This is a genomic window from Collinsella aerofaciens ATCC 25986 (assembly GCF_964239575.1).
Classification (GTDB): domain Bacteria; phylum Actinomycetota; class Coriobacteriia; order Coriobacteriales; family Coriobacteriaceae; genus Collinsella; species Collinsella aerofaciens_BQ.
In genome coordinates this window covers 115,343-172,751 of sequence record NZ_CAXSQQ010000002.1, presented here as the reverse complement: position 1 = coordinate 172,751, position 57,409 = coordinate 115,343, and the positions used below count along the sequence as shown (strand labels likewise).

The 57,409-nt window shown below is 60.2% G+C and carries 52 protein-coding genes, 1 pseudogene and 1 riboswitch (2 of these 54 cut by a window edge); of the genes and pseudogenes, 42 read left to right on the top strand and 11 right to left on the bottom strand.

Features of this window, described 5'->3' with window-relative positions:
* Positions 1-714, bottom strand: partial view of a radical SAM protein gene (locus ACESUZ_RS02660; protein WP_373198288.1) — the 5' portion only. The gene continues 63 nt to the left of window position 1, outside the view; 714 of the gene's 777 nt are visible here — the first part of the coding sequence; its start codon is at positions 712-714; its stop codon lies beyond the left edge, outside the window.
* Between the two features lie 225 nt (positions 715-939).
* On the opposite strand from ACESUZ_RS02660, the gene ACESUZ_RS02655 reads away from it, so the two are divergent.
* The 8 genes from ACESUZ_RS02655 (at position 940) to ACESUZ_RS02620 (ending at position 7,867) form a co-directional block, all read left to right on the top strand.
* Complete coding sequence (locus ACESUZ_RS02655) at positions 940-1,737, top strand: alpha/beta fold hydrolase (protein ID WP_349128052.1); 798 nt, start codon at positions 940-942, stop codon at positions 1,735-1,737.
* A gap of 211 nt (positions 1,738-1,948) precedes the next feature.
* Entirely contained in the window at positions 1,949-3,829 is a 1,881-nt protein-coding gene (locus ACESUZ_RS02650) for a diguanylate cyclase (RefSeq protein ID WP_373198286.1), read from the top strand.
* Between the two features lie 23 nt (positions 3,830-3,852).
* Entirely contained in the window at positions 3,853-4,209 is a 357-nt protein-coding gene (locus ACESUZ_RS02645) for an Hpt domain-containing protein (protein WP_373198284.1), read from the top strand.
* Positions 4,210-4,460: 251 nt separating this feature from the next.
* Positions 4,461-5,000, top strand: a complete 540-nt coding sequence (locus ACESUZ_RS02640) for a hypothetical protein (RefSeq protein WP_373198283.1) — start codon at positions 4,461-4,463, stop codon at positions 4,998-5,000.
* Between the two features lie 8 nt (positions 5,001-5,008).
* Complete coding sequence (locus tag ACESUZ_RS02635; protein WP_316366833.1) at positions 5,009-5,338, top strand: helix-turn-helix domain-containing protein; 330 nt, start codon at positions 5,009-5,011, stop codon at positions 5,336-5,338.
* 144 nt (positions 5,339-5,482) lie between these two features.
* Positions 5,483-6,244 (top strand): ABC transporter ATP-binding protein, encoded by a 762-nt coding sequence (locus ACESUZ_RS02630; protein WP_373198282.1) that lies wholly within the window; start codon positions 5,483-5,485, stop codon positions 6,242-6,244.
* A complete protein-coding gene (locus ACESUZ_RS02625) occupies positions 6,241-7,065 on the top strand; it encodes a hypothetical protein (protein ID WP_373198280.1) in 825 nt (274 codons plus the stop codon). Before ACESUZ_RS02630 ends, ACESUZ_RS02625 begins: the two co-directional genes overlap by 4 nt.
* Positions 7,066-7,138: 73 nt before the next feature.
* Positions 7,139-7,867 (top strand): hypothetical protein, encoded by a 729-nt coding sequence (locus tag ACESUZ_RS02620; RefSeq protein WP_373198278.1) that lies wholly within the window; start codon positions 7,139-7,141, stop codon positions 7,865-7,867.
* Between the two features lie 109 nt (positions 7,868-7,976).
* Here ACESUZ_RS02620 and ACESUZ_RS02615 read toward each other — a convergent pair whose 3' ends face one another.
* The 6 genes from ACESUZ_RS02615 to ACESUZ_RS02590 form a co-directional block, all read right to left on the bottom strand.
* Positions 7,977-8,786, bottom strand: a complete 810-nt coding sequence (locus ACESUZ_RS02615; protein ID WP_373198276.1) for a gamma-glutamyl-gamma-aminobutyrate hydrolase family protein — start codon at positions 8,784-8,786, stop codon at positions 7,977-7,979.
* 87 nt (positions 8,787-8,873) lie between these two features.
* Positions 8,874-9,638, bottom strand: coding sequence for an amino acid ABC transporter ATP-binding protein (locus ACESUZ_RS02610; RefSeq protein ID WP_022094659.1), 765 nt, complete (start codon positions 9,636-9,638; stop codon positions 8,874-8,876).
* Positions 9,639-9,674: 36 nt separating this feature from the next.
* On the bottom strand, positions 9,675-10,508 hold the full coding sequence (locus ACESUZ_RS02605; RefSeq protein WP_373198275.1) for an amino acid ABC transporter permease: 834 nt from the start codon (positions 10,506-10,508) through the stop codon (positions 9,675-9,677).
* Entirely contained in the window at positions 10,505-11,164 is a 660-nt protein-coding gene (locus tag ACESUZ_RS02600; protein ID WP_225093877.1) for an amino acid ABC transporter permease, read from the bottom strand. The genes ACESUZ_RS02605 and ACESUZ_RS02600 overlap by 4 nt, the downstream gene beginning before the upstream one ends.
* A 139-nt stretch (positions 11,165-11,303) precedes the next feature.
* Entirely contained in the window at positions 11,304-12,299 is a 996-nt protein-coding gene (locus ACESUZ_RS02595; RefSeq protein ID WP_373198273.1) for a glutamate ABC transporter substrate-binding protein, read from the bottom strand.
* Between the two features lie 457 nt (positions 12,300-12,756).
* A complete protein-coding gene (locus ACESUZ_RS02590) occupies positions 12,757-14,538 on the bottom strand; it encodes a 1-deoxy-D-xylulose-5-phosphate synthase (RefSeq protein ID WP_373198271.1) in 1,782 nt (593 codons plus the stop codon).
* Between the two features lie 228 nt (positions 14,539-14,766).
* On the opposite strand from ACESUZ_RS02590, the gene ACESUZ_RS02585 reads away from it, so the two are divergent.
* The 9 genes and pseudogenes from ACESUZ_RS02585 to ACESUZ_RS02545 form a co-directional block, all read left to right on the top strand.
* Positions 14,767-15,324 carry an HD domain-containing protein gene (locus ACESUZ_RS02585; RefSeq protein WP_373198269.1) on the top strand — a complete coding sequence of 186 codons (558 nt, stop codon included), beginning with the start codon at positions 14,767-14,769 and terminating at the stop codon, positions 15,322-15,324.
* A 3-nt stretch (positions 15,325-15,327) separates the two neighbouring features.
* Entirely contained in the window at positions 15,328-16,347 is a 1,020-nt protein-coding gene (locus tag ACESUZ_RS02580; RefSeq protein ID WP_373198267.1) for a putative ABC transporter permease, read from the top strand.
* Positions 16,348-16,373: 26 nt separating this feature from the next.
* Positions 16,374-16,520, top strand: a complete 147-nt coding sequence (locus ACESUZ_RS02575) for a P-II family nitrogen regulator (protein WP_373198266.1) — start codon at positions 16,374-16,376, stop codon at positions 16,518-16,520.
* Positions 16,521-16,607: 87 nt separating this feature from the next.
* Positions 16,608-17,465 (top strand): HAD family hydrolase, encoded by an 858-nt coding sequence (locus ACESUZ_RS02570; protein ID WP_373198264.1) that lies wholly within the window; start codon positions 16,608-16,610, stop codon positions 17,463-17,465.
* 472 nt (positions 17,466-17,937) lie between these two features.
* Positions 17,938-18,063, top strand: a complete 126-nt coding sequence (locus tag ACESUZ_RS02565; protein ID WP_022094649.1) for a hypothetical protein — start codon at positions 17,938-17,940, stop codon at positions 18,061-18,063.
* A gap of 249 nt (positions 18,064-18,312) precedes the next feature.
* Complete coding sequence (locus ACESUZ_RS02560) at positions 18,313-19,023, top strand: TetR/AcrR family transcriptional regulator (protein ID WP_373198262.1); 711 nt, start codon at positions 18,313-18,315, stop codon at positions 19,021-19,023.
* 11 nt (positions 19,024-19,034) lie between these two features.
* A complete protein-coding gene (locus ACESUZ_RS02555; RefSeq protein WP_373198260.1) occupies positions 19,035-23,816 on the top strand; it encodes an acyl-CoA dehydratase activase-related protein in 4,782 nt (1,593 codons plus the stop codon).
* Between the two features lie 210 nt (positions 23,817-24,026).
* Entirely contained in the window at positions 24,027-24,986 is a 960-nt protein-coding gene (locus tag ACESUZ_RS02550) for a 3-hydroxyacyl-CoA dehydrogenase (RefSeq protein WP_373198259.1), read from the top strand.
* Between the two features lie 97 nt (positions 24,987-25,083).
* Positions 25,084-25,545: pseudogene (locus ACESUZ_RS02545) on the top strand (aryl-sulfate sulfotransferase); the annotation flags it as partial.
* Between the two features lie 14 nt (positions 25,546-25,559).
* Here the strand turns inward: ACESUZ_RS02545 and ACESUZ_RS02540 are convergent.
* Both ACESUZ_RS02540 and ACESUZ_RS02535 read right to left on the bottom strand, forming a co-directional pair.
* Positions 25,560-26,699: a DUF389 domain-containing protein gene (locus tag ACESUZ_RS02540; protein WP_373198257.1), complete on the bottom strand. Its 1,140-nt coding sequence runs from the start codon at positions 26,697-26,699 to the stop codon at positions 25,560-25,562.
* 214 nt (positions 26,700-26,913) lie between these two features.
* The gene (locus ACESUZ_RS02535) at positions 26,914-28,617 is read right to left on the bottom strand and encodes an OPT/YSL family transporter (RefSeq protein ID WP_373198255.1); all 1,704 of its coding nucleotides are present in this window, start codon (positions 28,615-28,617) and stop codon (positions 26,914-26,916) included.
* Positions 28,618-28,809: 192 nt separating this feature from the next.
* Between ACESUZ_RS02535 and ACESUZ_RS02530 the strand changes: the two genes are divergently transcribed.
* The 13 genes from ACESUZ_RS02530 (at position 28,810) to ACESUZ_RS02470 (ending at position 40,574) form a co-directional block, all read left to right on the top strand.
* On the top strand, positions 28,810-29,661 hold the full coding sequence (locus ACESUZ_RS02530; RefSeq protein WP_373198253.1) for a type III pantothenate kinase: 852 nt from the start codon (positions 28,810-28,812) through the stop codon (positions 29,659-29,661).
* An 83-nt stretch (positions 29,662-29,744) separates the two neighbouring features.
* Complete coding sequence (locus ACESUZ_RS02525) at positions 29,745-30,269, top strand: deoxycytidylate deaminase (RefSeq protein WP_089572276.1); 525 nt, start codon at positions 29,745-29,747, stop codon at positions 30,267-30,269.
* Positions 30,270-30,440: 171 nt separating this feature from the next.
* Positions 30,441-30,719, top strand: coding sequence for a NifU family protein (locus ACESUZ_RS02520; RefSeq protein ID WP_035137589.1), 279 nt, complete (start codon positions 30,441-30,443; stop codon positions 30,717-30,719).
* A gap of 109 nt (positions 30,720-30,828) precedes the next feature.
* A complete protein-coding gene (gene lgt / locus ACESUZ_RS02515; RefSeq protein WP_373198251.1) occupies positions 30,829-31,650 on the top strand; it encodes a prolipoprotein diacylglyceryl transferase in 822 nt (273 codons plus the stop codon).
* Between the two features lie 83 nt (positions 31,651-31,733).
* Positions 31,734-33,917 (top strand): DUF6020 family protein, encoded by a 2,184-nt coding sequence (locus tag ACESUZ_RS02510; protein WP_373198250.1) that lies wholly within the window; start codon positions 31,734-31,736, stop codon positions 33,915-33,917.
* 165 nt (positions 33,918-34,082) lie between these two features.
* The gene (locus ACESUZ_RS02505) at positions 34,083-34,889 is read left to right on the top strand and encodes a YebC/PmpR family DNA-binding transcriptional regulator (RefSeq protein ID WP_035137586.1); all 807 of its coding nucleotides are present in this window, start codon (positions 34,083-34,085) and stop codon (positions 34,887-34,889) included.
* 165 nt (positions 34,890-35,054) lie between these two features.
* Entirely contained in the window at positions 35,055-35,600 is a 546-nt protein-coding gene (locus tag ACESUZ_RS02500) for an Asp23/Gls24 family envelope stress response protein (protein ID WP_368140274.1), read from the top strand.
* On the top strand, positions 35,593-35,970 hold the full coding sequence (locus tag ACESUZ_RS02495; protein ID WP_227790587.1) for a DUF2273 domain-containing protein: 378 nt from the start codon (positions 35,593-35,595) through the stop codon (positions 35,968-35,970). The genes ACESUZ_RS02500 and ACESUZ_RS02495 overlap by 8 nt, the downstream gene beginning before the upstream one ends.
* Positions 35,971-36,014: 44 nt before the next feature.
* Positions 36,015-36,542, top strand: coding sequence for an Asp23/Gls24 family envelope stress response protein (locus tag ACESUZ_RS02490; protein ID WP_373198247.1), 528 nt, complete (start codon positions 36,015-36,017; stop codon positions 36,540-36,542).
* Between the two features lie 206 nt (positions 36,543-36,748).
* A complete protein-coding gene (locus ACESUZ_RS02485) occupies positions 36,749-37,771 on the top strand; it encodes a YitT family protein (RefSeq protein ID WP_373198245.1) in 1,023 nt (340 codons plus the stop codon).
* A 150-nt stretch (positions 37,772-37,921) separates the two neighbouring features.
* A complete protein-coding gene (locus tag ACESUZ_RS02480; protein ID WP_373198243.1) occupies positions 37,922-39,277 on the top strand; it encodes a DUF4013 domain-containing protein in 1,356 nt (451 codons plus the stop codon).
* 195 nt (positions 39,278-39,472) lie between these two features.
* Positions 39,473-40,081 (top strand): DUF4234 domain-containing protein, encoded by a 609-nt coding sequence (locus tag ACESUZ_RS02475; protein ID WP_152073374.1) that lies wholly within the window; start codon positions 39,473-39,475, stop codon positions 40,079-40,081.
* Positions 40,074-40,574, top strand: coding sequence for a DUF2752 domain-containing protein (locus tag ACESUZ_RS02470; RefSeq protein ID WP_373198241.1), 501 nt, complete (start codon positions 40,074-40,076; stop codon positions 40,572-40,574). The genes ACESUZ_RS02475 and ACESUZ_RS02470 overlap by 8 nt, the downstream gene beginning before the upstream one ends.
* Positions 40,575-40,674: 100 nt before the next feature.
* Here ACESUZ_RS02470 and ACESUZ_RS02465 read toward each other — a convergent pair whose 3' ends face one another.
* The gene (locus ACESUZ_RS02465) at positions 40,675-42,138 is read right to left on the bottom strand and encodes a M20 family metallopeptidase (protein WP_373198239.1); all 1,464 of its coding nucleotides are present in this window, start codon (positions 42,136-42,138) and stop codon (positions 40,675-40,677) included.
* Positions 42,139-42,300: 162 nt separating this feature from the next.
* Between ACESUZ_RS02465 and ACESUZ_RS02460 the strand changes: the two genes are divergently transcribed.
* The 3 genes from ACESUZ_RS02460 (at position 42,301) to groL (ending at position 46,474) form a co-directional block, all read left to right on the top strand.
* Positions 42,301-43,944 carry an amidohydrolase gene (locus tag ACESUZ_RS02460; RefSeq protein ID WP_373198237.1) on the top strand — a complete coding sequence of 548 codons (1,644 nt, stop codon included), beginning with the start codon at positions 42,301-42,303 and terminating at the stop codon, positions 43,942-43,944.
* 502 nt (positions 43,945-44,446) lie between these two features.
* Positions 44,447-44,740, top strand: a complete 294-nt coding sequence (gene groES / locus ACESUZ_RS02455; protein ID WP_040358989.1) for a co-chaperone GroES — start codon at positions 44,447-44,449, stop codon at positions 44,738-44,740.
* A gap of 96 nt (positions 44,741-44,836) precedes the next feature.
* A complete protein-coding gene (groL, locus tag ACESUZ_RS02450) occupies positions 44,837-46,474 on the top strand; it encodes a chaperonin GroEL (protein ID WP_006234938.1) in 1,638 nt (545 codons plus the stop codon).
* 298 nt (positions 46,475-46,772) lie between these two features.
* On the opposite strand, the gene ACESUZ_RS02445 is transcribed toward groL, so the two are convergent.
* Complete coding sequence (locus tag ACESUZ_RS02445) at positions 46,773-47,468, bottom strand: NYN domain-containing protein (RefSeq protein ID WP_373198234.1); 696 nt, start codon at positions 47,466-47,468, stop codon at positions 46,773-46,775.
* 380 nt (positions 47,469-47,848) lie between these two features.
* A riboswitch (FMN riboswitch) is annotated at positions 47,849-48,041 on the top strand.
* A gap of 5 nt (positions 48,042-48,046) precedes the next feature.
* Between ACESUZ_RS02445 and ACESUZ_RS02440 the strand changes: the two genes are divergently transcribed.
* The 9 genes from ACESUZ_RS02440 to ACESUZ_RS02400 form a co-directional block, all read left to right on the top strand.
* Complete coding sequence (locus ACESUZ_RS02440) at positions 48,047-48,637, top strand: ECF transporter S component (RefSeq protein ID WP_271738599.1); 591 nt, start codon at positions 48,047-48,049, stop codon at positions 48,635-48,637.
* Entirely contained in the window at positions 48,634-50,538 is a 1,905-nt protein-coding gene (locus tag ACESUZ_RS02435; protein WP_373198232.1) for an energy-coupling factor transporter ATPase, read from the top strand. The genes ACESUZ_RS02440 and ACESUZ_RS02435 overlap by 4 nt, the downstream gene beginning before the upstream one ends.
* Positions 50,538-51,338 carry an energy-coupling factor transporter transmembrane component T family protein gene (locus ACESUZ_RS02430; protein WP_373198230.1) on the top strand — a complete coding sequence of 267 codons (801 nt, stop codon included), beginning with the start codon at positions 50,538-50,540 and terminating at the stop codon, positions 51,336-51,338. Before ACESUZ_RS02435 ends, ACESUZ_RS02430 begins: the two co-directional genes overlap by 1 nt.
* 30 nt (positions 51,339-51,368) lie before the next feature.
* Entirely contained in the window at positions 51,369-51,815 is a 447-nt protein-coding gene (locus tag ACESUZ_RS02425) for a pyridoxamine 5'-phosphate oxidase family protein (protein WP_195232441.1), read from the top strand.
* 44 nt (positions 51,816-51,859) lie between these two features.
* Positions 51,860-52,270 (top strand): pyridoxamine 5'-phosphate oxidase family protein, encoded by a 411-nt coding sequence (locus ACESUZ_RS02420; protein WP_373198228.1) that lies wholly within the window; start codon positions 51,860-51,862, stop codon positions 52,268-52,270.
* Positions 52,271-52,535: 265 nt separating this feature from the next.
* Positions 52,536-53,606, top strand: a complete 1,071-nt coding sequence (gene argC / locus ACESUZ_RS02415; protein ID WP_373198227.1) for an N-acetyl-gamma-glutamyl-phosphate reductase — start codon at positions 52,536-52,538, stop codon at positions 53,604-53,606.
* Positions 53,607-53,740: 134 nt separating this feature from the next.
* Positions 53,741-55,009, top strand: a complete 1,269-nt coding sequence (gene argJ / locus ACESUZ_RS02410; protein ID WP_373198226.1) for a bifunctional glutamate N-acetyltransferase/amino-acid acetyltransferase ArgJ — start codon at positions 53,741-53,743, stop codon at positions 55,007-55,009.
* A gap of 81 nt (positions 55,010-55,090) precedes the next feature.
* Entirely contained in the window at positions 55,091-56,071 is a 981-nt protein-coding gene (argB, locus tag ACESUZ_RS02405; RefSeq protein WP_346968916.1) for an acetylglutamate kinase, read from the top strand.
* Between the two features lie 69 nt (positions 56,072-56,140).
* Positions 56,141-57,409, top strand: the 5' portion of a protein-coding gene (locus ACESUZ_RS02400) for an aminotransferase class III-fold pyridoxal phosphate-dependent enzyme (RefSeq protein WP_373198224.1). Its footprint extends 15 nt past the window's final position; the window shows 1,269 of its 1,284 coding nt (coding positions 1-1,269); the start codon lies at positions 56,141-56,143; the stop codon falls past the right edge of the window.

Genomic DNA, 57,409 nt, shown 5'->3' with positions numbered 1-57,409 from the left:
CTCGGGCGCTGCTTTGGCAAGGCCGGCGATCGGTGTCTCGCGCGCTACCGTGTAGATGGTCGCTTCTTGTGGGCGAATGCGCTCAAGCGCCGCGAGCCAGGGGGCAACGTACTCCTCGCCGGTGTTGTCGATGAGCTTGCCCTGATACTCACCGGTCAAAAAGATCGTCTGGATAATGACATGACCGTCAAAGCTTGCGAACGTCTCGATCTGGTGCTCTACATCGTAGGGGCCAACAGGCTGGTCGAGCAGCTGGATAAACGCCGGGTTGACGGTATCGAGCTTAAGAATGTTGTCGTCGACCATCATGAGCGCATCGTGCACCTCGGGGCAGTCGGCGCGCGTACCGTTGGAGAGCACGGCGATTTTGGAGTTTGGGGCAAGCTCGTCGCGCAGCGCGACGGCGCCGGCGATGGCCTGCGGAAACTCCGGTGCGGCGGTGGGCTCGCCGTTGCCTGCGAAGGTGATCACATCGGGGAGCTCGCCCTCGGCTGCCATCTCGCGGAGCTTTGCCTCGAGCGCGTCGAGTACCACGGCGGCTGTGTTGTACGGCTCATGGCAGGGGCGCTCGGCGTTGAGGCCGTTTTCGCAGTAAATGCAGTCGAACGTGCAGATTTTGCCGCTGGCCGGCATCATGTTGACGCCGAGCGAGAGACCAAGGCGACGGCTGCGAACGGGCCCAAAGATGGGGCTGGCATTCAAAAACGTAGACATAGGCATATGCTCCTCAAGACAATTGTGCCTAAGCATAGCATCGGCTCCAAAGCAAGGCGCGGGCTCTTGCTTTACAAGTTTCGTTTTTTCACGTCGCTCATTATGCCGTGCCATGAAAAGCCTCGGGTCGGGTACAGTTAATCTGTTAACAAGGCGTAAGACAATGCGGGCCCATCTAGCCGTACTGACGTGCAACTGGATGAGCATTGATTATGGGGGCACAACATGGATTTTACGGTCGAGGATGCGGGCACCACGATTGCCTGTCGCGAATATGCCGGCCCGGATGTGTCGCCTGATGCTCCTGCCTTGGTGTGCGTGCACGGCGCTTGTGTCGACGGCACATTTTTCGACGGTATCGCTTGTGAGCTCAGCCGCAACTACCGCGTGATTGCCTACGACCGCCGCGGCTGCGGTGGCAGCAGCGATGCGGCAGACGGCAGCTATGATCTTGCCGCTCAGGCCGCCGATCTGCAAGCCGTGATCGAACACGTTGGCGCTCCGGCAAATGTGCTTGCGCATAGCGCCGGTACGTTGGTGGCGCTGGAGCTTCTTCGCACCGAACCCCATCTCGTCGCCCGTGCGATTCTGCATGAGCCGGCTGTGTCGGCCGAAGGCGTCGGTATGGGCGCAGCTCCGGTTTTGCTCGATATGATTGCGGCTGGAAAGGTTTCAAGGGCGCTCCGGCTTTTCTTGGGAGCCCTCGGCGACTTGGACCCCGAGGCTCCTGGGACGACCGAAGCGGAAGTCAAACATGCCCTGCGCAATGGTCGTTGCTTTATGGCGAACGAATATGGAACAAATATGACATATGCTCCCGACTGGGAGCGCGCCCGCGCGTCAAAGGCGGTGTCGGCCGTGTTTTTGGGCGAGCTTTCGGTCGATACGCCCCGCGAGGCTGGTACGCGAGCGGCTGCCGAATATCTCGATTGCCCCCTTGTGACGATCCCGGGCGCGCATAACGGTTTGCGCGATCGCCCCGTTACGGCGGCAAACGCCGTTCGCGATGTCTTGGAGCGTTAGCACGCTCGATGACCTGCGGGGAGAAGGGCTGTTAGCGTTTCGTCATTGTTAACGAATGCGCCCATAACCGCGCGCCTGCGGCTCCATTACCGCCGTTTGCCAGGTCATAAAAATGCAACGATAATCGCGCGTTTGCCTTCAGCTGTTAGATGTTACCCTTGTACCAATTGATATGCACCGTTGCCGTGCGTAACGATAGAAAGGGCCCCATATGCTCAATAATCACGAGGTCAATCTAACCGACGAGGAGACTGCCGCCGAGGTCGCCCGCGTCGCGAAGACCTACCCCGTGGTGCGTTTGCTGTCGGCCGATCAGATTAAGAGCGAGCCTAACTGCTTGCTCGCCGGCGATCGCTGCCCTTGTCTGCGTCAGTCGAGTCTTGAGGCCTTGACAGGTTCCGATGATGTATCGGAGCAGCTGCTCAATGATGGTACCGAGTACCGCGCTCGCCTGCGCCCTCTGAAGGTCGAGGGCGAGCCTCACGTCCTGCTGATGGTGCGTCCGATCGATGAGCAAGAGGCTGCAGAAGAGGACCTCGTCTACACCGACGTGCTGACGGGTGTGCGCAATCGCCGATATTACGAGGAAAAGCTCCGTAGCGCCCGCATGAATGCCGGCGTTGCGGTGATCGACCTTGATGATTTTAGGGTCTTCAACGATACGTGTGGCCGTCATGCCGGCGACCTTGCGCTCGGTGCTGTGGCGACAGCCATACGCAGCGGAATTCGTTCGACTGACGAGCTCGTACGCTATGGCTGCGACAAGTTTGTGGTCGTCATGCCCAATATTCCCTCCGATGACTTCACCCGTCGCCTGCACCAGGTGTCCGATGCCGTTCATGCCACGATTGTTCCGGGCCATGAGTACGTGAGCTTGACGGCATGTGTTGGTGGCGTTCGCATTCATGGCGAGACGGTCGATGAGGGCGTTGGCCGCGCTGTCCAGTTATTGAGCCGCGCTAAGGCAAAAGCCGGTACGGTCGTGACCGATGCCGATTCCATCGAAGCCTTCCAAAGCGAAAAGCCTTTGGTGCTTATTGTCGATGACTCCGAGATGAACCGAGCCATTCTCAACGAGATGCTCAAGGACGAGTATTGCATCCTCGAGGCCGACAACGGTCGTACGGCGCTCGACATGGTCGACCGCTATGGCGATGAGTTGTCGCTCGTGCTGCTGGATATTGTCATGCCGGGCATAAGCGGCTTTGAGGTGCTGGCCGATCTGTCGCGCCGATCGGGTATCGACAATCTGCCTTTCATCATGATTTCGAGCGAAGATTCCGATGATATGGTTCTGCGCGCGTACGAGCTGGGCGCTTCGGACTATATCAACCGCCCGTTTGACTCCCGTGTCGTGCGCCGCCGTGTGAGCAACACCATCCGCCTATACGCCAAACAGCGCCGCCTGACGAACCTGCTGTCCCAGCAGTACAACGAGCGCGTCAAGAACAGTCGCATGCTCATCGACATCATGGCCGGCGTCATGGAGCTTCGCAACGGCGAGAGCGGCAGGCACGTTACGAACATCGAGAAGCTGACCGAGCTGCTGCTTGGCTGTCTGGTCCGGCGTAGCGACACGATCTCCCTCGACAATGAGGAACGCTCCACGATCGCCCTGGCTTCGGCGCTGCACGATATCGGCAAGATGTCGATTGACGATGCGATTCTCAACAAGCCCGGACGCCTTACGCCCGAGGAGTTCGAGATTATGAAGACGCATACCACGATCGGCGCCGACATGTTGCTTGAGCTGGGCCGCCATCACGTCGGCAATGCGCTTATGGAATATGCGTACCAGATTGCGCGTTGGCATCACGAGCGCTGGGACGGCAAGGGCTATCCCGATGGCCTTAAGGGCGACGATATCCCCATCGCCGCGCAGGTGGTCTCGGTGGCCGACGTGTATGATGCGCTGACGAGCGTGCGCGTGTACAAGGACGCTATCCCGCACAAGGAGGCGATCCAGATGATCCTGGACGGTAAGTGCGGCACCTTTAACCCGCTGTTGCTCGACTGCCTGCTCGAGGTGCAAGACCGTATTGCCGAGACGTTGGCACGCCCCGCCGACGTTGTCGCGTTTCCCACGATTTAGTTTGACCAAAGGAGTTTTAATCCATGATTTCCATGCGTGAGGCGTATGAGAAGATCGGCGCTAATTATGATGACGCGTGCGCTCGGCTGATGGGCGAGGAGATGCTTGCCCGCTTTGCCCTCAAGTTTTTGGATGACGAGAGCATGGACAAGCTGGAGGCCGCCATGGCGGCAGGAGACGCCGAAGGTGCGTTTATGGCAGCGCACACGCTCAAGCGCGTGAGCCAGAACCTGGGATTTGATAATCTGTACGAGCCGGCGGTTGTGGTGACCGAAGCACTGCGCGGCGCCGATGCCGTTGACGGCGCTCGCGAGGGAATGCATGCGTTGCAGCAGCAATATGCGGCTACGATGTCGGCCCTGCGCGAGGCGGCCGAATAAGAGCTTGCGGGCCTTGATGACTATGAGAGTGGATAATCTCCCGTTTTAGGCCCGGTGGCGGCCTTAAAGTGGGAGATTATCCACTCTCGTTCGATATGTGTCCAAAAATCCACGCTCACCCCTCCGGGTTAGTAAATGGCCTATGCGCACTGGCGGGGCTTTCCGCATGCAATCAATATCGTTGTTCGATAAACTGTTCGAATAACGATAGAGTCGATGAGGGTGAGTGTATGTCTAACAGCGTTCAGCGTATGGCCAAAGCGGGCGAAAATATCAGGAAGCTTGGCTTTTGCATGACAGCCGTTTTTGCAGGGATGCTCGTCGCTTTTGCCGCGTTGGTTGTTTACGTGATCTGGTATGCGGTTGCAAACGTTGCCTCTGTCGATTCTTTCGGCGTCGTGACGCTTCTCGATGGCGGGTGCATCGTTATCCCAAGCGGACTGTGCCTGGCACTCGTCGTGGGTATTTCGCTTGTCGTTCTGTGTGGGATCAGCCGTAACATCTCGCGAGGCGTCTCGCCCTTTACCAAGACGCATGTGCGGCTTATCCGTGTTCTTGCGCTTGCCTTTGCTGTTAACGCCGCGGTTTCGCTTATTGGTGCCTACGGATCGGTCAATCTTACCATTGGTGGGCTGGAGCTTTACGTCGTGCCTCATTCCTTCGTTATTGAGATTTGCCAAGGCGTTGCCTTTGATGCGGGGTCGCTTATCGGCGCGGCTGTCTGTCTGTGTATCTCGGTGATCTGGAGTTATGCCTCGCTGCTCCAAGAGCAGTCTGACGAGCTTGTGTAGGAGGAAGCATGAGCTATCTCATCATCGAGCTTGAGACGCAGCTACTTAAGACCGGAAAGACCAGTGCTGATCTGATTCGTGCCACGGGGCATACTCCGGCTAATATTTCTAAGCTAAGAAACGGAAAAATTAAAGCTATTCGCCTTAAGACGCTTCTCGATATTTGCGATGAACTTGACTGTCAACCGGGAGATATTATTCAGCGCGTGAGCGAGAAAGAGCTTGAGGAGCTTATTGTTGAGCGTGCAAAAAATGTCGTGAGGCAGATGCGGGACGGCGGAGGCAATGAGGCGTTGCTTCCGACATCAGTCTTTGCTGTAGATTTGAGCGACGAGTAGCATAAAGCGAACAACTATAACGAAATATCAGCGTAAAGGGGCCCGTGTCTAACACGGGTTCTTTCTTTTAGATTACCTTGACAAATATGAGTTATCGAAAAACAATAACAACTATGAAAAACGATAAAGGAAAGAAGGAACGATATGAGCGGTTTTGCTATCAAGCAGAACGGGAGGCCGATGAACGCATCAGCGATAAAGTTATCAAAGGTGTCAAAGCGCTACGGGAAACGGCGCGTTTTGCATGACGTTTCCTTCGAGGTGCATCAGTCTGAGCTCCTTGCCCTTGTTGGTGCAAACGGTGCGGGCAAAAGCACGCTTATTAAAATCGTCTTGGGCCTCTGCGAGCCGTCGTCGGGGAGCGTGGAGCTCTTTGGGGGCAAGTCGAAAAAAGAGCTGAGCCTGATGCGGACGCGTGTCGGCTATGTGCCAGATTCCTGCGGAGCATACCAATCCCTCAGTGCGGCTGAGAATCTTCGGATCCGATGTGCGGAATGGGGGCTTGATGCGAATCGTGAGATTCCTCGCGTTTTGAGCCTAGTCGGGCTGGACGTCGAAGAGAAAAAGAGCGTGAACAGTTTTTCTCTGGGAATGAAACGGCGGCTGGATATAGCTACGGCTTTGTTGGGCGACACCGACGTACTAATTTTCGATGAGCCGGCAAATGGATTGGACCCGCTGGGCATCGAGAGTATATGGGCCCTTATCAGTCGATTGAATCGAGAACAGGGTAAGACCATGCTCGTCTCTAGCCATGATTTGGATGAGTTGGCATCAGTTGCAACAAGTTGCGTGTTTATTCATGACGGCGAACTGCTGAAAAAGGAATCGATGGACGTCATAAGGGATGAGGCGTCGTCCCTAAAAGAGTATTACAGGCGCTTGATGAAGGCGGTCTCGCTATGAAGCGGGCGATCCATCCCATAAAGGCAGATATGATGCGTTTGCACAGGATGTTTCCGGCGAAGCTTGGTCTTGCGCTTATTCTGGCGTTCGGCCTTCTCTTCGGTGTCTTTCTAAAAAACGGAACAACGTTGCTCGCCTTTGGCAATAGCGTTTTTGGGGAGGATATTGGTTTCTGCTGGAATGTAATCGATCCTTCTGCATCCGATGAGTCCCTTGTGCGCAGTGCTTTTGCCGGCACGTCTCTGTTCGTTCCGCTCATCGTTTGCCTGGCGATTTTACAGGAGCGCGGCTATGAAGAGGGGCACCGAATTTCTTCAGCAAGAGGTCTTACCCGCTTTAATGGGGTCCTAGCACATGTGCTTTCGTTTGCTTTAATAATTGGCGTAGCATATAGTGCGCTTTGCCTTCTTCTTTTTGCAATAGCCATAATACGTGGAGGGCATAACCTCTCGCACGATATGCTAACTGCATTTTTGCCTGCAATGATAGTCAACGCTGTATTGGTGATATCGGTTGCGCTGGAGACGGTGACCATCTATCGGATTACAGACAGCGCTGTATTGAGCGGGGCTGCGATAATTATTGGATTTGTCATGAGCTTGACGCTCTACGGAACCTTCCTTCAGGCGCCCATACCGTCCTTGCGATGGATTTTCCTTCTTCCGGGGCCGTATCTTGGAGTCGGATGTGCCCTTGGGTATAGCGATATGGGTCAGCTGACACTTCTGGGATACGGCGTGGCAGCCAGCTGTCTATCGGTATTGATTTACGCTCTCGTGAGCTTTCGTGCTGGGGGTGTGCTCAATGGCTCGCCAGACTAGAAGATTTCTTCATTCAGAATTGAGGCATGTGAGCAAATGGACGTACGCCTTAATCCTGGTAATTTATGCGTGCATGGTGGTATTGCAGCTTAATTCTTTCCCGATGTGGTTCTGTAGCCTCCGTGAGAACAGTTTCTTGGGCTTTTTCCCAGACCCGACTCTTCGGCTTTCGGCAGAGGATGTCCTTCTATTTGGTAATGCAGAGGTTTTCCGCGGTCTGCTGTTCAACGTGGCCCCGTTGGCTCATGCATTGTTCTTTCCGTTCATCGCGGCTTGCATTGTGCCGCGCTTTGTCAGTTCGGGCTTTATTGAGGAACCGTGGGGGTTGTCGGAGGCTCGGGGAGGGAAGCGTGTGTGCGCTATCGTTGCGCGAGTGGTGCTGTCTTCTTTTGCCCTTTTGGGCGCGTTTATCCTGTCGAGTGTCGTTTTGTACTGCCTTAACTGCGCGATTGTTTTAGATGCTCAACAGTATTTCAACCTGAATATTTTTTGCTATCGACTTGTTCTTGCTGCCGCTGCCTGCCTTGCATACGTGGTTTCTTGCGTAATCGTTGTTTCCTATTTTGGATCCGGCTTCGGTCCGATTGGCATGCTGTTGCTCGTCAACGTTGTAGCGATCTACATACAGCTCGGGGCCAATTCCACGCTTCCGCTTCCAGCCTCGATGCTCATGTGGATTTGCGGTGTGACCCCGTTGCGGGACGGCCAATGCGTTTCGATTTTAATTGACTGCCTAATAAACGTAGCAAGCGTTTTTACCATTTGCTTCACTATCGACCGATTGCGGTCGAGATTTATTTGATTGTTTGTGAGGGATAATCATACCGAGCAAACCAAATGCAGGCGGGCGGGCACCGTGGCTGGTGTTCGCCCGCCTGGCATAGGAGGCTTTAACCTGAGTGGTTTGCGGGCTAGCGGGCCTGCTTGACCTTTGCCGCTGCCTCGACAAACGACTTCCACAGGTTAAAGTCGGTCTCGAGCGTCTTCCACGTGTACTCGGGGTGCCATTGCACACCCAAGCAGAACGGCTGGCCTTCGACTTCGATACACTCGGGAACGCCGTCGGTTGCCTTGGCGACCAAGCGCGTGCTTTTACCCAGACGATCGACGCAGCAGTGGTGTGCGGAGTTGGTCTGGATCAGCCTGTGCCCGCCAACCGCGCGCTCCAGCAGCGAGCCCGGCACGACCTCGACAGGATGCACGGGGTCGTTGAGCACGTGGGTATGGCGCCACTGCGTGCGGCCCTCGCGCGCGCCCAGGCTCGGCACGTCCATGCACAGGGTGCCGCCGGTGGCGACATTAAGCAGCTGCGTGCCTCGGCAGGTGGTAAAGAGCGGCTTCTTGGCGCGAAGTACCTCGTTAACTAGCTTAAACTCAAAACGGTCGCGAATCTCGCAGCACAGCGTGGGGTCGTAAGGACGCTCGTCGCCCCAACGTTTGGGGTTGACGTCCGGGCCGCCGGGAATAGCGACACCATCGGCGATTTCCACGTAATGACGGATGACCTCAATGTCCTCGGTGATGGACATCTGCAGTGGCAGGCCGCCGGCGGCAAGGATGGCATCGACAAAGACGCTTGCGATTTCCTCGTTGGGAGAGAGCGTCTCGCTTAAAAACGGCTTTGCATCTTCCCAGCGCGGTGCGACGAGGATGAGTGGGCGGTCGGCGGGGGCGACGTCGACGTGCGGGGTGTAGGACGATGAGGTGCGGGTTCCGATCATAGGTGTTGCTTTCGAATCTGAAGGTGACAGGGCGCATGAGAGACGTGGGACAACGCTTCCGATGGATTTGCCCCACGGGGTGGCTGGCTAGTGCCCCTTGATGGAGTTGAGGAAGTCCTGGGCGCGCTTGGTCTGGGGATGGTCGAAGAACTCGTCGGGTGTGCCGGTTTCCACGATCTGGCCGTCGGCCATAAACACGACGCGATCGGCAACGCGGCGTGCGAAGTTCATCTCGTGCGTGATGACGATCATCGTCATGCCCTGCTGGGCTAGACGGACCATGACCTCGAGCACCTCGTTGATCATCTCGGGGTCAAGGGCGCTCGTGGGCTCGTCAAAAAGCATGGCCTTGGGTTGCATGGCAAGCGAGCGGGCGATGGCTACGCGCTGTTGCTGGCCGCCCGAGAGCTGTGCGGGCACCTTATCGGCCTGCTCGGCAACGCCCACGCGGCCCAGCAGGTCCATGGCGCGCTCGCGGGCCTCGTCCTTGGAGACACCCAGCACATCGACCGGCCCCAGCATGACGTTCTGCAGGACGGTCATATGTGCGAACAGGTTGAACTGCTGAAACACCATGCCCAGCTCGGCACGCATGCGGGCAAGATCCTTGCCTTCCTGCGGCAGGGGCTCGCCCTCGATGAGGATCTCGCCCGAGTCGATGGTTTCCAGACGGTTGATGGTGCGGCACATGGTCGACTTGCCCGAGCCCGAGGGTCCAATCACAACGACGACCTCGCCGCGGTCGACCGAGAGATTGATGTCGTTGAGGACGTGCAGATCGCCATAGTGCTTATCGACGTGTCTGAGCTCGATCAGCGGCTGATTGCCGGTGGAAGAGGTGCTCTGTGCCATGGTGCTCGGCTCCTTATGACTCGAAATGGCAAATCGTTAGCGGATGATGGTCGCGCCGGTCTTGTGCGAAACATAGACAGCGGCCTTGTTGATCGCGACGTTGATGAGGATGTAGATGACCGCGATTACCAGGTAGACCGACACGAGGGCGTCGTAGTTGGTAATGAGCACGCGGGCGTTTTGCATGAGGTCGGGGTAGCTCACCACATAGGCGACGGTGGTGTCTTTGGCTACGACCACAAGCTGCGAAATCAACGACGGAATGATAAACCGAATAGCCTGCGGCAACACGATTTTAAAGGTGATTTTGGCCTTGGAGAGACCGAGCGCCTGGGCGGCCTCGACCTGGCCGCGCGGCACGGCATTGACGCCGGCGCGGAAAATCTCGGCCAGCACGCCGGCTGCAGCGAGCGCGACGGGAAGCGTGAGCATCCAAAACGACGGCAGCGAGATCTTGTACTGGGGCAGCACCAAAAAGAAGAAGTAGATAAACAGCAGGCTCGGCACACCGCGGAAGAAATCGGTGAGCACACGGCAAACCAGCTGGAGCGGCTTAATGTCGCTGGTGCGGCCGAGCATAAGGGCTAGGCCCAGCACCAGCGCGATGGCGCCAGCGGTGAGTGCGACTTTAACGGTGCCCTCAAAGCCGGCAAGCAAGAACTTCCAGGTGGTGAGGTGCGTAAAGAAATACCAATAGTGGACCGAAAGCTGGCCGGTCACATAAAAGCGCTGCAGTACCAGGGCGACGAGCACGGCGACGGCAACGAGCGAGATAGCGGTGCCGATGCGAATCTTGGCGCGCATCTTGGGGCCGGGAGCCTCGTAGAGCGCATCGCGCATGGTAAGTGCAGGGGAGGAATGCTTGCTCATCGGAGGATCCTCACCTTCTTATCGATGTAGTTGCCAATGTGGCTCACCACAAAGGCTGTGCCCAGGTAGCCGAGTGCCGAGATAAAGAACGCGACGACGCCGCCGAGCGAGCGCGTGTTGATGTAGCTCACCACGCCGGTGAGCTCCTGCGGTTTAAGCGGCACCTGGCTACCGAGCGCGGTGGTGAGCATGACGGCGATAAAGAGGTTGGTCATGGGCAGCACGCTTGAGCGCAGTGCCTGTGGAATCACGATCTTGGCGAGGATACGGCTGAAGCTCATGCCGAGCGAACGGGCGGCTTCCACCTGGCCGACGCCGACGGTGTTGATGCCGCTCATAAAGTTCTCGGAACCAAAGGCCGAGCCCAAAAGGACCGTGGCGACGATAACGCAGGTGCGGTAGGGCAGGACGACCTTGAGCGGCGGAAGCGCATAGACGACGATGATAAGCAGCGCGATGCCGGGGATGTTACGGAAGACCTGGACATACAGGTCACCAAAGACGCGCAGCGGCTTGAGCGGCGACACGCGCATCACGGTGACGGCGACAGCCAGCACCATGGCGATGGCAAACGACTCAAGCGTCATGCCCCAGGTTGCTAGCAGCGCGTCGATATAGTTCTGGCCATAGAGCGACCAGAGCTCGGAGAGACTCATGCGGACCTCCCGCCGATAAGGAAAGGGGCTCCCGTGTGTACGGAAGCCCCGACAACTCAGTGAGGAAACAGTTTAGCGCAATAAAGCGAATCGTGCGTTTCCGTATGGTTTCGCAGCGGCTGATGCCCAGCTTGCGAGCTTAGGCGCCGACCTCGGGGAGCTCGGGAACATTGGTGTCGCCCGTACGGTCACCAATGCAGATCTGCCACAGCTCGGTCCAGGTGCCATCGTCCTCGATCTTCTTAAGGAAGTCGTTAACGAAGGCGACGCCGTCGGAATCGAGCGGCAGGCCGATGCCGTAGGGCTCCTTGCTGCCGAAGGGCTTGCCGGCGATCTTGTACTTACCGGGCTCGCGGACCAGGGCGCTTTGCTGCATGTTGTTGTCGATGACATAGGCGTCAACGCGACCCTGCTGGAGTGCCTGGCGGGCCTCCTCGTCGGTCTTGAACTCCTGCTGGCTGGCCTTGGGAGCGAACTCCTCCAGGATGGCGGGGCCGTTGGAGCCAGACTGGACGGCGACGTTCTTGTCGGCCAGGTCGTCGACGCTCTTGATGTCGTCGTTATCGGCGAGCACCAGGATAGCCTGCTGGGTGTAGTAGTAGGGACCGGCAAAGGAGACAAGCTTCTTGCGCTCGTCGGTGATGGTGTAGGTGGCAAAGACGGCGTCGACCTGGCCGTTCTGCAGGACGGACTCGCGCGTGTCCGAGGTCACCTGGGTGATCTCGACCTTGTTCTCGCCCAGAATGTAGTTGGACAGGAGCTGTGCGATACCGGCGTCGAAGCCGCGGGTCTGACCGTCTTTCTCGTTGAGGAGGGAGAAGAGCGTAGAGGTCTGAACGCCACCGATCTTAAAGACGCCGGCGTCCTTGACGGCCGTGGCCCAGGCGCTGGCGGCGATGGCGTCGTCATCGGCCTTGGGGCCGTTGTCGACGAGCTTGTCGAATGCCTTAGCGTCGAGCGTGGTGGAAGCCTCGGTATCATTGGAGCTCTTGGAGGAGCCGGCGGCGGAACCCTTGTCGGCCTCGGCGCTGGTGTCGGAGCAGCCGGCAAGACCAAGGCCGGCGACGGTTGCGAAGGTGGCGGCAACGAAGCCGCGGCGGTCGAGAACGACCTGCTGGGAGAGGTTCTTGCTCATAGTAGAACACCTTTCTCAATAAAATCCCTAGCGGTTGAGTAGAGTTATACCCTATTGCGCTCAGACGGGTCAACACGAAATAACTCAGAAACATACTTACCTTATGGGTTATTCTACCTACCAAAAAGGGACAGGCACCTTTGTGGTGGTTCTTGCAGATGTGGTGGCCTGTCTCGCTGCTTTGTCTCAATCTGTAACAGGTAGACGAGGAAATGGGTTCTAACTGTTACAGATCGAGATTTTCTCTTCAGGGGAATTCGAATGTCTCAATCTGTAACATCTGGACGGCCAAAAGGTCTCTATCTGTTACAGATTGAGACAAAGGTCAGGGACTAAGACGTCTTGTCTAGATCTGTAACAGTTAGACGGGAATTCGGGCTCTAGATGTTACAGATTGAGATAATCGCGTCGCGAAAATTAAAACCTCCGCAGGGATGCTTCCCTTGCGGAGGTTTTCTTACTCGTTGAGTAGCCTTACGGCTTCGGCGGCCATGTTCTCGACCGTCATGCCGTTCTGAGCGAGCAGCTCGTTGGGGTCGTAGCGGTCGGGGAAGCCCTTGGCGATGCCGAAGGTGCGCGTGCGCACGGGCGTGCAGGCCAGGTAGCACGCCACGCGCTCGCCCCAGCCGCCGTCCAAGATGCCGTCCTCGAGGGTGACGACGACGCGATGCTCGGCGGCAAGGCTGTCGAGGAACTCGCGGTCGAGCTCGGTTGCGAAGCGCGGGTTGACGAGCGTGGCTTCGATACCGTACTCGGCGGCCAAGCGGTTTGCCACACGCTCGCCTAGCTCAAAGAAATCGCCGAGCGCGAGCACGGCAACGTCGCGGCCCTGGCGCACCACGTTGTAGCGAACGGCGCTGTAGTCGGTGTCCTCGGCGGGCGCCAAATCGGGGCGGCTAACCAGGCCAATGCCCGGTACGCGGATCGCCACGGGATGCTCGCGGTGGTCGAGCGACCAGCTCAGCATGGACAGGTATTCCTCCATGCAGGCCGGCGCCAAGTAGCGCATGTTGGGAAGAGCGCCCAGCATGGAAATATCAAAGAACGAGAGGTGCGTCTCGGATGTGGTGCCAAAGATCGACGCGCCAAACACCAAGATGGTTGCGGGGGCATCGTTGAGGCACAGGTCGTGCCACAGCTCGTCGTAGGCGCGCTGCAAAAACGTGCCGTACACACCAAAGACTGGCTTGGCGCCCGAGCGCGCAAGCGCGGTGGCAAAGGTCACGGCGTGCTCCTCGGCAATGCCCACGTCGACAAACTGCTTACCTGCCGCAGCGCGAAGCTCGGGTGTAAAGCCCATGATGTAGGGCGTGGCGGCCGTGATGCCCACGACCTGCGAATCGCGCTCGATGGCGGTGCTGAGCGCCTCGCCCGTAATATCGGCATAGGTGCGCGGTGCGGGCTCGCTCGGATGGCCCGGGCAGAGCTTGCGCCCAGTCGCCATGTCAAACGGACCCACGTGGTGCCAGCGTTCCGGGTCGCTCTGGGCTGGCTCAAAGCCCTTGCCCTTGGCGGTGGAGACGTGCAGCACGATGGGGTGATCGATATTGCGCAGTTCCTGCAACGCGTCGACGAGGGCCAACACATCGTTACCGGCGTCCAGATAGCGGTAGTCGAGCCCCATCGCGCGGAAGACGTTGCGCTCACAGGCACCGTTGCTGGCGCGCAGCTCGGCCAGATTGCGATACAGGCCGCCATGGTTCTCGGCAATGGACTGGTCGTTATCGTTGACGATGATGATCAGGTTGCTATCGAGTTCGGCGGCATTGTTAAAGCCCTCAAACGCCAGGCCGCCCGAAAGCGAGCCGTCGCCAATGATGGTGATGACGTTATACGTGTCGCCCGCCAGGTCACGCGCGTGGGCAAGGCCGCAGCCCAGGCTCACCGACGTGGAGGTATGGCCCATGGCGAACAGGTCGTGCTCGGACTCGTTGGGATTGGCAAAGCCAGAAGCCTCACCATAACGCTCCGGATTGATATAGGTGTACGCGCGCCCGGTCAGCGCCTTGTGGGCGTAGGTCTGGTGCGACACGTCAAAGACAATTTTGTCGGTGGGGGAGTTAAACACGCGATGGAGCGCGACCGTGAGCTCAACGACGCCCAAGTTGGGGGCAACGTGCCCGCCGACAGCGGCGGAGCTTTCGAGGATGGCGTGGCGAATCTCGTCGCAGAGCAGCGGAAGCTCGGCGCGGTCGAGAGCCTTGACGTCCTCGGGCGTTGTCGTTTGCGTAAGCAGCATCGTTGTGGGTTACTCCATGCGAATCGTGCGCCGGCACTCCCTCGGCCGGCACAATTGCACAAGACAGTCTCGCACATTTTGGCGTTTGATATGTGACGGCGGCGCGGTAATTCGCCAACTGGTGGGGCAAAACGTTTTGTCCGATGCCATACTAGTAAATTCGATGATGATTTTATTCAATGCGTGCAGTCCGTGGTTTGCCGCCGTGAGCCGCTGGAAGGAGGCAGCATGTCCAGTGCCGTTCGTGCCGAGAAAATCGCGCGCGAGGTCGACGATGCCGCCCGCCAGCTGGCCCAGGCAGGCCGCTTGGACCTGACGCACGAGTTTATCCAGCATGGTGACGTGACGGTCTATGCACATGTGACTTCGGTAGCGCGGGCGAGCCTGTCCTTTGCCGAGCGCTTGGGCCGTGCTGGCATTTCGGTCGACCGTGCCTCGTTGCTGCGCGGGGCCCTGCTGCACGATTACTTTCTCTACGATTGGCACGAGCCCGACCCAAGCCATCGCCTGCACGGATTTCGACATCCGTTTTTTGCCCTGGCGCGTGCCGAGGAGGATTTTGAGCTGACGCCGCGCGAGCGGAATATTATCGTGCGGCATATGTTTCCGCTGGTACCGGTGCCGCCGACGTGCCGTGAGGCATGGATTGTGTGTCTGGCTGATAAGTGGTGCGCGCTGCGCGAGACGGTCGCCGGCCGTCTGCCGCGCAAAGACGACGCGAACGATTTGAGCGAGGGCTCGAGCGACGGCTCGAGCAAAGATTCGAGTGAAAAGAGGAGAGGGTAGACGGTGGGGACCGCGATCGACATGGCATTTGACGGCGCGACGCTTGCCGCCTGTCCGCTTTCGGCACTGGTGCTCTCGTTCGCCTTCTACGGGTTTTGCGGCTGGGCATGGGAATCGACGGTCTGCGCCATGCTCAACCACGGACGCTTTGCCAACAGCGGCTTTTTGCTGGGACCGTGTTGCCCCATCTATGGCGCGGGCGGCATTGCCTGCTGGCTGCTGTTGCGCGGAATTCCTGACGCGTCGAGCCAGTTTGTCGCTGCAGCGCTCGTATGCAGCGTGATTGAGTACAGCGTGGGCGTGCTGCTGGAAAAAACAACAGGCGCTCGCTTTTGGGACTATTCGCACCTGCCGTTTAACCTGCACGGACGCATCTGTCTGTACTGGGCATGCGCGTTTGGCCTGGGTGCGTTGTGCATTCGTCGCGTGGTGGAGCCGGCGGTGTTGGGCCTGCTTGCCCATCTGCCGGTGCTGATTGTGCGGCTGTCCGCCTTTATCGTCGCGGTCGCGATGATGGTCGACGCGGTGTGCTCGTTGGCGAGCTGGCGGCGTCTGTCCGATCAGTTGGAGCGCGTCCGGGCCGACCTTGCCGACCGCATCAATGAGTCGCTTGCCGATGTGTCAGACTCCATGCTCGAACGTATTCCCGATTCGGCGATCGACTCGGTGGCACAGACGCACATCCGCAGCCGTGCCGTTAACGCGTGGCTGGCGGAGCTGGGCGACGCGACGCTCGATGCCCTGCGCGAGAAGGCTTCGATGCCGACGTTTATCTCGGATGGTGCTCGCGGCCTGGCGCTCGCTGCCCGCCGCGTGGCCGATGCCGCGCCGAGCATGCCGCGTCCGTCGCTCAGCCGTCGCCTTGCCGGTAAGCGCATGAGCCGTCCGGTACCGAGCGTGTCACTCAGTCGTCGTGACCTGCGCTTTTTCAATGCCTTCCCGCGTCTGCGCATCAATCGCTACGAAGGTGTCATTCGAGCAACTAATCTCCGCGACCGCGCCCACGAGCTGTTTCGGCGCTAGCCGGGATGGGCGCGCTCACGGCTCCCTTGCTCGCGTATTTCCCGTTCGTTTCGCGTCCGTTGCCGCGCCGTTTCCAAGATTGCGGCACCGTTGGAGACGGCAAGATTTGGGTCGAGCCGGTCGAGGAAGTCATCCGCATCCGTACCGGCGAACACGGCCCCGCCGCGGTGTAGAACAATCTTTCGCCTGACGGGCGTGCCTCTCTTGGGGTGCGCCCGTTCTCGTCTACAATATCGTGCAGACGAAGGAGAGGCATGCCCATGATCAAGATGTTTGCGAGTGACTTAGACGGAACGCTGCTGAATGCCCTACACGAGGCCGACGGAACCATCCGCCGCGCCATTCGCGAGCTGACCGAAGCCGGGCTGCATGTGGTTCCCGCGACCGGACGCTCGACGCTGCCGATCGGCGAGCATGGCTTCACAGGTCTGGCACTCGACGCCTGCTGCTCCAACGGATCCATCGTGCGCGACAGCCATGGTGAGGTGCTCAAGACCTGGACCATCGACCCGCAGGTTACCGAGGAGCTGCTCAAAGCGTTCCCGGACATTTGCTTCGACTGCTCCACGCCCGACGGCATGTTCTCGAGCGGTTCGTTCGAGATGCACCAGGCGGGCTTTAAAAAGGACAGTCCTATCAAGCGCATCGTGATGCGCGGCATGCGTGCACGTGGCGGGTATCACGAGGAACAGTATTTCGACCAGTCGATCGGTGACATTCTGCGCCACGATGTGTGCAAGATCAACTGCCGCGTGACCTCGCCCGAGCTGGAGCGCGACCTTAAGGCGTATTTGGTCGAGCGCTCGGACCGCGTGGTCAACGCGCCGTTTGACCCGGTGATGTTTGAGATTACGGACGTAGCGTGCAACAAGGGCGAGAGCGTGGCCTGGCTGGCGGGTTACTACGGTATTGCCGAGGACGAGGTCGCGGTCTACGGCGACGGCGGCAACGACATTGCCATGCTCAAGCGTTTCCGCCACAGCTACGCGACCAAAAACGCAAGCGATGCAGCCAAGGCCGCCGCGAGCGCGACCATCGGCAGCTGCATGGTCCACACCGTCCCCAAACACATGCTCGCCACCATGCGCAAGCAAAACTCCCGCACCGTCATCGAATGATGTGACAAAGGGACGGCCCCTCTGTCACATGGGAGATGCCGGCTTTTGGCGTATAGGACTGTCTCGCTTTCGCCACCAACAAATTTCGAGTTATTCGGCCTGTCGGAGGTCGTTAAATGGCTAAAGATGCCCTCTCGGGAACATTCATACCTCTAATGGTGTTTGATTCGGTGTCGTAAGTGCGCAAATGGGCATGTATGCGCTCAAATAAGGACAAAAAACCCTCAGATAATCCCGGCGGTGCATTTATACAGAACTAGCAGCGTGGCCGAATAACTCGAAAAATGTAGGTGGCAGTTCGGCGACAAGCTCGGGTACGGCAAAGGAACTGTTCCTTCGCCGTACCCGAGCTCCGATCTTCTGAAATACGAACAAACATTCGCATATCTAACTGCGCTTTGATAGAATTGATACTGTTGGCGGCAGTTCCATGTGCCGGGCAACGCCCTCCATCTGATGGGAGGTGATGCCCATGACCGATTTGATTGATTTCGTGAGACTTCTGACCGCTTTGGTCTCGTTCTTCACGGCGCTTGTCGGCCTTTCCGAGGCACTCAAGCAGCGTTCGAAGCGCAACAGAAGGGGTCGCCGCCGCTAAGGCGTTGACCCCCTAATGCAAACAACGACGCTGCCCAGCTTTGCAGAACTTGGGCTGCCGTCGACATTATTCTACCCACGAATGACATTTTGGACAATCGGTAATGCCGCTCCAAAAGCCAGGTGGGTTGTGACAAAGGGACTGTCCCTTTGTCACATCCAAAATATTGCCTTTACGTGTTGATGCACACGGTGTGCAATAATACTCGCACTGTGCAATAGCGCACAGGTTGAGTAACAAGGAGGACGCTTGTCCCAGCTCGAGAAATGCGATCGCCGGTCCCTTCGCTCGCAGCGTGCCCTTCGCCAGGCACTTGCCAGCGAGCTTGCCGAAAGCGGCGACCTTTCGCGCATTAATGTCGCGTCGCTCACCGAGCGCGCCGGCCTTACGCGCCGCACGTTCTATTCGCACTACCGCGATATTCCCGACTTTATCAATCAAATCGAGGATGGCTTGCTGGCCGAGATCCGTGAGCGCATTGAGCTCATCACCGCAGCTCAGCTGCCCGACCTCTATCACAACATCGATGAGCTCGAGCCGGCGCCCGGTTCGGTTGAGCTGCTGCGTTATCTTGCGGCCAACCGCGACTTAATCGGTGCGCTGCTGGGTCCGGGCGGCGACCAGGCCTTCATTAAAAGGATCATCGACACCGCTCGTGAGGCCGTGGTGCCGCGTGCGCAGACGGGCATTTTGGGCCTGGCGCTGGGCACGTTCTTTGACTACTACGTCACCTACGTCGTGAGTGCCGAGGTCGGCCTGATTCAGCGCTGGTTTGAGCGTGGGCTCACCGAATCGCCCGAGGCCATGGCGCGTATTATGACGGTGCTCGCTTTTGTGCGCCCTGGTGACCTGTATGGCCAACCCATCGATATCAACGTGCCGGAATACGGCATGAAGCTATTGAACCTGCAGCTCGAGGACGCGGCCGACGCCGCCGCGCCCGTCGAGTCCAACAACTAAGAGGAGAGACAATGAGCAAACTCGTCGAGGGCATCAAGGACCGCATGGTCGCTGCCGCACGCGAGGCCGCGCCCACCGTGATGGACGCCGCGCAGAAGGCCGCGACCGCGGCTGCCGAGAAAGTTGCCGAGGCAATTGTCGATGCCAAGAACGCGGCAGGGGAGGCGTCCGTCACCAGCGAGCCCGCCACCGCCGCTGAGCCCGTAGCCGCCGCCCACGCCCCCGAAGGCGCGATCTTCAACCCCGACAACGCCCACGGCAACCTGCACCTGGGCATCGACGTGGGCTCCACCACCGTTAAGCTTGCCGTGCTCAACGACGACAACCAGATTGTCTACGCCAAGTACCAGCGTCACCACACCGACGTCCGCGCTTGCGCCCGCGACTTGTTCGAGGGTGCCGCGACCGTGCTGCCGACGGCCCAAATGACCTGCGCCATTACCGGTTCGGGCGGCCTGCTGCTGTCCCAGTGGCTCGACCTGGAGTTTGTCCAGGAGGTCATCGCCAGCAAGCGCGCTGTCGAGACCCTCATCCCGGCCACCGACGTCGCCATCGAGCTGGGCGGCGAGGACGCCAAGATCATCTACTTTGACAACGGCATCGAGCAGCGCATGAACGGCACCTGCGCCGGCGGTACGGGCGCGTTCATCGACCAGATGGCAACCCTGCTGCACACCGATGCCAGCGGCCTTAACGAACTCGCGGCCAACGCCACCACCATCTATCCCATCGCCAGCCGCTGCGGCGTCTTTGCCAAGACCGACGTCCAACCGCTGCTCAACGAGGGCGCCCGCCCCGAGGACGTGGCCGCCTCCATCTTCCAGGCTGTCGTGACCCAGACCATTTCGGGCCTGGCGTGTGGCCGTCCCATCCGCGGCAACGTTGCCTTCCTGGGCGGCCCGCTGCAGTACCTCTCCGAGCTGCGCCACCGCTTCTACCTCACGCTCAACCTGGACGAGGAGCACCGCATTGTGCCCCAAAACGCTCACCTGTTCGTGGCGAGCGGCGCCGCCATGGCGCACGAGTCCAACAAGCTCAGCACGTTCCCGCAGCTCATCGAGGCCATCGACAGCCTGGGTGACACCCAAGGTGCCGAGGTCGAGCGCTTGGACCCGCTCTTTGCCACCGACGAGGATTTTGCCGAGTTCAAAACCCGCCACGACCAGGAAGTCGTCCCCAAGGGCAAACTCGAAGGCTACACCGGCCGCATGTTCATTGGCATCGACGCCGGTTCCACCACCATGAAGGCCGCGCTCGTGGGCGAGGACGGTCAGCTGCTGCACACCTGGTACGGCAACAACAACGGCGACATCCTGGGCACGGCCAAGGTTATCATGGCCGATTTCTACAACCACATTCCCGCCGGCTGCACCATCGGCCACGTGACTACCACGGGCTACGGCGAGGCGCTGCTCATCGAGGCCCTCAAGGCCGACTCCGGCGAGATCGAGACCGTTGCGCACCTGCGCGGCGCCAAGGCGTTCCTGCCCGGCGTCGAGTTCATTCTGGACATTGGCGGCCAGGACATGAAGTGTCTGCGCGTCAAGGACGGCGTCATCGAGCACATCATGCTCAACGAGGCCTGCTCGTCGGGCTGCGGCAGCTTTATCGAGAGCTTCGCCGTGTCTATGAACATGGACGTGCGCGCGTTCGCCGATGCCGCCATCCATGCCAAGGCCCCGGTCGATTTGGGCAGTCGCTGCACGGTCTTTATGAACTCGCGCGTTAAGCAGGCGCAAAAGGAAGGCGCCACAGTGGGCGACATCGCGGCCGGCCTGTCCTATTCCGTCATCAAGAATGCCCTGTTCAAGGTTATTAAGCTGCGCGATCCCAAGGAGATCGGCAGCCAGGTGATCGTTCAGGGCGGCACTTTTATGTCCGATGCCACGCTGCGTGCGTTTGAGCAGCTCACCGGCGTTCACGCCGTGCGCCCCGACATCGCCGGCTGCATGGGTGCCTACGGTGCTGCCCTGCTCGCCCGCGATCGCGCCGGCGCCGATGGCACTTCGACCATCCTTTCGGCCGAGGACATCGCGCACCTCACCGTGACGCAAAAGCATGTCCGCTGCGGCCGTTGCTCCAACAACTGCCAGCTTACCGTCAACGACTTTGGCGGCGGCAGGCGCTTCATTACCGGTAACCGCTGCGAGAAGGGTGCCGGCCACAAAAAGCAAAAGACCGAGGCCCCCAACCTCTTCAAAAAGAAAAACGAGCTGCTCTTTAACCGCGAGGTCCTGAGTCCCGACGAGGCTCCGCGCGGCACCGTGGGTATCCCGCGTGCACTCAACATGTACGAGAACTACCCCTTCTGGCACGCGTTCTTTACGCGCCTGGGCTTTAGCGTACAGCTGTCCGACCAGTCGAGCAAGAAGACCTACCAGGCAGGCATCGAGTCCATGCCGTCCGAGAGCGTGTGCTATCCGGCTAAGATGAGCCACGGCCACGTGATGAACCTCATCGACCGTGACGTCGACTTTATCTGGATGCCGTGCGTGCGCTGGGAGCGCAAGGAGGATCCGACCGCTGGCAACTGCTATAACTGCCCTATCGTCATGAGCTACCCCACGGCGCTGGCGCTCAATATCGACGAGATCCGCGAGCAGAACATCGAGTTCCTGTATCCGTTTGTGCCCTATCACGACAAGACCGAGCTCAAGCGCCGTCTGTACCAGGTGCTCGCCGTCGACCGTGTGGCCGATGCTGAGGCCGGTCGCGGTCGCGTGCGCGGTCCTAAAATCACGCGCTCCGAGGTTGATGCCGCCGTCAACGCTGCTTTTGAGGCCGACGCGCGCTTCCACGAGGATATCCAGACCATGGGCGAGGAGGCTCTCAAGTGGGTCGAGGACCACGGCGGCCACGGCATTGTGCTCGCCGGCCGTCCCTACCATAACGATCCCGAGATCAACCATGCTCTGCCCGAGCTTATCTCGAGCTTTGGCTTTGCGGTCTTTACCGAGGATTCGCTTGCACACCTGGTAAAGCCCGAGCGTCCGATTCGCGTCGTCGACCAGTGGATGTACCACAGCCGCCTGTACGCCGTCGCCCGTTTTGTGACGATGCGCAACGACCTGGACCTGATCCAGCTCAACTCTTTCGGCTGTGGCCTGGACGCTCTGACCACCGACCAGGTGCAGGAGATTCTGGAGGCCAGCGGCAAGATCTACACCGTACTCAAGATCGACGAGGTGTCAAACCTGGGCGCCGCGCGCATCCGCATCCGTTCGCTCATGGCCGCGCTTAAGGACCAGGAGGCCGAGCGCTTGGCCGAGGCCACGGCAGCGGGCGAGGCCTACGAGCAAGGCGATGCCGCGCCGGTGGCACCCTCTACGGATGCCCCCGCGTTCGCGAGCCGCAAGTACACGTTTGAGGCGCAGCGTGAGAGCGCATCGACCGCGTGGCCCAAGGTGCCCTTTACCGAGCAGATGCGCGAGGAGGGCTACACCATCCTGTGCCCGCAGATGGCGCCGATCCACTTTGACCTGGTCAAAGAGGTGTTCCGTGGTGCTGGCTACAACTTGGAGCTGCTGCCCTCGACCGATCACGACGCTGTCGAGGCTGGCCTGCGCTATGTGAACAATGACATTTGCTACCCGTCGATTCTGGTAACGGGCCAGATTATGGAGGCCATCGAGAGCGGCCGGTACGACCTGTCCAAGACGGCCGTGGTTATCAGCCAGACCGGCGGCGGCTGCCGTGCCACCAACTACATCGCACTCATCCGCAAGGCCCTGCGCGAGAGCGGCCACCCCGAGATCCCGGTGATCTCGCTTTCGGCCGTGGCGCTCGGCGAGGATAATCCTGGCTTTAAGATTACGCCGGCGCTGCTCAAGCAAGCAGTCTACGCGGTGCTCTTTGGCGACGTGATGATGCAGATGCTCTATCGTTGCCGTCCGTACGAGGCTACGCCCGGTGCCGCCAATGCGCTCTACGAGGAGTACATGGCGCGCGCCCGCAAGCTGGCGCCCAAGTTCAACAGGCATAATTACACCAAGCTGTGCCGCGAAGCCATCCGCGCGTTCGATACCATGCCGCTCGTGGGCGAGGGCACCAAGCCGCGCGTGGGCGTGGTCGGCGAGATCTTGGTCAAGTTCCATCCCACGGCCAACAACCACGTGGTCGACGTTATCGAGCGCGAGGGCTGCGAGGCCGTGGTGCCGGGCCTGCTCGACTTCTTCCTGTACTCCATGAGCAACGCCGAGCTGCAGAAGGATGAGCTGGGTAGCTCTGCTACAACGCGTGCGGGCATGCAGGCGCTCATCAAGCTCGTGGACTGGATGCGTACGCCGGTGGAGGAGATGCTCGAAAAGTCCCGCCGCTTTGAGGCGCCCGAGCGCATCGGCACCATGGCCGATAAGGCCCGCACGGTGCTTTCGGTGTGCAACAACATGGGCGAGGGCTGGCTGCTCACGGCTGAGATGCTCGATCTGATTGACCACGGTGCGCCCAACATCATCTGCACGCAGCCCTTCGCGTGCCTGCCCAACCACGTGGTGGGCAAGGCCGTGATCAAGGAGCTGCGCCGCCAACATCCCGAGAGCAACATCGTCGCGGTGGACTACGACCCCGGTGCATCCGAGGTCAACCAGCTCAACCGTATTAAGCTCATGATCAGCGTGGCAAAGGAGAACATGCGCGCCGGCAAGGGCTTTAAGCTCGAGAAGGTGGCGCCGCTCGCGATGGACGAGGTCACCGGTCAGATGCATGCCCACGACGGCTGTGCGAGCTGCGGATCTGCCAGTGAGGAGGCCGTTGCATCGGTCGCCAAGCGCCTGGGGCGCGGCATTAAGAAGTAGCTGGTCTGCTATGGGCTAGATATGAGACAAACGGGTGGTAGCCGTAGCGGCTGCCACCCGTTTTTACTGGACATGGAACCCTGAGATAATGAACAGGTGTTGCCGTTCGCCGCAAATTACCGCCCGTTTATAGAACCCACCCCCAGCGCGCAGTCCCCTTACGGTTGAATAAATACATATCTATGGAGTTACGTAAGAGAGGACCGTCCCATGAGCTACAAGACCGTTTGCGTTGCCGGCGGCGGCGTGTTGGGAAGCCAGATTGCCTTTCAGGCTGCCTACTGCGGCTTTGATGTAACGATTTGGCTGCGCAGCGAGGGCAGCATCGGCCGCACCCAGCCCAAGATCGATCATGTGCGTGAGGAGTACATCGCTGCTATCGAGGGCATGGCGGACGGCACGGGCGAGTGGTGCGCCGGTATCGCCGATAGCGGCCAGCCCTTCGACAAGGAGGCGGCACTCGCTGCCGTCGAGTGTGCCTACTCCACGCTCAAGCTGGAGCTCGATCTTGCCAAGGCAGTGGCCGACGCCGACCTGGTCATCGAGTCTATGGCTGAGGACACTCAGGCGAAGATCGACTTCTACAAGAAGCTCGCCCCGGTTCTGCCGCAAAAGACCGTCATCGTGACCAACTCCTCCACGCTGCTGCCGAGTACCTTTGCCAAGTACACCGGCCGCCCCGAGAAGTACCTGTCGCTGCACTTTGCCAATTCCATCTGGAAGAACAACATGACCGAGGTCATGGCTCAGGACCAGACCGACAAGCGCTATTTCGATGAGCTCGTCGACTTTGCTAACGATATCCGTATGCTTGCCCTGCCCGTCAACAAGGAAAAGAACGGCTACCTGCTCAACTCCATGTTGGTGCCATGGCTGCTCTCGGGCCTTGACCTGTATGTCTCGGGCGTCAGCGACCCCAAGAGCATCGACCTCGCGTGGACGCGCGGCACCGGCGCTCCCAAGGGTCCGTTCCGCGTGTTCGACACGGTGGGTATCCAGACGGCCTATAACATCGTCATGCAGTATCAGAAGGTCCCGGGCCTGGTGAGTCCGCTGCTCAAGAAGATGATGATGCCCTACAACTTTAAGGCTATGGCCTCCGTCCTCAAGAAAATGCTCGACGAAGGCAAGCTGGGCGAAAGCTCGGGCGAGGGCTTCTTCAAGTACTAAAAAATGATCCCTCGGGGACGGAGGAAAGCGGATCATTTTCGGCCGCCAACAGTGAGAAGATGGACCCAGAAATAGAAAGGAGTGGCAATGGGCCGGCTCGGGCTTTGAGGACAAGTTGCTGCAGGCCCAGGGCGATTTTTCGCTCAACGCGGGCCAGCACAGCGTGACGTATCTGCCGAGTTCTGACACGGCAACGACTGGTCGCTACCAGGTGCTGCTATACGACAACAACTTTGGTGCGGCCGAAAGCTATCCCAAGTTCGACTGGGGCCAGCTGGGCGCCGCGGTGGTGACCGACTACAGCCGCGGCTCGCATTCGTTTGGGCGCATCTTTACGGTGGACGAGGTGGCACGCACCTACGGGCTCGAAGACCAGATCGCGGTGCCGTTCTCGGGCTACGTTAGCAGTGTGCAGCGCGTCGGCAATTCGAACAGCATGCTCGTGGCATCGGGTCAGGCCAAGACCTTTACCGAGTACGATCGGTATGGTCTACCCATCGCTACCTTTGAGATGGAAGCCGAAAAGTACATCTATCGCGTGTACAAGTACGATCTGTAGGGCCGCGCTCTGCATCACTTTACGTCAAACTCCACGCGATCGAGCTCGGGTACGTTGAGGTCGATGAGCTTGCGGGCAACGCGACGGTCGTGCGCCCCGAGCGCCTCGCTTGTCGTCACATGGGCGACAATCTCGCGCTCGACGATGCCCTCCTCCTCGCCTTCGGTAGCCGAGGTCTCGACGGCGACGGTGTAGTCCTTAAAGCCTGGCAGCACCGCCGCAAGCTCGCGCGTGGTTTCGGTGACGCCGTAGCCGTCCTGCACGCCGGCCTGCGCCGAGCCAATGGAACCCGCCGTCATAACGATGCAGGGGATGGCAAAGACTACCGTGCCCACAATGATGCGGCGGCGCACCTTGCGCGATAGCTCGTCGACCTCTGCATTTTCCTCGGCGGTCACAATGCCGTCGCCGTTGAGGTCGCGCTTGAGCGGCACGCGCAAAAGAAGCAGCACGGCTTCGGCAGCCAGTGCGATAAAGACCACGTTGATGCCAAACTCATAAAGCGCCGAGAGAAACAGTGATCCGCTTGCGATGGCGATGCCATAGCCCGCCGCGCACAGGGGCGGCATGAGCGCGGTCGCCACGGCCACGCCGGCGATGAGCGTGGCGGGTTCCTGGTCGCGCGAGTTGCCCAGGCCACCCGCAAAGCCGCCCGCGAGCGCGACGGCAAGGTCCCAAACAGTCGGTGTCGAATTGTCGATGATGGCGGCCGTGGTGGTGCCAAGGGGCGAGAGCTTAAAGTACAACGTGGACGTGACCAGGCAAAAGGCCATCTGTAGAGCCAAGCTCGCGACGGCCTCAAGGGTGATCTCGCGGTCGAGCGTGGCGATGCCGTATGCCATGGCAAGGACCGAGCCCATGAGCGGGCAGATGAGCATGGCGCCTACAATGGCGATATCCGAGTCGATATCGAGGCCGATGCTCGCGATTAGCATGGCAATGATCAGGATGCATAAGTGCGTGCCAGTCAGGCGCGCCCCGTTTACAAAGCGCTTGCGAATCACGTGATAGGGCGCGCGGCCCTCGCGAATGTTGAATGCCTGCTTTAGAAAGCGGCTTGCGTTCTCCATAGCCTCGCTGTGGGCGGGGCGGATGCCATGGCGCCGATGATGGCGCTCGCGCAATCGCTTAATCTGTTGTTTGTCGAGTTCCATGTTCACCTCGTATTGCCGCAGGAACGCGGGTGCGCTCGCAGCATGTACTCTACACCGTGGCGGGCGGGGCGGTCATCTTGACATGGAACTTAGGCGAGCAGGCAAAGGAAGACACGCCACATACAAGTACTGCCGAGGGTTTCGGCAGATACAAAAAGCGCGGGGCCGGATGGTCTCCGACCCCGCGCTCTGCACGGGTGCGTTGTTGTTTGGTTTAGCCCAGCAGGCTCAGGCCAACAGAGATAAACGCCAGGATAACGCCGACGATAGACTCGCCGCCCAGCAGGCCGCTGGCGACAACCAGGCCCTGTTCCTGGAAGGCGGCGTCCTTGGCAGCCCTCTCCTCGTCCGAAAGACCGGCCTCGGCGTCGCGGTGAGCGGCCCACTTGTCGTAGGCGAGCTTAACGCAAGAGCCCAGGAAAGCCGTGAGCGACATATAGAACGGCAGGTACACGCCCAGGCCGATCATCATGGCCGGAATGCCGAGCCAGTACATGACGATGCCGGCGATAAAGCCGCCTGCGAACCACGGCACGCTCGGGATGCCCGAGACCATGGTGGCGACCACGCTTGCCTGTGCGGCAACGAAGCTCTTGTCGGGGCCGAAGGCGTCCGGACCATAGGCGGTGACGAGCGCGACCATGACGGCGGCAGCGACCAGGGCGCCCACGATGCCGCCGATGGCCTGGCCGACCCACTGTGCGCGCGGGTTGGTGCCCAGCACGGCGCCGGCCTTAAAGTCGTTCATGACGTCGCCCGCAAGGCCGCACGCCACGGCCACGATGCCGGCGATAAAGAACAGTTTGACCTGGGCGAGCTGCGCGAAGGCGGCAACGATGAGCATGACGATGAGGCCGAAGATCTCCATGGGGTCGATACCCGTCTGGCCGCAGCTCTGAGCGCTCATGATGGTAGTGACAAAGGTGAACAGCGTGACGATGACGGCCGGGACAGGGCCAAGGTCGAGCGCGATGGCAACGATCACAGCGATGGCTGCGGTGCCCAGACCGATGATGCCGGCGTCGAGCTTAAGGGAGCCCGAGATGAGCGATTGCTCGTCGGTGTCGGTGGAGCTGTCGGCGGTAAGGCCGCGGATGATGCCGGCGACCTGCGGCAAAATGTCCTTAAGGACGACGGCGACGCCAAAGCCCATCATAAGGCCCATGCCGAGGGACTTGACGATGCCCTGCGCGGTCACAACATCGAACAGGCCGGCGGCGGTGCCGCCGACGATGATGCCAAAGTTGCCCAGCAGCGCGCCGGCAAACCAGAACGCGACGGGGGCGAAGCCCACCAAAAAGCCGATGGACAGCAACATGGGTGAGTTATAGATGGCAAAGGTCACGCCGGGGATATTGAGCGTGCACAGCATGCTGGGCACCACGCCCAGAGCGTCGCGCAGCACGCTGTAGATGCCTGCGATGGCCATGGAGCCAAAGAGCTGTTTGCCGATCTTGCCGCCGGCCTCGGTCGCGCGCAGGGTCTGAGCTGCGGCGTTGCCAGTGGGGAACTCAAGCGCGGCGTCCACGATAAAGTGACGGTGGATGAGCGCTGTCGCCAGAAGGCCCAAGACGGTGCCGGCGAGCGCCACGATAAACATGTCGAGCCAGCTGATCTGGTCGGCATAGCCCAGCATCCAGGCGCCCGGGATGGTAAACGCCAGGCCGCCGGCGACCATGGCGCCCGCGGACATGATGGTATGGGTGACGTTGGCCTCGTTGAGGCTGGCGTTACCCATGAGCTTCAGGAAAAACAGCGAAATGACGGCAGCGAAAATGATTGGCCAGGGGAGTGCGCCCATCTTGAGGGCCGTGTAGGCCGAGCTTGCCGTGATGATCGCGCAGCCAAGGACGCCGATGACGACGCCGCGCAGCGTGAGTTGACCGCGCATCGAGGCGCGGTTCGAGGGATTGCTCATATAGAACTCCTTTGCGTATATCCGCTTCCCCCGGGAGCGCCGCTACGGATACGGCGCGGGAAGTCGGGTTACCAAGGGCCGCCGCGTGAGCTCGCAAACGACCGCGCACCAGTATAGCCGCAAGTTAGTCATTTTGGGATGACTGGTTTAGGTAGGCGATATACTGCTGGGCAGACGAAAGGAGCGCCGACGATGCTTAATGGGTGCGCATATATATTGACGATCGACGTGGGCAACACGTTCATTCGCTTTGGCCTGTTTGCCGAAGATTCGGCCGCGGCGCAGGAGCGCCCGCTCGCGACGTGCGAGATCACGACGCCGTCGAGCATCACAGCAGACGAGGCGCGCATGCGTCTCGTGCAGGTCATGGGCGCGCTCGCCGCCGATGCGGGTGTGCCCGGGGTGCTCGTACCCGCCGCGGCCGTGCTGAGCTGTGTGGTCCCGGCGCTCGAGCGCCCGTGGAAGGCGGCGCTTTCCCGTACCTGCACGGGGCGCGTGCTCACGGTGGGGCCGGGACTTAAGACCGGCATGCCCGTGCACTACGACGATCCGGCCGAGATTGGCCCCGACCGCATTGCCGATGCCGTGGCGGCCCGCGCCGTCTACGGCTCGCCGTGCATCGTGATTGACCTGGGCACGACGACCAATATCGAGGTCATCGACGCGCATGGCGCCTTTGTTGGTGGCGTTATCGCGCCGGGGCTGGCGCTCGGCGCCCGCTCGCTTTCGGCGGCAGCAGCGCGCCTGCCTCAGGTTGAGCCCTCGGCGCCGACGCACGTCATCGGCCGCAATACGCGCGAGGCCATGCGCTCGGGCGTGGTTTTGGGCGAGGTGGCCCGCATCGACGGCATGCTCGACATGGTGCTCGCCGAGATGCGTGCGACCAAGGCCGCGGGGGAGGGCGATGTGCCCATCGTCATTACCGGCGACGATGCCGAGGCGCTTGCGGCGCTGGTCGGCCATAGCCTGACGGTCGACGATGCGCTGACGCTGCGGGGCCTCGCCGAGCTCTACCACATCAACCAAAAGCCCCGCCGCGCGTAGCGATGGGGGCAATGGGACAAAAACGTCTCCACCTTCCACCTGCTACAATGGGTCAAACTATTGCGATTTCGGAGGTGTCTGCCATGTCGGACGATCTTCATCAAACCGCGTCGGGCAAGCGCCGCGACGTTATTAGCTGGGATGAGTTCTTTATGAGCGTGGCCATCGCCGCGCAGCGCCGCAGTAAGGACCCCAACACGCAGGTGGGCGCGTGCATCGCCAGCACCAACCACCGCATCCTTTCGGTGGGCTACAACGGTACGCCCTCGGCGCTCAACGACGACTTTTTCCCGTGGGGCACGAGCGATGACCCGCTGCAGGACAAGCATAACTACGTAGTCCATGCCGAGGCCAACGCCGTGCTCAACTATCGCGGCTCGCTCAAAGACCTTGAGGGTTCCACGGTCTACGTCACGCTGTTCCCGTGCCACGACTGCGCCAAGATCCTGGCACAGGTGGGTGTGGGCGAGGTCGTCTACCTGGACAATAAGTATGCCGACACCGATGACGGCCGTATCAGCCGCCGCATTCTCGACTCCTGCGGCATCAGCTACCGCCAGGTCATCGTCGATGTCCAGATTGGTACCGGGGGACAAGCTCAGCAGTAATATGCGTTGTCGCTATCTGGCGACGAACGCAGCTCAAAGAGCCCCGTCCCAAATTGACTACTCGTGAAAGTCGCGTCTGCGCGCATGGACGGCTCGTGAGCGGGTACATGGCTGTAGTAACATAGCTTCTGTCCGCGGGCGTGCCCGCGTTATTGTGAGAAAGGAGCCCCTGTGGCTGTTAACGAAGAGCTGCTTAAGAAGGTTCTTGAAGAGATTCGCCCCAACCTGCAGGCCGACGGCGGCGATATGGAGTATGTGGGCGTCGACGACGAGGGCGTCGTTAAGCTGGAACTGCAGGGCGCTTGCGCCGGCTGTCCCATGAGCTCGCTGACCCTTTCCATGGGTATCGAGCGCATCCTGAAGGAGCACGTGCCCGGCGTTACCCGCGTCGAGCAGGTCAATGCTTCCGGCGAGGCCGAGGACCTGTACGACGAGTACGCGCCGTTCTAAGATGCGAAAGCTGCGGACGGTACGCTCCGCATAGACGTTACGTCCAAATATGCGGCTGCGAGCGCAAGGCCCGCGGCCGCATTTGTATGTAGGAAGCAGGGGGATCGATATGCTCAACGACCTCTACCATATGCTTGACCCCGTTGCGATCTCGGCGGGCCCCATCACGATCTACTGGTACGGTCTGGCCTATGTGGTCGGCGCCCTGCTCACGGCGGTCGTTATGTACCGCACGCAGCGTCGTTGGGGCTTCGACATCACGATCGATGACCTGACGAGCGTCGTGGTCGGTGCGGTCTTCGGCCTTATCATCGGCGCCCGCCTGTTTTACGTCGTCTTTTACGGCGATGGCTACTATTTGGCCCACCCGCTCGAGATCTTTGCCACCAACGAGGGAGGCATGAGCTTCCACGGCGGCCTGGTGGGCGGCATCTTGGGCGGCATCATCGTGTGCCACATGTACAAGCTTGACGCATGGACCATCGCCGACCTTGCCGTGATCGGCGCCCCGCTGGCCCTGTGCCTGGGCCGTTGCGCCAATTTCGTCAACGGCGAGCTGTGGGGTAAGCCGACCGATCTGCCCTGGGGTGTGGTCTTTGGCGGCACCGCGGGCGATATGCCGCGCCATCCCTCCCAGCTCTATGAGGCATTCCTAGAGGGCATCGTGCTCTTTTGCATCCTGCAGGTGCTCAGTCGCAAAAAGCCGCTGCTGCCCCAGGGTACGTTTATGGGCGTGTTCGTGATGGGGTACGGCATCGTCCGCTTTCTCGTTGAGTTCGTGCGCGTGCCCGATGCCCAGCTGGGTTATCTGCTGGGCGGCGTCATCACCATGGGTCAGCTGCTGAGTTTGCCGCTCGTGATCGCCGGTCTGGCGCTCATCATCTTCGCCCGACACCGCAATCGCCCCCAGCGCGTCTACTTGGACGCCTAACCACCAAAACCACCACAAAGGGGACAGGTACCTTTGTGGTGGTTTTGCCGAGTTTGATAGGTTTCTAGAAAGGCTTTCGGACTGTGAAGGATCCCGACCTCTCCACAACGGCTGCGCGCGACGCTGCCCGCATCGTCTGGTTTAAGCGCTATCCCGCCAAGCAGACGCTCATCGCATTTTTGCTCGCGCTGTTGGCGACCACGGCGTTTTCCATCGATCCCGCCCCGGTGTCGAGCAACGCAGTCTTGGCAATTGACCCCAAAGCCTCGGGCATGCTGTACGTGTGCTACGAGGTGCTCCTCTCGTTTGCCGGCCATACCGACGCGGTCATGCTGCTTGCGCTTGCCTGCCTGCTTACGCTGCCGTTTCGCTACGTGTTCTTTGGCCGCGGCGACGCTTGGCGTCCCTCGGTGATCCTTCCGTCGCTGTTCTTTGCCGTCTGCATGGTGTTTGGCCGCAGCTACGACCTCACCGATTCGGCCGAGATCGTGCTCGGCGACAAGGCCCGCATCATCTGCGCCTGGATAGGCGGTGCGGGCTGGATGCTCTTGGCGGTCGTTGCCTTCTACCTTGCCTTCGAGTGTCTAGATTGGCTGAGCTCTCGGCGCATTCCGTTTTCCGAAGCGCACTTTGGCCGCGTATGGCGTGTGGCTCACGCCGTGCTCTCGGTCCATCCCTTTGCCGGGCCCTTCCTGGTGCTCATGATCGCCTGGGCGCCCACGCTCATCGCTTCGCTGCCCGGCCTTTTTATGGGAGACACGGGCGCGCAGATTCGCCAGTGGTTCAACTACCCCAACGGCACGAGTGACTACCTGCGTCTGCTCAATCCCAATGTGTTGCTCAACGGACATCACCCCGTGGTGCACACGGCTATCATCGGTTCGTGCGTCCAGCTGGGGCTTTCACTGTTCAACAGTGCCAACGCAGGTCTTGCCATCTACACCTGCGCTCAGTTCGTCATCACGGCCGCCTGCATGGCCTATTCCATCTCGTCGCTTCGCAAGCTGGGCGTGAGTCTGCCGGTCCGCGGCGTGATCTTGCTGTTCTTTGTGTTTATGCCCATGTTCTCCAACTACGCGGCCCTGCTTACCAAAGATGTGCTGTTTGCCGACGCGTTTTTGGTGCTGTTGGTGCAGGCCGAGAAGCTCGTGGCATGCGGCCTGCCCCGTCGCGATGCCAATGCCGAGCGTGCGGGCGAACAGAGGCCCGTGCTCTTTGCGCGCCATGACTGGCTGCTGCTCGCTCTGGGCGCCATGGGTTCCACGTTTCTGCGTAACGGCGGCCTGGTGTTTTCCCTGGCGGCATGCGTAATCGCGGCGGCGTTTTGCGCATGGGACGCGCATGTGGCTCATCGTGCAGCCAAGCAGGCTGGTGCTGCGCCTTCGGGCGCCATCCCGCGTTTCCGCTGGGTGGGAGTTCTTGCGGTGCTTGCACTCTGCCTTGCCTCCAATATGTACTTCACTAAGGTCTTTATGCCGGCGCACGACATCACGCCTGGTTCCAAGCGCGAAATCCTCTCGATTCCGTTCCAGCAGACGGCTCGTTTCGTCCAAAAGCACGACGGCCTCAACTCGGGCGTCAACCCCACGGTTAAGGAGGACGGCACCATCGTGGAGGCTCCTTGCGACGGCTTGGTGACCGACGAAGAGCGTGCCGTGATCGACCGCGTGCTCAAGTACGAGAATCTGGGCAGCCGTTACAACCCGGATAAGTCGGACGCCGTCAAAAATTGCTTTAACGAGTATGCCTCGCAGGAGGACATCAAGGCCTATTTTGAGGTGTGGGCCCAGATGTTCAAAAAGGATCCCGAGTGTTATATCTCGGCGCTCATCAATAACTACTACGGCTACTTTTATCCGAGTGCCCGCGATGCCTGGGTCTACAGCACGGCGCGTAGTGCCGAGATTATGGCGAAGCCCGATAACCTCAAGTACTTCGACTTCCATCCGGTCGATAGCAAGGTTGTGCGCTGGTGCGACCACCTGATCAACCTGTATCGCGTGGCGGTGCAGCGCATCCCGTTTATCTCGCTCACCATGAGCTCGGCCACCTATGTGTGGATCATGATCGCCGTGGTGGTCTATCTGCTACGTCGTCATTCGTGGCGCGGGCTAGCCATTTGGGTGCCGCTGCTGGGCGTGCTCGCCGTGTGCCTGATCGGTCCCTGCAACGGCTCGACCTACATGCGCTACCTGTATCCGGTCATCGCCTGCATGCCCTTTGCCATCGGCGCCACCATCACCCGCAGCGACCTCCTCTGGTCCTAATTTGGTGCAAAGGGGACAGGTTACTTTGCACCAAAGGGCGGCATCATCACGACGCCTTCATTTTGGGGTTTATCTCGCAGGCCAGTAGGTATATCATAACGACGTTTGTTTATATTGCCCGAGCATCTGCGCTGGGCTTTAGGTCGAAACCGATAGGAGACACGTATGTCCGGACACTCTAAGTGGGCCACAACCAAGCATCGTAAGGGCGCGCAGGACGCCAAGCGTTCCGCCCTCTTCTCCAAGCTGAGCCGCAACATCACCGTTGCTGCCCGTCTCGGCGGCGACCCGCTGCCCGAGAACAACGCCAGCCTCGCCGCTGCCGTTGCTAAGGCCAAGGCTCAGTCCATGCCCAAGGACAAGATCAAGTCCGCTATCGACAAGGCCTTCGGTTCGGGTGCCGATGCCGCCGTCTACGAGAACATCGTGTACGAGGGCTACGGTCCCGCCGGTGTCGCCGTCTACGTTGACTGCCTGACCGACAACCGCAACCGTACCGCCGCCGATGTCCGTTCCGCCTTCTCCCACGCTGGTGGTAACCTGGGCACCTCGGGCTCCGTCGCCTTCCAGTTTGAGCGCAAGGGCCAGATCGTCGTCGCCAAGGAGATCCTGGACGAGAACGCCAAGAAGGAGACCATGATCGCCAACGGTCCTGCCGGTGACGAGGATGAGTTCATGATGGCCATCGCCGAGGCCGGTGGCGAGGACTACGAGGACGCCGGCGAGGAGTGGATCGTCTGGACCGCTGCTAACGACGTCATGGCTGTCTCCAAGGCGCTCGAGGAGCAGGGCGTCCAGGTCAAGGGCTCCGAGACCACTATGGTTCCGACTACCCCGACCGAGGTCTCCGGTACCGACGCCAAGAAGGTCCAGCGCCTCATCGACCGTCTTGAGGAGCTCGACGACGTCCAGGATGTTTACAGCACCATGGACATGACCGACGAGGTCATCGCTGCCCTCGAGGAGGAGTAGCGCCCACACGGGTTAAGCCGTGCATATCTGGGCATAATGAAGCGAGCATGCAAGCCTCGTGGAATAGATGAGCCGGATCCGCGTGCGTATAGCACCGGACCCGGCTCTTTTATAATGATGCGAACCGTTTTGCATTCTGTGGACCGAAACCTGAAGGGAGCGCGCGTGCGCGTACTCAAACGAGCCCTAGCGATCGTGTATCTTGCCGCCGCCATCGTGGCGCTGGGTACGCTTGTCTGCCAGTTCTGGGGACCGTATACGTATCGCTTTATGCTGCTGTTGCGTGACACCATGCCTCGCGTTGTCGTTACGGTGTGCGCCGCTATCGTGGCGCTTGGCGTGCTCATCGGTTTTTTCCGCCTGATGTTCGCGCGTCGCGAGCCGTCCTGCGTGCATCCGGCAGGGGAGCGCAATATCGAGGTCACGCTTGCAGCGCTTTCCTCGTGCGCCCGTGCCGCGGCGGAGTGCGATGATCGCGTGATGGTTGAGCATATCGAGGCGCGCGTTCAAGGCTCCGACGAGTCGCGCGTTCGTTTTAAGGTCGAGGCCATCGCACTCGACGACCGGGACGTGGCCTCTCAAGCTATCGCGATGCAGCAACGCATCGAGGAGGCCTGCGACACCATGCTCGGCACGCCGGGCACGACCGCGCGCGTCCGTTTTTTGCCGTCCAAGACTACCGTCCAGACCGTGGAGGTTTCCGGTGAGTGATACCAACCAAGACAAGACCGCCCGCACGCCGCGCTTGACGATCGACCAGAACGCTACGCCGGCAGGCGAGTCCGCCGACACCAAGCCCGAGGCCGGCGAGCAGCACGACAGCGCCGCCAACGACTTTGACGAGGCCATGGGTCTCATCAAAGGTACGGGCGCTGCTATCTGGAGCTACGCCGTGCGCCACCCCAACACTACGCTCGGCGCCTTGGCAGGCTTTATTCTCGCCGTGCTGGTACTTACGTTGGGCCTGTGGGACACGCTCGTCATCGCATTCTTTGTGCTGATCGGCGCCGTGATCGGCCAGATTCGCGACGGCGAGAACGGTATCGTCAACTTCTTCGGCCGTCTGTTTAGCGGCCGCTAATACGTATTCGACTGTCGCATCCGCGGCAGGCATAAGGAGGAACCATGGCTTTTAACACGAAGGTCGATGTAGCCGATACCGAGCTCGAGACGAACGAGGCCGTCGCCGCCGAGGCGGAGGACGTAACGCTCGAGAACGAGGCGCTCGTCGAGGCCGAGTCCGATGCGGATGAGGACGACGAGGAGATGGACGAAGAGGCGGACGAGTCCGAGGACTCGCTGACCTATTCCAACGGCGTGATCGAGAAGATCGTCGCCATGGCCACCCGCGAGGTACCGCACGTTCTGGGCATGAAGGGTAACCTTATGCACTTTGTGCAGGAACAGTTTGGTGCCGAGAACCTGACCAAGGGCGTGACGGTCGAGGTCACCGACGACAACCGCGTGGTCGTCAACATCTCGGTCATTATCGAGTACGGTGCCTATGCGCCTGCGATCTTTGACGACGTTAAGGCGCGCGTCACCGAGCGTCTGGCCGCGATGACCGGCCTTGAGGTGGCAGGCGTCAACCTGCGCATCGAGGATGTCATCACCCCCGAGGAGTACGAGCATCGCACCAGCCAGCACGAGTAACCTAACAAAAAAGATGGGTTTGTTTTGACAGGTTTTACCTGCGAAAACGTTAAACGGCCGGTCGCACGGATGTATGTGCGGCCGGCCGTTATTTGTATGCCCCCGATGCAGGCATACCGCTCGTCTAACTAAGGGTTGCATTCGTTACGTTCCGCGTTACCCTAATGGGCGCATTGTTTCTAAATTGTTAACGAGGGGTTGCCGTAATGGCTGACGAACACGAGACCGAAAGCAAGGCATGGGCGATTGAGGCCGCTGCGGCAGAGGCGGCATCGCGTGCTGCCGAGGAGGTGCATCGTCCTCCCGTGGTGCCGATGGAGCGCGTTGTCGGTCGCGAGGATATCGAACGTGGCGAGCGCGCCGGCCGCAAGCGCAGCCAGGAGCCAGACTTTCCGCGCTTTTTTGCCGAGCTCAACCTGGGCCTGATCCTCACGGCCTTTGCCATCGTAGCCTTTAAAACGCCCAATCACTTTGCCTTCGGCGGCACCTCGGGCGTGTCGGTCATTCTTTCCACGCTGTTCCCGACTCTGCCCGTCGGCGTCTTTATGTGGATTATCAACGCGGTCCTGGTCATCCTGGGTTTTATCTTTTTGGAGCGCAAGGCAATCCTTTGGAGTGTCTTTGCCTCGTTTGCGCTTTCGGCCTACGTCTCGCTGTTTGAGCTCTTCATTCCGACGGATGTTTCGATGACGGGCGATATGTGGCTCGACCTGTGTTTTGCCGTCATCTTGCCGGCGCTGGGCAGTGCCATTGTCTTTGACATTGGCGCCTCGACGGGCGGCACCGACATTCTTGCCATGATCCTCAAGCGCCGCACGACGCTCGAGATTGGCCGCGCCCTGTTGCTGGTCGATATCGGCATCGTAACCATCGCGGCTTTCCTGTATGGCCCGCGCGTCGGCCTGTACTGCGTGCTCGGCCTGTTTGCCAAGACGCTCGTGGTCGATAAGGCCATCGAGAGCATTCACCTTCGTAAGGTCTGCACGATTATTTGCGCCGAACCGCGCAAGGTCGAGGAGTTTATCGTCAAGCATCTCAACCGCACAGCAACAATCAGCCGTGGTTACGGCGCCTTCTCGGGCAAGTGCGTCACGGTGATTATGAGCGTGCTGAGCCGTCGCGAGGCAGTGCAACTGCGCCGCTATACCCGCGAGATTGACCCTGGTGCCTTCATCACCATCGTCGATAGCTCCGAAATCGTCGGCAAGGGCTTCCGCGGCACGAACTAGCCCTGGTGCGCACTTTGAATCATTGAATAAAGCTACCCACGTTGCAAATCGGTCATCTTGGGGTATTTGTCCCCATATTGGGCGATAATGATGCCAAAGACATCGTTTGCGATCCAGGTGATTCGCTCTAGATACGAAGGGATGATTTCGATGTTCTGTTCGCAGTGTGGCGCCCCCATGGGCGATAACGACAAGTTCTGCGGCGTGTGCGGTGCCCCTAATACCGAGGTCAAGGCCGCCGGTCCCGCTCCGCAAGCTCAACCTCAGCCGCAGGGTCAGCCGTTTGTCCAGCCGCAGCCGCAGCCGTTCGTTGCGCCCCAGCCGGCTATGAACGCGCCCAAGGGTTGCATGGCTCAGGCCTTCAACGACATGCTTAAGGTTCCCGGCGCCTTGGTTCGCGTATGCCAAATCGCCTTTTTGCCGGCTCTGATCTGTGTTGTCTCGGTGCTGGTGCTGTTTATCCCCGTTATCGGCGGTATCGCAGCGGCCATTGGCTTTTTGCTCGCGTACGTGGCAAGCGTGTGCGGCGCGGGCTTTGCCATCGAGTGGGGTCGTGACCTGTCGCTCAAGGATGATAACGGCATGGAGCGTCCGCTGCTGCGCTCGACCTCGTTTGGATTGGGCATTTTCTCGTCTGTCATTACCGGTGTGCTCGAGTTCGTAGCCATTATTCCGGTGATTGGCGTGGTGTTCTCGGCTATCGAGAGCGTCGTGATCGGTGCCGTCGGTTCATATTATTTCAATGGTTCGAGCGGTCTTGAGGGTGCCCTCATCGGTTCGATGGGGCTGCTTGTCTTTGCCATGATCGTGTCGGTGGTACTGGGCATCTTCTTTAAGATGTTTGGTGATGCCGCCGTGATGCACTTTGCCGTCGCGGGGCGCGTGGAAAGCGCGTTTTCGCTCGAGAAGGTCTGGAAGTCTTATAAGGCCAACCTGGGCAAGCTATTCTGCGCCTCGATTCTTCCCGAGTTTTTGACGGGCATCGTGTCGAACATTATCACGTGGATCTTCACTGCCCTCTTTGGCTTTATCGCCGCGCTGGGAATTAGCAGCTACGGCTATTATGGCTACTATTCTCGCCCGTCGGGCATAGAGGCAATCATCGAGGGCGGCGGCATTACGCTCATCCTGTTCTTGATGATCGTTGCTTTTGTCACGGTGTTCCTGACTGTGTTTGGCAAGATGCTCAAGTATCGCGCCGTTGGCTATTGGGCGGCACGTCATGCCAGCGAGTGGGCCGATGAGGATGCCGACGATGTCCTGACGTTTGTGCTCCCGGGTGAGAAGAAGCCTACTCCTGCGGGATTCAACCCCACGGCCGCCACTGGTGCTGCGCCTGCCCCGGCACCTGCTCCGGCACCTGCCCCTGCACCTGCTCCGGCACCTGCCCCGGCGCCTGCCCCGGCGCCCGAGGCGACGCCTGCGGAGCCCGATTGGAATGCCGTTGCCACGCCGGCGGATGAGCCGGGCGATAATCCTGCTGCCGAAAACAATCAAACCGAATAGTCGGTCGAGGCGCCCTGGGCAACTGAGCCCGGGGTGCCTTTTTCTACTGCGGAAGCAAGAAAATGCCTGGGAAAACGGTTGCAGCATAATTTCTCGGAAATTGGCCAATGTTGCGCAACAACGTCGCGGCTATTGTTGAGAACATAGACGTGTAAGGTTTGAAGGCGTGCAACGCCTTAGGAAAAGGAGAAGCTTATGTTCTGTCCCACTTGTGGTTCTCCCATTTCGGATGATGCCAAATTCTGCCCTGTTTGCGGATCCGCCGTTGGTGCTGCTTCTGCCGCTGCGGCCCCGCAGCCCCAGCCCGCTCCGGCCCAGACTATTCAGCCCGCGCCCCAGCCTCAGCAGCAGTACACCGGTCAGTACGCCCAACAGTCCGCATCCGCTCCGATGGGCTATGGCCCCGTCAAGGCTGACCGCAGCCTGATCGGCTGGCTGCTGCTCTCTCTTGTGACCTGCGGTATCTATTCGTTCTACTTCCTGTATTGCTTGGCCCGCGACATCAATGTCATGTGCCAGGACGACGGCGATTCCACGCCGGGTCTGGCGGCATTCATCTTGCTGTCATTTGTGACCTGCGGCTTCTACGCGTACTACTGGTATTACAAGATTGGCAACCGCCTGCAGGCCAACGCTCCTCGCTACGGCCTGGTGTTCCAGGAAAACGGCACCACCGTTCTTCTGTGGCAGATCATCGGCGTGCTGCTGTGCGGTCTTGGCCCCATCTTTGCCATGAACATCATCATCAATAATACCAATGCCATGGCAACGGCTTACAACATCCGTCTTGGCGCTCATGCCTAACAATAAAGGCGGCGTGAACAGCTCCCAGGGACATAAGGGCACGGCGGAGCTCCTTCGCCGCGCCCTTTCTTGCACCGGCGCGCTCTTTGTCGCCTGGCTCGCGCTCTACCTGCTCGACATCGGCTGCATTTTTCGATTGATGACGGGCATTCCTTGTCCGGGATGCGGTATGACGAGGGCGTGGCTGGCGGCGCTGCGCCTCGATTTTGCGGCAGCCTTTGCCTACCATCCGCTGTTTTGGGTGGTGCCGATTGCGTTCGTGCTCGCGTTCGTGCGCAAGGAGACAGCATCGAGCAAGCTAAAGCGTGGTATCGACATTGCGGTCGCCATGTTGTGCGTGCTGGTCGTCGCCGTATGGATCGTGCGCCTTATCAACCCGGCAGACGCGGGCCTGCTCTTTGGTGGTCACGCTCCCGCCGGAGTTCCCACCGATATCATCCACCTCGAACCCCCACGCTGGCTCTGCGATTTAGGGACGGGGTTGAAATGGTAGAAATAGCGTTTGACAAATGAGCGGGGGCGGACGAGTCGAAACGTCCGCCCCCGCTTTGACATCGCGATGTGGCTATGACTGCGAGATGCCAGCGAATCGACTACTCGTCGTGCTTCCCCTCGCGGCGTGCAGCAGCCCGCGCATCGTGGATGCCCTTGATTGCGGCATGGCGGGCGGTGCGGGCATCGTGCATGGCGTCGCGCGCCTCAGCGGCCGTTGCCTTGGCAGAGCGCAGTTTGGCGGCCAAGTCGGGGTTGGTTTCGGCAACCGCGGCGATCGTGGGGCCGTCGAGCTCCTCTTGCGTGGGCTCGGCCAAAAAGTCGATGGCATACTGGGCGGCTATCATGGAACCCTTGGACAGTACCGACTCGTCAATCTTGTAGAAGCAAGAATGTTGGGCGTACGTGGCGCCAATCTGGGGGTTGCGTGTGCCAACAAAGGCGAGCACGCCCGGTACGCGGCGCAGATACTCCGAGAAGTCCTCGCCCGAAAGCGTGCCACGGTAATGGCCTTCGCCGGCCGCACCCAGGCACTTGACCACGGCCTGACGACAACGCTCGCTCGAGGCGGCGTCGTTTTCGACCTTATAGTTGGCGATGGTGTAGTCGGTAAGTTCGGCCTCGGCGCCCAGGGCCGCCGCAGTATGCTCCACGATGCGGCGCATGAGCTCGGGCATTTCCTCGTGCGTCGAATCGCCATAGGTACGCACCGTGCCGGCGAGGTAGGCGGTGCCGGCGATGACATTGCGTGCGGTGCCGCCGTGCAGCTCGCCGACAGTGATGACAGCAGGCTCGTAGGGGCTGATTTCGCGTGAGACGATGGTCTGCAGGGCGTTGACAATCTCTGCCGCCACCATAACGGCGTCGTGGCCGCGCTGGGGCATGGCGCCGTGGCATGAGGTACCGCGAACGTCGATGCGGAACCAGTCGGTATTGGCCATGCGCGGGCCGGGCTCGCAGCTCACGGTGCCGGCATCGACCTCGCTCCAAATGTGCGCGGCGTAGGCGCCGTCGACGCCGTCGAGCACACCCGTGCCGATCATGAGTTTTGCGCCCTGGCCGTTTTCCTCACTGGGCTGGAAGACGATGCGGATCTCGCCGTGGATGTCGTCGGTCATATGGCGCAGGATTTGCAGCGTGCCGAGCATCATGGCGATATGGCAGTCGTGACCGCAGGCGTGCATGCAACCCTCGTTGACGCTGGCGAACTCCTCGCCGGTCTGCTCGGTGACGGGCAGGGCGTCGATATCGGCGCGCAGCAGGATACGGCGGCGCGGCGTGCCGTCCTCGCGATAGGCGTCGGGCGCGGTGCCGCGAAGCGTTGCCACCAAGCCGGTCTTGAGCGGACGCTCGTAGGGGATATTCATGGCGTCGAGCTGGTTGGCGATGTCGGAGGTCGTGCGCTCCTCGGCGAGGCTCAGCTCCGGGTGCTTATGGAAGTGGCGGCGCTGCTTGATGATATAGGGCTCAAACTCGGTAGCGATATCTTTGATGGCTGCGGTGACGTCGTCAGCCGCGCGAGCCTCGGTCGCCGCCATAATCTGCTGTGCCTTGGTCTTCGTCATGGTCGATTTGCTCCTTGCTGGGTTGATCGCAAAATCGTACAGGCTCTCTCCAGTATGCCACCTGCCGCTAGGGCTGGTAAAGTTGCCGTTTGCCGCTTGGGGTTTTGTTACAAGGGCGGGGGAGTACACTCGGGGGTGTTGAATTTCCTGCCAGAGATGGGGATGCCCATGCAACATATCGATCGGATTATCCGCTCCAAGAACGTCTTTACCGCGCAAGACGACATCGATACCGCCCGCGAGCTGGCGATTGCCATCGCAGGCGACCGTATCGTCGCAGTCGGTGCGCCCGATGACGTGATCGCCGCCGCTCCCGCCGCCACGTCGGTTATCGACTACGGCGAGCAGTTTGTCTGCCCCGGTTTCCATGACGCTCATCTGCACTTCTTCCATACCTCGGTCGGTTCCTCGCCGTACATGCTTATGGATATGGGCACGTCCGAGGCTGCGCTGGTGCAGCACGCGCTCGAGTTTTCCCGGGACCTGCCCGACGACGCTTGGGTTGTGACGCAGGGCTGGCGTGATTACCGTTGGGACCCGCCCGAGCATCCTACCAAGGCGTCGCTCGATGCGGCATTCCCCGATCGTCCCTGCGTTATGTATTCGGGCGACGGGCACACGCTTTGGCTCAACAGCCGCGCACTCGAGGCGCTCGGCGTCACACGCGACAGCGAGCCGCCAGCGGGCGGCAGTTACGACAAGGATGCAAACGGCGAACTCACGGGCATTGCTCACGAGGCGGCTGCCATGCAGCTGCTACCGCGCTGCCTTGAGTGGCTGGGGGAGGATCGCATCGCAAGCGCTTACGCCGATCAAATGAGGCGTATGGCCGAGCAGGGCATCACCTCGATATGCGATATGTCGCTCATGCCCATGCCGGGCTGCGATTTTATCCGCGACGACGTCTACGACAAACTGCAGGCAGCCGGCAAGCTGGGCATCCGAGCCCATCTGTTCCCCACGCTGCTGGATGACCAGTCGCGCTTGGAAGAGCTGCAGGCCCGCTACGCGAACAACGCGCTGCTCTCGGCACCGGGCTTTAAGCAGTTCTTCGATGGCGTGTCGAGCGAACACACGGCGTATCTCACCGAGCCCTATACCAATCCGCGCTTCCCGGGCGACCAGGGCCGTCTGACGGTTCCGGCCGAGCGTATGCGCAAACTGGTCCTCGCTGCCGCGGAGCGCGGTCACACCGTGCGCATCCACGTCATTGGTGACGGTGCGATTCATGCCGCGCTGGATATCTTCGAGGAAGCGGCCGACCTGTACGGCCTGCCCCAGCACGGCCATAACACGCTCGAGCACCTGGAGAACCTCCTGCCCAAGGACATCGATCGCTTGCGCAAGCTCAACGTGGTTGCTTCGAGCCAGCCCTGTCACATTACACTCGACCCGGGTGGACCGGAGCGCGATCTGGGCCTGGAGCGCAGCCGCATCATGTGGCCGTTTGCGACCTATAAGCAGCGCGGCATTCGCCAAGCTTTCGGTACCGACAGCCCTATCACGCCCGTTACCAGCATGAACGTGCTCTACACGGCTATCACGCGCCAGGACCCCAAAAGCCACTGGCCCGAGGGCGGCTGGTTACCGAGCGAGCGCATCGATGCAGCAACAGCCCTGCGCAACTACACGCTTGGCAGCGCGTACGCAGCGGGCGACGAGCAAAACCTCGGCAGCCTGGAGCCCGGCAAATACGCCGATCTGGTAGTCCTGGACCAAAACCCGCTCACCATCGACCCCCAAGAGCTCCAGGCTACCAAGGTTCAGGCAACCTATCTGGCAGGTAACTTAATCTACGAGCGTTAGCCCCACATCCCATCCCTCAGTTGCGGTGAAATAGTCCCTAAAAGGGGCCTTCAAGCCCAAAAACAGGAACTATTCCACCGCAACTTAAAAAAGCGCGTCCCGACAACGTGCCCCTATCTTGTGCATTCTATCCGCGTCGCCATTTTGCTGCACTGACTTTTCTGAATGCCGGGCCCGATAACGTAACCCCAGCTCCCGCGTGGCTCCGGAGGGGCGGGCATAAGGTTTATCGCGAGTTCCGCACGAGCCGAAGGCCACTTAATGTGGCCTTCGTGCGAGCAGGACTGCCCGAGCAGGAAACCTTATGCCCGCCCTCCGGAGCCACGCGGGAGCCACCGCTAAGTTATCCCCCGGCATTCAGAAAATCTAAGTGCCAAAAAATAAGATTTTTTGACTCCGTGTTGTATAACCCGTCATTCGTGGGTACCATTCAACGCGTACGCAAACGAAGTAGGGAAACCCGCGCGGCCCAACCGCGCGGCCCACAAAGGAGGAAACAAGCATGTCGTCTTTGAAGCCGCTTGCAGATCGCGTCCTGGTCAAGCCCGACGAGGCCGAGCAGAAGACCGCTTCTGGTCTGTACATCGCCAGCAACGCTCAGGAGAAGCCGCAGCGCGGCACTATCGTTGCCGTTGGCGCCGGTAAGGTCAACGACAAGGGCGAGCGCATCCCCATGGACGTTCAGGTCGGCGACGTTGTCATCTACGGTAAGTTCGGTGGCAACGAGGTCAAGGTCGACGGCGAGAAGTATCTGCTGATGCGCGCCGACGACATCTACGCCGTCGTCGAGGCCTAGTCTCGTCAGAATCTCTGATTCGTCTTTGAACGCGTCCGCCGTATAAGACTCGGAAGCGGCGACGCGAGTCACATTTCTTTTGGAGGATTACTCACCATGGCAAAGAACATTACGTTCAACACCGATGCCCGCGCTAAGCTCGCCAAGGGCGTCAACACTCTGGCCGACGCCGTTACCGTCACCATGGGCCCCAAGGGTCGCTACGTTGCGCTGCAGCGCACGTTCGGTGCCCCGACCATCACCAACGACGGCGTTTCCGTCGCCAAGGAGATCGAGCTCGAGGACAACATCGAGAACATGGGCGCTCAGCTGGTGAAGGAGGTCGCCACCAAGACCAACGACACCGTGGGTGACGGCACCACCACCGCAACTCTGCTCGCTCAGGCCATCGTCAACGACGGTCTGCGCAACGTCGCCGCTGGCGCCAACCCGCTGGCCATCCGTCGCGGCATCGACAAGGCCGTCAACGCCGCCGTCGCCGAGATGAAGAAGCAGGCTAAGCCGGTCGAGACCAAGGAGCAGATTGCTTCCGTCGGCACCATCTCTGCCGGTGACCCCGAGGTCGGCGAGAAGATCGCCGAGGCCATGGAGGTCGTGGGCAAGGACGGCGTCATCACCGTCGAGGATTCCCAGACGTTCGACATCACCATCGACACCGTCGAGGGCATGCAGTTCGACAAGGGCTATGTCTCCGCTTACTTCGTCACGGATAACGACCGCATGGAGGCCGTGATGAAGGATCCGTACATCCTCATCACCGACCAGAAGATCTCCAGCGTTCAGGACATCATGCCCGTTCTCGAGGCTGTCCAGCGCGCTGGCCGTGGCCTGCTCATCATCGCTGAGGACATCGACGGCGAAGCTCTGCCTACCCTGGTCCTCAACAAGATCCGTGGCGCCCTCAACGTCTGCGCCGTCAAGGCCCCGGGCTACGGCGATCGCCGCAAGCGCATTCTCGAGGACATCGCCGTCCTCACCGGTGGCCAGGCTGCCCTGGACGAGTTGGGCGTGAAGGTCGCTGACATCACCGCCGATATGCTCGGTACCGCTAAGTCCGTCACCATCTCTAAGGACAACACCGTCGTCGTCGGCGGCGCTGGCTCCAAGGAGGCCATCGACGCCCGTATCGCTCAGATTAAGGGCGAGATGGAGAACACCACCTCTGACTTCGACCGTGAGAAGCTCCAGGAGCGCCTGGCCAAGCTCTCCGGTGGCGTTGCCGTCATCAAGGTCGGCGCTGCTACCGAGTCCGAGCTCAAGGAGATCAAGCATCGCGTCGAGGACGCCCTGCAGGCTACCCGCGCTGCTGTCGAGGAGGGCATCGTCGCCGGCGGCGGCGTCGCCTTCATGGACGCTGCTCCTGCGCTCGATGCTGTCGAGATCGACGACCCCGAGGAGAAGATCGGCGTCGATATCGTCAAGAAGGCTCTGACCGCTCCGGTCGCTACCATCGCCAAGAACGCTGGCTTTGAGGGCGCTGTCGTGGTCGACAAGGTTGCCGAGCTGCCCGCCGGCCAGGGTCTCAACTCTGCCAACGGCGAGTGGGGCGACATGATCGAGATGGGCGTTCTCGACCCCGTCAAGGTCAGCCGCGTCACCCTGCAGAACGCTGCTTCTGTCGCCAGCCTGATCCTCATCACCGAGGCCACCGTCTCCGATGTGCCCAAGAACACTCAGCTTGAGGACGCTATCGCTGCTGCCACCGCTGGTCAGCAGGGCGGCGGTATGTACTAAGGCCGACAAGGTCTAGAACTCCCACCGGGAATCCGGGGGCGGGACGGGGGCTTCTCTCCGGAACGTCCTCGGTTAGATTGGGACCCCTTGTCCTGCTCCTTTGGAGCCGCGGACAAGGGGTCCTTTTTGTGCTGAATTATTGTTCAACTTTTCGAAATCTCTCATTTGTTCGACTTTAATCGACTGTCTGCTCAATTGAGTGGCGGGCTCGTCTCGACTCGCGTCTTGCAAGTTCTTGGGTAGACGGCTTGCTCGAGGTTTATGAAAGGGGCCGTCCCGCGGGACGGCCCCTTACTTGCTATCTGACTTCGGCAGGATCGAACTCATTCGATATATCTTCGATGCCATCAGATTGAAGAATGAGCTCGCTAGGCAGATGGTGGCCCATCGGATCGATTAGGAAATCGAGTCCTGCCCTTCTGGCCGTTTTTGCGACTGGGATGAAGTCTGTGTCACCAGCTATGAGAACGATTTGATCAACAGTTCTCCCATGGGCGAGCGAGGCGACATCGAGTCCGATTCTCATGTCAACACCGGATTGCTTTAACCCAACGAGGGTGAAATCTTCCTGCCCGAGGTCGGTTGTTGTCAACTCACCCTTGAGTAGCTTCTTGAGCGATTCTTGTTTCAAGTTGTAATGCGCGTTCGCTGAGCGTAGTTCGCCCATGCGCATCGCAACTTTCCTCTTCTCCCCGAGGGCTGCGTGGAAATCGGACATCCATACATTGGAGGGATGCTTCCGGCTGAACACGGTATTGTGTTCGTCCCAGGGCTGCTTAAAAGTGCCGTTTTCTAGTGGTGGACAGTTGTAGAAGAAGATTCTGTATAGGGAGCGGTCGCCGTATTCTAGCGTCATCTTTCGTTTAGCGGATATGTGCAGCAGGGCATAGGCATGACATTCCGATGCGCGCTTTTCGGGTGAAGTGTCTCCCCATAGCCTGCGCGCTCGTTTCAGGAAGAAATTTCCATCGATTAGGACAGCGGTTCTTGTCATGATATCTCCTGCTACATGAATTGACCCCCGAGCTGTGGTTCTCCGGCTAAAGATTGGAGCCACTGTCGGAGGTCTTCAAAAAACGGAGGACAGGGAGATGGCGGAAAACCTAATTTCTCTGTCTGGCTTGAGTCTACATCCATTGACTCAGCAATTTGTGGTGGAATTCGGGTTAGATTGTGGAATCGCGCCCTTTGCACTTCGGGGAATTCTGTGTTGACTGCCCTTCTTGATCTTTCGTACTTGCCTGCGATCAGTTGCTAGCGTGCTGCAGCATTGTTGTTGCGCCGCTCTATCCCGGGCGTATTTGTGGGGCGTTTCCCTACCATAAATTACCCTTGGCATACTTGCGCGAAAGCCTACTGGTGCTACACTTGCAATTGCTGTTTCAGGGCGGGGTGGAATTCCCCACTGGCGGTAAATCGGGCGGTGCCAAAGGGGTGCCGTGGCGCAGGCGAGGTGTCTGCGACCGAGCCGATGAGTCCGCGACCCGGGTGTGCGTTGGTTCGCATGCCGGCTGAACTGGTGAGATCCCAGTACCAACGGTTAGAGTCCGGATGAAAGAGGCAGGTGATCTTATGTCTGAACAGTCGCAGCATATCCATTTTGAGAACACGAATAGGTGGAGCACCAAACAGCTCGTTACCATGGCGTTGATGTGCGCCTTGGGCGCCCTGTTTATGTACGTGCAGCTGCCCATCCTTCCTTCGGCGCCGTTTTTGACGTATGACCCGTCGCTGGTGCCGGCGATGGTGTGCGGGTTTGCGTACGGTCCCGGTGCCGGTACTGCTGTTGCCGCCATGGCGATCGTTATCCATGCGCTCACCACGGGTGACTGGGTCGGCGCGCTTATGAACTTGGTCGCTACGCTGGGCTTTATTCTGCCCGCGGCGATCGTCTACCAAAAGATGCACACCTACAAGGGTGCCGTGATTGGTCTGGTGCTCGGCGTCATTGCCGCTACGGCGCTGTCCATGGTTGCGAACCTGACCATCGGCGTTTGGTTCTGGTATGGCTCGGTCGATGTGATCGCCCCGCTCATGATTCCTGCCGTGCTGCCGTTCAACCTTATCAAGACTGTGCTTAATTCGGTATTGACGCTTGCGGTGTACAAGGCGGTCTCCAACCTCATCACGCCTAAAAAGGACCAGGTCAAAGGCCGCGCATGATTGAGTGTCGGGGCGTTTCCTTTAGCTATGACGGTGCCGTACCGGCGCTCGACGGCGTCGATCTGAATATCGAGGACGGCGAGTTTTTCTGCATCCTCGGTGGTAATGGGTCGGGCAAGTCGACGTTTGCCAAGCATCTGAATGCACTGCTGCAGCCCGACGCGGGCACGGTACGCATCAACGGCATGGATGCGTCCGACCCCGAGCTGGTCTACGACATTCGTTCGACCGCGGGCATGGTGTTCCAGAATCCCGATGATCAGCTGGTGGCAACGCTTGTCGAAGATGACGTTGCGTTCGGTCCCGAAAACCTTGGCGTGCCATCGGCGCAAATTGCGCAGCGCGTACGCGAGGCGCTGAAGGGCGTGGGCCTGGTGGGCTTTGAGCACCACGAGACCCATGCGCTTTCGGGTGGTCAAAAGCAACGCGTGGCGCTTGCCGGCGTGCTCGCCATGGAGCCGCGCGTTCTCATTTTGGATGAGGCCTCCTCGATGCTCGATCCGCGCGGGCGCAAGGGCCTTATGAAGGCCTGTCACGCGCTGCACGAACGCGGCATGACCATCGTGATGATTACGCACTTTATGGAAGAGGCCGCTGAGGCCGATCGCGTTGCTGTCTTCCAAGCGGGCCGCGTTGCCATGTTGGGCACGCCCGAGGAGATCTTGACGCAGGCGGACGAACTCGCGCAGCTCAACCTTGATATGCCGGAGTCGTGCCGTTTGGGCATGGCGCTTCGTGCGAAGGGCGTGCCCGTTTGCGCGCAGGTGCGTGAGGCGGATATGGTCGCCGAGATTGCGCAGGCTTATGCCGAGCGAAGTAGGGCAGGCATCGCGGGGCAGTCTTCCGCATCCCAGTTGGAAATCGCTGACGGCACTGTTCCGGTAGACAACGAGGGCAACGCGTCGGAGCCCGTCATCGAGCTATCCCATGTTTCGTACAGTTATTCGCTCAGTCCGCGCGAGCGCCGCCGCTGGCATAAGCGCTCGGCCACTGCGGGCAAATCGAGCAAACAGGCTCTCTGGGGAAACGACCCCAGCAGCCCGTGGGCGCTGCGCGATGTATCGCTGACGGTGCGTCGCGGCGAGTTCCTGGGTTTGGCAGGTCATACCGGTTCGGGTAAGTCGACGCTGGTCCAGCATCTCAACGGCTTGATTCGTCCCCAGGAGGGAAGCGTTTGCGCGCTGGGGGTCGACCTATCAAACAAGAAAGACGCCACTGCGGTTAAGGCCAAGGTCGGCGTGGTGTTTCAGTATCCTGAGCGTCAGCTGTTTGCCGAAACCGTGGCGCAGGACGTGGCGTTTGGTCCGCACAACCTTGGCTTGCCGCAAGATGAAGTCGACCGTCGTGTCGAGTCATCGCTCTCGCGCGTGGGCCTCGATCTTTCCACGGTCGGCGACAAGAGTCCCTTTGAGCTTTCGGGCGGTCAGCAACGGCGTGTGGCATTCGCCGGCGTGCTCGCCATGGAGCCCGAAGTCCTGGTGCTCGATGAACCCATGGCGGGGCTCGATCCGGCTGCCCGCAGGGATCTCCTAGGGCTCATCGATCGGCTCCATCGCGAGGGCCTGACCGTTGTCATGGTTTCGCACAGCATGGATGACCTGGCCAATTGCTGCGACCGCATCGTCGTAATGAACGAAGGCGCGGTGTTTGCCGAGGGAACCCCCGCGCAGGTGTTTGCGCATGCCGATGAGCTCAAGTCGATCGGCTTGGGCGTTCCCGCCGCCCAGCGTATGGCGCTGGCGCTTACGGAGGTGGGCGTGCCGCTGCGTCGCGGCGGGCTCTATACGGTTGAGTTGTTGGCCGACGAGTTGGCAAATTTGCTGATCGGTCGCTCAGACGGTTCTTCTAACGTCTCGGACATTGCTAAATCCAAGACGGTCGCGCGAGAGGAGGGCTGCTGATGGAGGCGTTTTCGTTTGGCAGCTACTATCCCGGCGATAGTGCAATCCACCGCCTGGACCCGCGAACCAAGTTGCTCTTGGGCTTTGTGTTTCTGATCACGACGCTCACGGTCAGTGGCTTCCGCGGACTGGCCCCGGTCGCAATTTTCGTTGTGCTGACCTATGCCGTGTCTCGGGTGCCGGTTCGTCGCGTTCTGTCGTCGATGGCGCCGCTGCTGGCAATCGTCGTCGTGGTCGCGGTGCTCAACTTGTTTACCGATCAGAGTGGGCGCATCCTGTGGCAGCTCGGCTTTCTGCAGATAAGCGAGGGCTCACTGCGTTCTGCCGCCTTTATGGCGTGCCGCCTGACGTTGATGATGGCCGGTATGAGCGCCATTACACTCACCACGCCGACGCTCGACCTCACCGCGGGCTTTGAGCGCCTGCTCGCGCCGTTTGCGCGTGTGGGACTTCCTGCGCACGAGCTCGGCATGATCATGGGTATCGCGCTACGCTTTATGCCGCAGTTTGCCACTGAGATGAAGCAGACGACCGATGCACAGGCAAGCCGCGGTGCGCGCGTGACGGGCGGTCCGCTCGGTGGCGTACGCATGCTCGGCAGTGTGGCGATCCCGCTGTTCACCGGCGTGTTCCGCCATGCCGAGACGCTGTCTGCTGCCATGGATGCACGCTGCTATCACGGCGAGCAGGGCCGCACACGTCTGCATGCGCTTGCATTTGGCCGCGGCGATGCGTTGGCTGCGGTGGTGACGGCGCTGCTGCTCATCTGCGTCATCGGCATCAATCTTCAACTTGTTTAGGCGCGATTCGAGCGCAAGAAAGGGGTCCCTATGACCGACAACGACCGCACGGCTCAGCTTGAGCGCGCCTGTTCGTATCTCAGGCGCATTCCGGCGTGGTATCTGGCCACGACCGATGTGGCCGACGGACATCAGCCCCGCGTGAGACCGTTTTCGTTTGCCATGGTCGATGACGGTAAGTTGTGGTTTTGCACGTCGCGCGATAAGGATGTGTGGGCGGAGCTGAGTGCGAATCCCAAGTTTGAAGTATCGGGCTGGAAGCCGGGGGAATGTTGGATCGTGTTGACCGGCGAAGCCGCACTTGAGGACGACGCAGCTGCGAGCGACAAGGTGCGTCAAGCGGGTTTTAAGCACATGGTGGGCATTGGCGAGCAACACGATAGTGCCAACGACGGCCGCCTTGCGTTTTTCTCGGTCCGCAATATCGTCGCCCGCTTCTGTGATATCGACGGCAGCGAGGAGCGCCTGGAGCTCTAGCTCACACAAACCAGGCTCTCAAACTGGCTAGTACAGGAGGAAACGTGGACGGATTGAATACGGTGTTGGAGTATCTGACGTCGGTGCCGGCATGGTATTTGGCGACGAGCGTTGACGGACAGCCGCATGTGCGTCCGTTTTCGTTTGCGCAGATCCAGGACGGCAAGCTGTGGTTTGTAACGGCGCGCACCAAAGACGTGTGGCAAGAGCTGTTGCAAAATCAACGCTTTGAGGCCACGAGTTGGTGGCCGGGCCATGGCTGGCTCATCTTGCGCGGGCATGCGGGTCTGGACGACCAGGCCGCTCCGGATATGCGCGAGGCAGGCTGGAAGCACCTGGAGCGCCTAGGCGAGCACTACGAGGGCGCAGACGATCCCACGCTCGTCTTCTTTAGCGTGGAGGAACCCGAGGCCTTTATCTGCAACCATGACGAATGGGTGCCGGTCGAGCTCTAAACGAGTCTCTCAGCAAGCTTCGACAATTCAAATTCTCGCATGTAGCGGGCCCCACATTGCAACGTCACCGTAAGGTGCATTGGGCAATGTGGGGCCCGTATTCATTTGTCAATTCCTTCGAGTGAATGTGTCGGGACTGTTTCAATGCATGAATATGTAAAAGATTTGCGTATATATGCATCTTTTGGTGCTAATGTTTCAATCCACTTCATAACGACGGCTGCGGGATGCGCATTGGTGCATAACTGCAGACAAGGAGTCTGATATGTCATTAAAGGTTGGAATCGTCGGTGCGGCTGGATATGCCGGTGCCGAGCTCATTCGCCTCGTCCTCGGTCATCCCGAGTTTGAACTTGCTGCCATTACGTCCAACGCCGATGCCGGCCAGCCGTTGTCTGCGGTGTACCCGAGCTTCGCCGGCGTAAGCGATCTTGTCTTCACGACGCATGATGCCCCCGAGCTCAAGAACTGCGATACGGTCTTTTTGGCCGTGCCTCACACGGCTGCCATGGCACAGGTGCCCGCCCTGCTTGCCGCGGGAGTCTCCTGCATTGACCTCTCGGCCGACTATCGCCTGAGCGATCCGGCCACCTTTGAGGCCTGGTATGCCGCTGAGCACACGAGCCCCGAGCTACTCAAGACCCGCGCCTTTGGCCTGCCCGAGCTGTTCTGCCAGGATTTGGAGACCGCTGCATCCGAGCACGCCGACGGCAAGCCCGTGCTGGTCGCCTGCGCCGGTTGCTATCCCACCGCAACGAGCCTTGCCGCCGCGCCTGCCGTGCGCGCTGGCTGGGTTGCCCAGAGCGGCCCCGTGATCGTTGACGCTATCAGCGGTGTAACGGGCGCCGGTAAGTCTTGCAACGCCCGTACGCATTTTTGCAGCGCGGACGAAAACCTGGAGGCCTATGGCGTGGGCAAGCATCGTCACACGCCCGAAATCGAGCAGATTCTTGGCCTGACCGACCGCATCGTCTTCACCCCGCATCTGGCACCGCTCAAGCGCGGCCTGCTCTCCACGGTGACGCTGCCACTCGCGCCGCAGGCTATCGACACGCTGACCCTTGAGGACGTTGTCGACCATTACAAGCAGTTCTACGCCGGTCGCCCCTTTGTGCGCGTACTCGATGCCGGCCAGCAGCCCAAGACGGCTTCAGTCGTCGGCACCAACGCCGCCCAGATCGGTCTCGCGCTCAACAAGCGCGCGGGCGTTCTGGTGGCTACGGGCGCCATCGACAATCTGTGCAAGGGCGCAGCAGGCCAGGCGGTCCAGTGCGCCAATATCGTCTTTGGTTTTGACGAGCGACGAGGCTTGCCCACAGTGGCGTGCCCGGTGTAGCACATTCGATTGTTAGCGATTTGGTAGTCGGGCATCGAGTGGGGCGCCACTCTTAAGCTGGTCTCATGATTGTGGCTGGCATGGCGCACCAACCGATGCCCATTTTTTGTTTGATATAAGGAGTCATAAAGACGATGAATGCTGAGCAGTTCGATATCATAATTCGTGCCGTAGAGGGCGGCGTAACGGCGGCAGCCGGCTTTAAGGCGGCGGGAATCCATGCCGGATTCCGCAAGAATCCCGAGCGCCTGGATTACGCGCTCGTCGTGCCCGATAAACCCTGTCCCGGGGCCGGCGTGTTTACGACTAACCGCTTTTGTGCGGCGCCCGTGCAGGTGAGCCGTGCCAACCTGGGCGGCGCCGACAAGGGCTACGGCGTCATTGCCGGCATTTCGGTCAACTCTGGCAATGCCAACGCCGCCACGGGTGAGACCGGTCTTGCCTGCGCGCGCGAGACCTGCAACATCGCCTCGCAGGTCATCGGCTGCGAGCCCCAGCAGATTCTGGTCGCCTCCACGGGCGTAATTGGTCAGATTCTGCCGATTGACACGTTTGAGACTGCCGTTCCTGCCGCCTACGAGGCGCTCTCCGCCCACGGTGGCGCCGATGCCGCCCGCGCTATCATGACGACCGACACGCACTCCAAGGAGTATGCCGTGTGTTACCGCAGCGAGGCCGCGGGGCACGCAGGCAATGCCTATACGGTGGGCGGTATGTGCAAGGGCTCGGGCATGATCATGCCCAACATGGCAACCATGATCGCGGTCATCACTACCGATGCCCCCGTCGAGCCGGAGGCGCTCCATGCCCTGTTGCTCTCCACCGTCAAACAGACCTTCAACAAGGTAACGGTCGATTCCGACACCTCGACTAACGACACCTGCATCATGCTTGCCTCCGGCGCCGCTGCCGCAGATGCCGAGCCTATTGTCGAGGGCTCTGACGCCTTCGACGAGCTGGCCTTTGCCGTGCATGAGGTGTGCGAGAGCCTGGCGCGCAACATCGCCGCAGATGGCGAGGGCGCATCCAAGCTCGTGACGGTTAACGTCACCGGCGCCGTGAACGACGAGGAGGCCGATATCGCCGCTCGTGCCGTCGCCAACTCGCCGCTCGTCAAGACCTGCATTGCCGGCCACGATTGCAACTGGGGCCGCGTTGCCATGGCGCTCGGTAAGTGCGGCGTGCAGTTTAACCAAGAAGATGTGTCCATCGACATGATGGGTATGCCCGTCTGTCGCGATGGCCTGACGGTCCCCTTCGATGAGGACGAAGCCCTGCGACGTTTTGAGGCGCCCGAGATTGTGATCTCGGCAGACCTGGGTGCAGGGGACGCGGCGACCACCGTGTGGACTTGCGACCTCACGCACGAGTACATCTCCATTAACGGTGACTACCGTTCCTAGACTCCCGATGTGCCGTGCATCCCGCTGCAATCTCGGGCAACGAGGTACGGCGCGATAGCTAAACGAAAGACGAGGCAGACTATGAAGTTCGCACGCGATTGTCGCTCGAGCGAATCCAACGAAGTTACCGCGCAGCTGCTGTTCGAGGCGCTGCCGTGGATTAAGAACCTGACCGGTAAGACGGTCGTTATCAAGTACGGCGGTGCCGCCATGGTCGACGAGCAGCTGCGTCGTGACGTGATGAGCGACATCGTCCTGCTCAAGATTATCGGCATGCGCCCTGTTATCGTGCACGGCGGCGGCAAGGCCATCAACGAGGCGCTCAGCCACTACGACATCCCCGTCGAGTTTAAGAACGGCCAGCGCGTGACTACGCCTGCCACCATGGATATCGTGCGCGAGGTGCTGGGCGGCAAGGTCAATCAGGAGCTGGTCGCGGCGCTCAACCACCACGGCAACCTGGCCGTGGGCGTGTCCGGTAGCGACGCCGGTACCCTTATCGCCGAGCCACTCGACCCAGAGCTCGGCCGCGTGGGCAAGGTCACGCACGTCAACACCGACTATATCGAGCGTTTGCTCGACAGCGAGTACATTCCCGTTATCGCCACGGTCGCGGCGGGGGAGGACGGTGGCTTCTTCAACATCAACGCCGATACCGCCGCCGGCGCCGTTGCAGCGGCGCTTCATGCGCACAAGGCGATTTTTTTGACCGATGTCGATGGTCTGTACAAGGACTTTAGCGACAAGGATTCGCTTATCTCCAACCTGACGCTCGATGAGGTCAATGAGATGCTCTACGGCGGCGAAGTCGACAAGGGCATGATTCCCAAGCTACGCGCCGCTGTCGATGCGCTTGCCGCCGGTGTGTTCCGCGCGCACATCATCAACGGCACCACGCCGCATTCGCTGCTCCTGGAGCTGCTGACCGATGCCGGCGTCGGCACCGTGATCCACTCCACCGAGACGGCTTACGAGTTCGATACGCATCCGCACCCGCTTTCGACGTTTGCGGCGCGCCTGACCGAGAACCTCGACGAGGTCGAGAAGCTCCAGACGGTCTAGCCGACCCGCGGTCGTCGCGTCCCTGCACCCATAGCCCTGCGCCGTACGGCGCCCAACGAAAGGCATCCCATGTCACTTGCAACTCAACAATCGCTCGAATCCCATTACGTTATGCATACCTTTGGTCGCTCTCCGGTAGAGTTTGTCGAAGGCCACGGCATGAAGCTCATCGGCGATGACGGCCGTGAGTATCTTGACTTTCTCGCTGGTATCGGTGTGTGCAGCCTTGGCCACGGCAACGCTGCAGTGCTCTCGGCGCTCGAGACGCAGACCAAAAAGCTTCTGCATGTGTCTAACTACTTCTACATCGAGCAGCGCGGACAGGTCGCAGCGTTGCTGTCCAAGCTTGCCAACGACGACGTAGATGGTGCGTGTGTGCTGGCCGATGCCATTGCCGCCGGCGATGAGACCGCGGCCGCTGCACTCGGTGCCCCGGCTGCGGGCGAGCAGGTATGGGAGACGTTCTTTGCCAATTCTGGTGCCGAAGCTAACGAGGGCTCGATGAAGCTCGCGCGTCTGTACGCCAAGCGTGCCGGTAACGGCGGTAACACCATCGTATGCATGCGCGGCGGCTTTCATGGTCGCACGCTCGAGACCATTGCCGCTACCATGCAGGATTGGCTGCAGGATAGCTTCCGCCCGCTGCCGGGTGGCTTTGTGGCCTGCACGCCCAACGATGTCGACGAACTTCGCTCGATCTTTAAGCAGCTGGGAAGCGAGGTCTGCGCCGTCATGCTCGAGCCGATTCAGGGCGAGAGCGGTGTGCACCCCATGACCGAGGAGTTTATGGCGGCAGCGCGCGACTTGGCACACGAGGTGGGTGCCGTTCTTATCGCCGACGAGGTCCAGTGTGGCATCTTCCGTTCCGGCAAGCCGTTTGCATTCCAGACCTATGGCGTGGAACCCGACATTATGAGCCTTGCCAAGGGCATTGCCGATGGCGTGCCCATGGGTGCCGTGGTGGCAAAGAAGGAGATCGCCGACGTGTTTAAGCCGGGCGACCACGGCTCGACCTTTGGCGGTAGCTGCTTGGCTGTCGCGGCGTGCGCCGCGACGCTCTCCGCGCTCGTGCGCGGCGATTATGGCGAGCATGCTGCCAAGGTAGGCGCCTATATGGAGGCAAAGCTCGCCAAGCTGCCGCACGTGACTGAGGTACGTGGCCGCGGCTTGATGCTCGGCTGCGATCTGGATGACGCTGCGGGCGATGCGCATGATATTGTTGCCCGCGCGCTGGCCGCCGGCGCCGTGATTAACGCTACTGGTGCCCACACGCTGCGTTTCCTGCCGCCGCTCGTGTGCGAGGAAGCCGACGTGGACAGCCTGATCGAGATTTTGTCG

Coding starts and splice junctions, on each gene's coding strand:
- ACESUZ_RS02655 (WP_349128052.1), top strand. CDS start 940: ATGGATTTTACGGTCGAGGATGCGGGCACCACGATTGCCTGTCGCGAA.
- ACESUZ_RS02650 (WP_373198286.1), top strand. CDS start 1,949: ATGCTCAATAATCACGAGGTCAATCTAACCGACGAGGAGACTGCCGCC.
- ACESUZ_RS02645 (WP_373198284.1), top strand. CDS start 3,853: ATGATTTCCATGCGTGAGGCGTATGAGAAGATCGGCGCTAATTATGAT.
- ACESUZ_RS02640 (WP_373198283.1), top strand. CDS start 4,461: ATGGCCAAAGCGGGCGAAAATATCAGGAAGCTTGGCTTTTGCATGACA.
- ACESUZ_RS02635 (WP_316366833.1), top strand. CDS start 5,009: ATGAGCTATCTCATCATCGAGCTTGAGACGCAGCTACTTAAGACCGGA.
- ACESUZ_RS02630 (WP_373198282.1), top strand. CDS start 5,483: ATGAGCGGTTTTGCTATCAAGCAGAACGGGAGGCCGATGAACGCATCA.
- ACESUZ_RS02625 (WP_373198280.1), top strand. CDS start 6,241: ATGAAGCGGGCGATCCATCCCATAAAGGCAGATATGATGCGTTTGCAC.
- ACESUZ_RS02620 (WP_373198278.1), top strand. CDS start 7,139: ATGGTGGTATTGCAGCTTAATTCTTTCCCGATGTGGTTCTGTAGCCTC.
- ACESUZ_RS02615 (WP_373198276.1), bottom strand. CDS start 8,786: ATGATCGGAACCCGCACCTCATCGTCCTACACCCCGCACGTCGACGTC.
- ACESUZ_RS02610 (WP_022094659.1), bottom strand. CDS start 9,638: ATGGCACAGAGCACCTCTTCCACCGGCAATCAGCCGCTGATCGAGCTC.
- ACESUZ_RS02605 (WP_373198275.1), bottom strand. CDS start 10,508: ATGAGCAAGCATTCCTCCCCTGCACTTACCATGCGCGATGCGCTCTAC.
- ACESUZ_RS02600 (WP_225093877.1), bottom strand. CDS start 11,164: ATGAGTCTCTCCGAGCTCTGGTCGCTCTATGGCCAGAACTATATCGAC.
- ACESUZ_RS02595 (WP_373198273.1), bottom strand. CDS start 12,299: ATGAGCAAGAACCTCTCCCAGCAGGTCGTTCTCGACCGCCGCGGCTTC.
- ACESUZ_RS02590 (WP_373198271.1), bottom strand. CDS start 14,538: ATGCTGCTTACGCAAACGACAACGCCCGAGGACGTCAAGGCTCTCGAC.
- ACESUZ_RS02585 (WP_373198269.1), top strand. CDS start 14,767: ATGTCCAGTGCCGTTCGTGCCGAGAAAATCGCGCGCGAGGTCGACGAT.
- ACESUZ_RS02570 (WP_373198264.1), top strand. CDS start 16,608: ATGATCAAGATGTTTGCGAGTGACTTAGACGGAACGCTGCTGAATGCC.
- ACESUZ_RS02565 (WP_022094649.1), top strand. CDS start 17,938: ATGACCGATTTGATTGATTTCGTGAGACTTCTGACCGCTTTGGTCTCG.
- ACESUZ_RS02555 (WP_373198260.1), top strand. CDS start 19,035: ATGAGCAAACTCGTCGAGGGCATCAAGGACCGCATGGTCGCTGCCGCA.
- ACESUZ_RS02550 (WP_373198259.1), top strand. CDS start 24,027: ATGAGCTACAAGACCGTTTGCGTTGCCGGCGGCGGCGTGTTGGGAAGC.
- ACESUZ_RS02540 (WP_373198257.1), bottom strand. CDS start 26,699: ATGGAACTCGACAAACAACAGATTAAGCGATTGCGCGAGCGCCATCAT.
- ACESUZ_RS02535 (WP_373198255.1), bottom strand. CDS start 28,617: ATGAGCAATCCCTCGAACCGCGCCTCGATGCGCGGTCAACTCACGCTG.
- ACESUZ_RS02530 (WP_373198253.1), top strand. CDS start 28,810: ATGCTTAATGGGTGCGCATATATATTGACGATCGACGTGGGCAACACG.
- ACESUZ_RS02525 (WP_089572276.1), top strand. CDS start 29,745: ATGTCGGACGATCTTCATCAAACCGCGTCGGGCAAGCGCCGCGACGTT.
- lgt (WP_373198251.1), top strand. CDS start 30,829: ATGCTCAACGACCTCTACCATATGCTTGACCCCGTTGCGATCTCGGCG.
- ACESUZ_RS02505 (WP_035137586.1), top strand. CDS start 34,083: ATGTCCGGACACTCTAAGTGGGCCACAACCAAGCATCGTAAGGGCGCG.
- ACESUZ_RS02490 (WP_373198247.1), top strand. CDS start 36,015: ATGGCTTTTAACACGAAGGTCGATGTAGCCGATACCGAGCTCGAGACG.
- ACESUZ_RS02485 (WP_373198245.1), top strand. CDS start 36,749: ATGGCTGACGAACACGAGACCGAAAGCAAGGCATGGGCGATTGAGGCC.
- ACESUZ_RS02480 (WP_373198243.1), top strand. CDS start 37,922: ATGTTCTGTTCGCAGTGTGGCGCCCCCATGGGCGATAACGACAAGTTC.
- ACESUZ_RS02475 (WP_152073374.1), top strand. CDS start 39,473: ATGTTCTGTCCCACTTGTGGTTCTCCCATTTCGGATGATGCCAAATTC.
- ACESUZ_RS02470 (WP_373198241.1), top strand. CDS start 40,074: ATGCCTAACAATAAAGGCGGCGTGAACAGCTCCCAGGGACATAAGGGC.
- ACESUZ_RS02465 (WP_373198239.1), bottom strand. CDS start 42,138: ATGACGAAGACCAAGGCACAGCAGATTATGGCGGCGACCGAGGCTCGC.
- ACESUZ_RS02460 (WP_373198237.1), top strand. CDS start 42,301: ATGCCCATGCAACATATCGATCGGATTATCCGCTCCAAGAACGTCTTT.
- groES (WP_040358989.1), top strand. CDS start 44,447: ATGTCGTCTTTGAAGCCGCTTGCAGATCGCGTCCTGGTCAAGCCCGAC.
- groL (WP_006234938.1), top strand. CDS start 44,837: ATGGCAAAGAACATTACGTTCAACACCGATGCCCGCGCTAAGCTCGCC.
- ACESUZ_RS02445 (WP_373198234.1), bottom strand. CDS start 47,468: ATGACAAGAACCGCTGTCCTAATCGATGGAAATTTCTTCCTGAAACGA.
- ACESUZ_RS02440 (WP_271738599.1), top strand. CDS start 48,047: ATGTCTGAACAGTCGCAGCATATCCATTTTGAGAACACGAATAGGTGG.
- ACESUZ_RS02435 (WP_373198232.1), top strand. CDS start 48,634: ATGATTGAGTGTCGGGGCGTTTCCTTTAGCTATGACGGTGCCGTACCG.
- ACESUZ_RS02430 (WP_373198230.1), top strand. CDS start 50,538: ATGGAGGCGTTTTCGTTTGGCAGCTACTATCCCGGCGATAGTGCAATC.
- ACESUZ_RS02425 (WP_195232441.1), top strand. CDS start 51,369: ATGACCGACAACGACCGCACGGCTCAGCTTGAGCGCGCCTGTTCGTAT.
- argC (WP_373198227.1), top strand. CDS start 52,536: ATGTCATTAAAGGTTGGAATCGTCGGTGCGGCTGGATATGCCGGTGCC.
- argJ (WP_373198226.1), top strand. CDS start 53,741: ATGAATGCTGAGCAGTTCGATATCATAATTCGTGCCGTAGAGGGCGGC.
- argB (WP_346968916.1), top strand. CDS start 55,091: ATGAAGTTCGCACGCGATTGTCGCTCGAGCGAATCCAACGAAGTTACC.